General features: G+C 52.8%; 42 protein-coding genes (2 of these 42 only partly in view). 20 read left to right on the forward strand and 22 right to left on the reverse strand.

What is annotated here, in order from left to right:
- Positions 1-371: the 3' portion of a tetratricopeptide repeat protein gene (locus NT073_RS30300; RefSeq protein WP_297381650.1), read on the forward strand. The gene continues 1,006 nt to the left of window position 1, outside the view; the window shows 371 of its 1,377 coding nt (coding positions 1,007-1,377); its start codon lies beyond the left edge, outside the window; it ends in the stop codon at positions 369-371.
- Positions 372-444: 73 nt separating this feature from the next.
- On the opposite strand, the gene NT073_RS30305 is transcribed toward NT073_RS30300, so the two are convergent.
- From NT073_RS30305 to NT073_RS30345, 9 genes are all read right to left on the reverse strand, one after another.
- Positions 445-801, reverse strand: a complete 357-nt coding sequence (locus NT073_RS30305) for a VanZ family protein (RefSeq protein ID WP_297381652.1) — start codon at positions 799-801, stop codon at positions 445-447.
- Positions 801-1,523 (reverse strand): gliding motility-associated ABC transporter permease subunit GldF, encoded by a 723-nt coding sequence (gldF, locus tag NT073_RS30310; protein ID WP_297381653.1) that lies wholly within the window; start codon positions 1,521-1,523, stop codon positions 801-803. Before gldF ends, NT073_RS30305 begins: the two co-directional genes overlap by 1 nt.
- Positions 1,524-1,571: 48 nt before the next feature.
- Entirely contained in the window at positions 1,572-2,093 is a 522-nt protein-coding gene (locus NT073_RS30315; RefSeq protein ID WP_297381654.1) for a DUF4199 domain-containing protein, read from the reverse strand.
- Between the two features lie 15 nt (positions 2,094-2,108).
- A complete protein-coding gene (locus NT073_RS30320; RefSeq protein WP_297381655.1) occupies positions 2,109-2,660 on the reverse strand; it encodes a DUF4199 domain-containing protein in 552 nt (183 codons plus the stop codon).
- Positions 2,657-3,961, reverse strand: a complete 1,305-nt coding sequence (locus NT073_RS30325; protein WP_297381657.1) for a dihydroorotase — start codon at positions 3,959-3,961, stop codon at positions 2,657-2,659. The genes NT073_RS30320 and NT073_RS30325 overlap by 4 nt, the downstream gene beginning before the upstream one ends.
- Before the next feature lie 99 nt (positions 3,962-4,060).
- Positions 4,061-4,444 (reverse strand): glycine cleavage system protein GcvH, encoded by a 384-nt coding sequence (gene gcvH, locus NT073_RS30330; protein ID WP_097127811.1) that lies wholly within the window; start codon positions 4,442-4,444, stop codon positions 4,061-4,063.
- 107 nt (positions 4,445-4,551) lie between these two features.
- Positions 4,552-5,628 (reverse strand): aldo/keto reductase, encoded by a 1,077-nt coding sequence (locus NT073_RS30335; RefSeq protein ID WP_297381659.1) that lies wholly within the window; start codon positions 5,626-5,628, stop codon positions 4,552-4,554.
- A 61-nt stretch (positions 5,629-5,689) separates the two neighbouring features.
- Positions 5,690-13,312, reverse strand: coding sequence for a cell surface protein SprA (sprA, locus tag NT073_RS30340; RefSeq protein ID WP_297381661.1), 7,623 nt, complete (start codon positions 13,310-13,312; stop codon positions 5,690-5,692).
- 264 nt (positions 13,313-13,576) lie between these two features.
- A complete protein-coding gene (locus NT073_RS30345) occupies positions 13,577-15,103 on the reverse strand; it encodes a cellulose synthase family protein (RefSeq protein WP_297381663.1) in 1,527 nt (508 codons plus the stop codon).
- A 202-nt stretch (positions 15,104-15,305) separates the two neighbouring features.
- Here NT073_RS30345 and NT073_RS30350 point away from each other — a divergent pair, with 202 nt between their 5' ends.
- The 3 genes from NT073_RS30350 (at position 15,306) to NT073_RS30360 (ending at position 17,859) form a co-directional block, all read left to right on the forward strand.
- Positions 15,306-16,106 carry a Rossmann-like and DUF2520 domain-containing protein gene (locus NT073_RS30350; protein WP_297381664.1) on the forward strand — a complete coding sequence of 267 codons (801 nt, stop codon included), beginning with the start codon at positions 15,306-15,308 and terminating at the stop codon, positions 16,104-16,106.
- A gap of 153 nt (positions 16,107-16,259) precedes the next feature.
- Entirely contained in the window at positions 16,260-16,769 is a 510-nt protein-coding gene (locus tag NT073_RS30355) for a hypothetical protein (protein ID WP_297381666.1), read from the forward strand.
- 64 nt (positions 16,770-16,833) lie between these two features.
- Complete coding sequence (locus tag NT073_RS30360) at positions 16,834-17,859, forward strand: YCF48-related protein (protein ID WP_297381668.1); 1,026 nt, start codon at positions 16,834-16,836, stop codon at positions 17,857-17,859.
- 36 nt (positions 17,860-17,895) lie between these two features.
- Here the strand turns inward: NT073_RS30360 and NT073_RS30365 are convergent, their stop codons facing one another.
- On the reverse strand, positions 17,896-18,882 hold the full coding sequence (locus NT073_RS30365) for an aldo/keto reductase (RefSeq protein ID WP_297381670.1): 987 nt from the start codon (positions 18,880-18,882) through the stop codon (positions 17,896-17,898).
- A gap of 165 nt (positions 18,883-19,047) precedes the next feature.
- On the opposite strand from NT073_RS30365, the gene NT073_RS30370 reads away from it, so the two are divergent.
- A complete protein-coding gene (locus NT073_RS30370; protein ID WP_297381672.1) occupies positions 19,048-20,121 on the forward strand; it encodes a M48 family metalloprotease in 1,074 nt (357 codons plus the stop codon).
- 45 nt (positions 20,122-20,166) lie between these two features.
- Here NT073_RS30370 and NT073_RS30375 read toward each other — a convergent pair whose 3' ends face one another.
- The 6 genes from NT073_RS30375 to NT073_RS30400 all read right to left on the reverse strand — a co-directional run bounded on the left by NT073_RS30375 (position 20,167) and on the right by NT073_RS30400 (position 29,084).
- A complete protein-coding gene (locus NT073_RS30375) occupies positions 20,167-21,540 on the reverse strand; it encodes a PhoPQ-activated protein PqaA family protein (protein ID WP_297381674.1) in 1,374 nt (457 codons plus the stop codon).
- 77 nt (positions 21,541-21,617) lie between these two features.
- On the reverse strand, positions 21,618-22,889 hold the full coding sequence (locus NT073_RS30380) for a hypothetical protein (RefSeq protein ID WP_297381676.1): 1,272 nt from the start codon (positions 22,887-22,889) through the stop codon (positions 21,618-21,620).
- 107 nt (positions 22,890-22,996) lie between these two features.
- Positions 22,997-24,640 carry a SusD/RagB family nutrient-binding outer membrane lipoprotein gene (locus NT073_RS30385; protein WP_297381677.1) on the reverse strand — a complete coding sequence of 548 codons (1,644 nt, stop codon included), beginning with the start codon at positions 24,638-24,640 and terminating at the stop codon, positions 22,997-22,999.
- A gap of 21 nt (positions 24,641-24,661) precedes the next feature.
- A complete protein-coding gene (locus NT073_RS30390) occupies positions 24,662-28,075 on the reverse strand; it encodes a SusC/RagA family TonB-linked outer membrane protein (protein WP_297381679.1) in 3,414 nt (1,137 codons plus the stop codon).
- Positions 28,076-28,133: 58 nt separating this feature from the next.
- A complete protein-coding gene (locus NT073_RS30395; protein ID WP_297381681.1) occupies positions 28,134-28,331 on the reverse strand; it encodes a hypothetical protein in 198 nt (65 codons plus the stop codon).
- Between the two features lie 210 nt (positions 28,332-28,541).
- Positions 28,542-29,084: a sigma-70 family RNA polymerase sigma factor gene (locus NT073_RS30400; protein ID WP_297381683.1), complete on the reverse strand. Its 543-nt coding sequence runs from the start codon at positions 29,082-29,084 to the stop codon at positions 28,542-28,544.
- Between the two features lie 564 nt (positions 29,085-29,648).
- On the opposite strand from NT073_RS30400, the gene NT073_RS30405 reads away from it, so the two are divergent.
- From NT073_RS30405 to NT073_RS30430, 6 genes are all read left to right on the forward strand, one after another.
- Complete coding sequence (locus tag NT073_RS30405; RefSeq protein ID WP_297382160.1) at positions 29,649-31,811, forward strand: hypothetical protein; 2,163 nt, start codon at positions 29,649-29,651, stop codon at positions 31,809-31,811.
- 54 nt (positions 31,812-31,865) lie between these two features.
- Positions 31,866-32,690, forward strand: a complete 825-nt coding sequence (locus tag NT073_RS30410; protein WP_297381685.1) for an aldolase/citrate lyase family protein — start codon at positions 31,866-31,868, stop codon at positions 32,688-32,690.
- A 9-nt stretch (positions 32,691-32,699) separates the two neighbouring features.
- Complete coding sequence (locus tag NT073_RS30415; RefSeq protein WP_297381686.1) at positions 32,700-34,814, forward strand: hypothetical protein; 2,115 nt, start codon at positions 32,700-32,702, stop codon at positions 34,812-34,814.
- A complete protein-coding gene (locus NT073_RS30420) occupies positions 34,811-35,680 on the forward strand; it encodes a glycerophosphodiester phosphodiesterase family protein (protein WP_297381687.1) in 870 nt (289 codons plus the stop codon). The genes NT073_RS30415 and NT073_RS30420 overlap by 4 nt, the downstream gene beginning before the upstream one ends.
- A 21-nt stretch (positions 35,681-35,701) precedes the next feature.
- On the forward strand, positions 35,702-37,084 hold the full coding sequence (locus NT073_RS30425; protein ID WP_297381688.1) for a metallophosphoesterase family protein: 1,383 nt from the start codon (positions 35,702-35,704) through the stop codon (positions 37,082-37,084).
- 62 nt (positions 37,085-37,146) lie between these two features.
- On the forward strand, positions 37,147-38,292 hold the full coding sequence (locus tag NT073_RS30430) for a DUF5009 domain-containing protein (protein ID WP_297381690.1): 1,146 nt from the start codon (positions 37,147-37,149) through the stop codon (positions 38,290-38,292).
- Between the two features lie 79 nt (positions 38,293-38,371).
- Here the strand turns inward: NT073_RS30430 and NT073_RS30435 are convergent, their stop codons facing one another.
- The 3 genes from NT073_RS30435 to NT073_RS30445 all read right to left on the reverse strand — a co-directional run bounded on the left by NT073_RS30435 (position 38,372) and on the right by NT073_RS30445 (position 40,477).
- Positions 38,372-38,515 carry a hypothetical protein gene (locus tag NT073_RS30435; protein ID WP_297381692.1) on the reverse strand — a complete coding sequence of 48 codons (144 nt, stop codon included), beginning with the start codon at positions 38,513-38,515 and terminating at the stop codon, positions 38,372-38,374.
- A gap of 49 nt (positions 38,516-38,564) precedes the next feature.
- Positions 38,565-39,791 (reverse strand): ice-binding family protein, encoded by a 1,227-nt coding sequence (locus tag NT073_RS30440; RefSeq protein WP_297381694.1) that lies wholly within the window; start codon positions 39,789-39,791, stop codon positions 38,565-38,567.
- Between the two features lie 104 nt (positions 39,792-39,895).
- Positions 39,896-40,477, reverse strand: coding sequence for an AraC family transcriptional regulator (locus NT073_RS30445; RefSeq protein ID WP_297381696.1), 582 nt, complete (start codon positions 40,475-40,477; stop codon positions 39,896-39,898).
- Between the two features lie 466 nt (positions 40,478-40,943).
- Between NT073_RS30445 and NT073_RS30450 the strand changes: the two genes are divergently transcribed.
- The 8 genes from NT073_RS30450 to NT073_RS30485 all read left to right on the forward strand — a co-directional run bounded on the left by NT073_RS30450 (position 40,944) and on the right by NT073_RS30485 (position 53,266).
- Positions 40,944-43,427 carry a PAS domain-containing protein gene (locus NT073_RS30450; RefSeq protein WP_297381698.1) on the forward strand — a complete coding sequence of 828 codons (2,484 nt, stop codon included), beginning with the start codon at positions 40,944-40,946 and terminating at the stop codon, positions 43,425-43,427.
- 596 nt (positions 43,428-44,023) lie between these two features.
- A complete protein-coding gene (locus NT073_RS30455; RefSeq protein WP_297381700.1) occupies positions 44,024-44,596 on the forward strand; it encodes a DUF6252 family protein in 573 nt (190 codons plus the stop codon).
- 216 nt (positions 44,597-44,812) lie between these two features.
- Positions 44,813-45,019, forward strand: coding sequence for a hypothetical protein (locus tag NT073_RS30460; protein ID WP_297381703.1), 207 nt, complete (start codon positions 44,813-44,815; stop codon positions 45,017-45,019).
- A 154-nt stretch (positions 45,020-45,173) separates the two neighbouring features.
- Positions 45,174-45,794, forward strand: a complete 621-nt coding sequence (locus NT073_RS30465; RefSeq protein ID WP_297381704.1) for a class I SAM-dependent methyltransferase — start codon at positions 45,174-45,176, stop codon at positions 45,792-45,794.
- A gap of 295 nt (positions 45,795-46,089) precedes the next feature.
- On the forward strand, positions 46,090-47,094 hold the full coding sequence (locus NT073_RS30470) for a hypothetical protein (RefSeq protein ID WP_297381706.1): 1,005 nt from the start codon (positions 46,090-46,092) through the stop codon (positions 47,092-47,094).
- Between the two features lie 330 nt (positions 47,095-47,424).
- Positions 47,425-48,561, forward strand: a complete 1,137-nt coding sequence (locus tag NT073_RS30475; protein ID WP_297381708.1) for an efflux RND transporter periplasmic adaptor subunit — start codon at positions 47,425-47,427, stop codon at positions 48,559-48,561.
- Positions 48,562-48,615: 54 nt separating this feature from the next.
- Positions 48,616-51,834, forward strand: coding sequence for an efflux RND transporter permease subunit (locus tag NT073_RS30480; RefSeq protein WP_297381710.1), 3,219 nt, complete (start codon positions 48,616-48,618; stop codon positions 51,832-51,834).
- A complete protein-coding gene (locus NT073_RS30485; RefSeq protein ID WP_297381712.1) occupies positions 51,812-53,266 on the forward strand; it encodes a TolC family protein in 1,455 nt (484 codons plus the stop codon). The genes NT073_RS30480 and NT073_RS30485 overlap by 23 nt, the downstream gene beginning before the upstream one ends.
- A gap of 6 nt (positions 53,267-53,272) precedes the next feature.
- On the opposite strand, the gene NT073_RS30490 is transcribed toward NT073_RS30485, so the two are convergent.
- From NT073_RS30490 to NT073_RS30500, 3 genes are all read right to left on the reverse strand, one after another.
- Entirely contained in the window at positions 53,273-54,199 is a 927-nt protein-coding gene (locus NT073_RS30490; RefSeq protein WP_297381715.1) for a dihydrodipicolinate synthase family protein, read from the reverse strand.
- On the reverse strand, positions 54,196-55,785 hold the full coding sequence (locus NT073_RS30495) for a sodium:solute symporter (protein WP_297381717.1): 1,590 nt from the start codon (positions 55,783-55,785) through the stop codon (positions 54,196-54,198). Before NT073_RS30495 ends, NT073_RS30490 begins: the two co-directional genes overlap by 4 nt.
- Positions 55,786-55,874: 89 nt before the next feature.
- Positions 55,875-56,972, reverse strand: coding sequence for a heparan-alpha-glucosaminide N-acetyltransferase domain-containing protein (locus NT073_RS30500; protein ID WP_297381719.1), 1,098 nt, complete (start codon positions 56,970-56,972; stop codon positions 55,875-55,877).
- Between the two features lie 83 nt (positions 56,973-57,055).
- Here NT073_RS30500 and NT073_RS30505 point away from each other — a divergent pair, with 83 nt between their 5' ends.
- Positions 57,056-57,671 carry the start of a family 20 glycosylhydrolase gene (locus NT073_RS30505; RefSeq protein WP_297381721.1) on the forward strand. 1,976 nt of this gene lie beyond the right edge of the window, so the window shows 616 of its 2,592 coding nt (coding positions 1-616); it begins with the start codon at positions 57,056-57,058; its stop codon lies beyond the right edge, outside the window.

The following is a 57,671-nucleotide window of genomic DNA, read 5'->3' on the forward strand; positions in this document are numbered from 1 at the left end:
ACCGTGCGGATGCTTATCTGTTACGAGGCCTCATCCGAAACTCGGAGGGCGATAGTAAGCTGGCCCTGCAAGACCTCAACCGGGTCGTTGAACTAAGTCCAACGAATGCCGAAACGTACTTCATTCGCGGTGTTGTCCGGTCGTCGCTTGGCGATCAGAAAGGTGCCCTCATTGATTGCAATAATACCATCAAATTAAACCCGCGTCATGCCGAAGCGTATTACCTGCGGGGTATCATCCGTTTCGATTCGGGCGATGAAGCCGCAGCCTGCATTGATCTGAGCCGATCGGGCGAGTTGGGCTATTCACAGGCATACAAAATTATCAGTACCAAATGCAATGCGGCCTCCCGGCCAACAGCCATGCGCTAGCGATGGTTTATCGATAAAGGGCCTGACGTGTCTCGCAACGTCAGGCCCTTACCTGCTTGACTCCGATCAGCGATCAATACTCGATCTTCACCATTTTCTGAACGACGGGGGCCAGCAACAAGCCGATAATGACACCAACAAAATCGGCAGCCAGATCCATCCAGTCTCCGCTGCGGTTGATGGGTAACACGTATTGAAGCACTTCGATCAACGCCCCAAAAAGCAGACCCGCCACCATTACCGTAATGAACGGAAAACCGGTCATACGCCAGAGTATGGCAAAAAGGGCAAAGATCGATAAGTGCTGCCCTTTGTCATTCCAGGTCAATAGCTCATCCGGCAAGTCAGAATGCGGTGTTAAGCAGCCGATAAGCATTATGATCGTCCAGGCAATGGCCATCCATCGCACTAAAATCGGAGTAATTTTCATCAGGTTGATTTCAGCCTGTTGGCCGTGAGAAGAAGAAAAAGTATAACAAGACTGAGCAAATACACAACGTTTCGGGTGTCGATAATTCCCCGGCCCAGCGCCCGGTACTGTTCATCCAGTGCGAAGAGCGATAAATAGTACGAAAGCCCGCCGAGCAGGGTCAGACCCGCCAGGGCACTGAGGCCAACATAAAGCAAAAAGCAGAAGAAAACCCCCAGTACAAAGGCCACTACCTGGTTATCGTTGAGCGAAGAAGCCCATAAGCCAATGGCGACAAATACGCCCGCCAGCAACACTAGACCTACATACGACCCAAATACGCCCGCCGAGTCGATATTACCAATGGGCGAACCAAGCTGGTACAGCGTTATGTAATACAGTATCGTGGGGACCAGCGTAACTACAACAAGCAGCCAGCTCGCCAGAAACTTGCCGCCTACCACACCCCATCGGCTGACGGGCTTGGTCAACAACCATTCGAGGGTACCCGCCCGCACTTCATCGGCAATGGAGCGCATAGTAATGGCAGGCACCAGAAATAGCATGACATAGGGCGTCAGGTTAAAAAAAGTACCCATATCGGCATACCCATTCTCCAGCAAACTCGTATCCGGAAACACCCAGAGCAATAGCCCTACGGCTGTCAGAAATACGCCCATGATAATGTAGGCGATTGGCGACGAGAAGAATTGGTTGACCTCTTTACGAAAAATAGCCAGCACGGACAGAACTCGGTTTACGGTTCACCACAAAAACAGGTACACAAGTACTTAGTCAAACGGATTTGCTTTGTTCCGGCGTATAAACGCGGCCACAATCAGCGACAAGAGAAAGCCAACGATTAACGTGCCAAACACCCCGGCAATAAACGTAAATCCCGGCGACTGTAGCTTCTCCGACCATTCCATAGCCTGATCAATGGCTTCATCAGACATGTTTCCTTGTTCTTCCAGCTTCTCGCGGGCTTTTTCCATAGCCCGTTGCTGTACCGTTGGATCAATGAATACATTATAGAAGGTCGTAAAAGCCGAAGAGAGTATCCCGCCTATGGCAGAGGTAAGTGCCCCAAGGCCAAGCCCTTCGCCGTAGGCCATATAGCCGCCGTTTAACGACCTGAACTCCCGCATCGAAAGAATCAGGAAGGCAACCATTGCCCCTAAAGTCAGTCCGCTGAACAACGGATTGGTCGTCTGGTCGGTGAGGTACATAACCAGCGTAATAGCCATCAGTACGAGGCCAAAGATAACGCCCCATTTCAGGGCTACACGAGCGGTAGACGGTTGTTCATTCATAGTTACAAGTCGATTTTACTGCATGATGCTGTAATCCTGCTTCCGAAAAATAAGCGAAATGATCAGAACGGGCAGTACGGCTAGTGCTGTTTTTTTGGTAAGTTCGTCGGGCAGCAATACACCCGGCTGCATGGTCGATACTTTTTCCCACTGCTGGGCAAACGTTTCAGGGCCAAACTGATCGGTAATCTGCTTCTTGCCTTCCAGCAAAAGCTTTTTTGAATTTGTCACATACTCGGCAAAAACGCCCGGATCGATCTGGGTCACAAACAGGTAAATAAGCCAGCCCGTTACCAGGGCAGCTATCGTATTGAGAACATAACCAATGGTTAAGCCTTCCCATAAATGAAGCCGCCCCTGACCAATGTGCTTTCGGTAATACCAGACGGTGGCAATCATTACGATGATGTGAATCCCGTAATCAAGGACGCGGATATTCCCGAGCGCCGGTACGCCAATGGCATACAGACCCAGAAAATAAAGAAAGCAAAGAACCCCCGTAGCCAGCCCGGCAAGAAGCGGAAACTTTAATAGCGGATGCCCAAAATAATTGAGGATACTTTTCATAAGGTAGTCGTCAATTGGCCGCGATGCACCGTGCCGATTACGCGGCCCGTGAGCGTTTGGCCCAGAAATGGTGAGTTTTTCGATTTAGAGAACGTACGATCGTACGTCCAGCTACCCGCGGGGTCGAAGAGCGTCAGGGTGGCTGGTTGCCCCTCAGCAATGGCCGTTACCGGAAGGCGTAGTATCTGCCGGGGCCGGGTAGTCAGCTTCTCGATAAGTTGCGGTAAAGGCAAATCCTGATTGTGCATGATCGCATTGGAAAAAACCGTTTCCAGACCGATAATACCGAAATCGGCCTGGTCGAATTCCAGGTTTTTGCATTCCGGATCGTGGGGCGTATGGTCTGATACAATCGCATCGATGGTGCCGTCTTTCAGGCCGTCCCATAACGCACGCACATCGGCCACCGAGCGGAATGGCGGGTTTACTTTCAGATTTGTGTCGAAGCTCGACAGGGCCGAATCGTCAAAAACCAGTTGATGGGCCGCCACGTCGCAACTCACCGGGCTCCCTTTCGCTTTGGCCTGCCGGATCAACTCTACCGACCGGCCCGTTGAAATAGTCGAGAAGTGTAATGCGGGAGAAAATCCGTGTTCTGATTCGTGGGGTTCCGTCTGTCCTGCACCCACATAATCCAGCAGCCGCAAATCGCGCTCAATCATCAGCTCTTCGGCCAGCGCAGGTATGCCTTTCAGGCCGAGCAATGTGCTCTGAATGCCCTCGTGCATCTGTCCGAAACGCGTCAGCAGGGTTTCTTCCGGGCGGTTCATGAGCAGACCATTGACCGGCTGTAAGTACTGAAGTGTTTTAAGCAGCAGATCGGGGTTCTGAAGCGGGTGATTTCCATCCGAAAACGCAACGGCACCTGCATGGTGCAGGTCGAGCATTTCCGTAAAATCTTCACCAGCGGCTTTTTTTGTGACAGCGGCAATGACGTGTACCCGTACCGGCTGCCCCTCGGCCATCCGCTGAATATAGCCCAGTGTCCCCTTGGCATCCACAACGGGCTGCGTGTTGGGCAGTACGGCAATATCGGTGAATCCACCGGCAGCTGCGGCCCGGCACACGCTGGTCAGGTCTTCTTTGTGTTCGTAACCGGGGTCCTGGGTCAGCACGCGCATATCGACCCAACCGAGGGAGACGTGAAGATTATCGGCTTCAACGACCCGGACATTCGCGTCGACGGGCAAGTTGTTGCCAATCTGACGAATCAGGCCATTATCAACCAGAATATCACATACCTGTCCATCGAACGATGAAGCAGCATCAACAATACGGGCAGAACGAATCAGGAGTTGCATGAGTGACGTCCCGGCTGTTTTCGGGGGCAGGGGCCGGGTAAAAATGATTGTTTAAAAAAAAGGCCCCTTGCGGAGCCTTCTGGAGTTCAATGCGGTAAATCAGGCACCAACCAATTCCCGATAAGCATCGGCGGTTAGCAAGCCGTCCTGTTGCGACGCATCGGCGGGTTTCAGGCGGATAATCCAGCCTTCACCATATGGGTCGCTATTAAGCAGTTCCGGCGATTTTTCGATGGCCGGATTCAGCTCAAGGATCTCTCCCTCTACCGGCAGAAACAGATCTGATACAGTTTTAACAGCCTCAACCGCACCAAAAACCTCACCTTTCGGTAACGACTGACCAACGGTCGCAACATCAATGAAGATAATATCACCCAGTTCGTGTTGTGCGAATTCGGTAATACCAATTACGGCCGTACCGTCCTCTTCTATCCGAATCCATTCGTGATCCTCCGTATAGCTTAGTTCTGCAGGAAAATTCATTGTAGGGAAATTGATTTATGGCCGCAAAATACGACAGATGAGGGCGTATTTGCAAGCGATACCGGCCAGAACGTCCTGGCCGGTAATGGGAATTTACTGCTAGTCAACTATTTGGCAGCTACCGCTGATTGGTTCGGGGAGAAATTAGCTGCCCCCAGCCGGTCGTTGCCCTGCCGCTCGATCATCCATTGCGGGTATGGTTTTGGCTTAGCACTCACTTCGTCAAGTTGCTGAAGTTGCTCTGTGGTTAAGCGTATGTCAACCGCTTTGATGTTATCCAGAAGCTGGTCGGTATTCTTAGCCCCTATAATTACACTCGTAACGCCAGCTTTGGCCAGCACCCAGGCCAGCGCAATCCGGGCGACCGATACCCCCGATCCGTCTTCACGGTGCGCTTCGGCAATGGACTGCATCACCTCAATAATGTCGTAGGCATGCTCCTGATTAACGGGCGGGAAGTCGAAGTTGAGCCGCCGTGACCCGTCCTCCGGTTTATTATTCCGGGTGTACTTACCCGACAGAAAACCACCCGCCAGTGGGCTCCATGGCAAAATTGCCATCTGCTGATCCTGCACCATCGGTACAATCTCGTTTTCGAGGTCGCGACCAGCAATGGAATAGTAATTCTGGGTAGAAATAAACTTCGTCCAGCCGTGCTTATCGGCAATACCGTTGGCTTTCATGACCTGCCAGGCCGCTAGGTTCGAACAGCCAATGTAGCGCACCTTGCCGCTCCGGACTACATCTTCCAGCCCGCGCATGGTCTCTTCGAGGGGTGTGATGGGGTCAAATCCATGAATCTGGTACAGGTCGACATGGTCCAGTTGCAGGCGTTTGAGGCTATCCTCTATCTGCTGCATAATTTGCAAACGGCCCAGGCCAACCTGATTTTTCCCTTCGCCCATGCGGCCCCGCACTTTCGTGGCAATCACGAGTTCGCTGCGCGACAGACCCAGCGATTTGATCGACTGCCCGAGTAGCCGTTCCGACTCACCGAAAGAGTACACGTTGGCGGTGTCGATAAAGTTGATGCCGTTATCAACAGCGGTTTTCACAATCTCGTTGACGGCATCCTGCTGGAGTTCGCCCATGGCTTTCCAGTAGCCATTGCCGCCAAAAGTCATAGTGCCGAGACAGATTTCGGAGACGAGTACGCCGGTACTGCCAAGTTGGTTGTATTTCATAATTGTTTGCTAAGTAGTTGGTAAGTCAACTGGTGCATGAGGGCGATTGTTGACAATCTTCCTACTCTGCCAGATTAAACTTCACCTGGATACCGCCCGATGTTGTGGCGCGCCGGAAGGAATTCGAAACGAGCGGATCGTTGAACGTACGGTCGAAATAGAAGTTGAAGTTCAACCGGCGGTTAACGATGTAGCTAATCTGCGGGCGAAGCTGGAAGTTCACGTTACCGGCCGTAATGATCTGCTCGGCATCCAGTTTTCGCTGAATGGCCCGCGTATCGCGCAGGGTCAGGTTGCAGGAGAAGGTCAGGTCGTTTTTCAATCGCTTAACGGCCCCGTTTATCAGGAACGGGATGCGTACATTCTGCCGGGTAAAGCCCACCGAAGCCGTCAGGTCTTTATTGCTCAGTTCGGCCACCTGCGAGTTCGACAGATTCAGGGCTACGTCGCGGCTCTGGTTGTACTCCAGACGTCCGCTAATGCGGCTTTTGGTCTGAAACTGTACCCCTATCAACGGCTGAAACTTCTCCGACATGGTGATGGTACTCATCGCAAACACCGGTACATACTGCCCCAACTGATTAATAGCCGCTGCCATGGGGTAACCCTGCACGGCCAGGTTGACGTAAGCCGCTGTATAGTCCAGGTTCGAAATGAAGTTTCCGACACTGTAAGTCGACGAATAGCTGTGGTTGATGGTAAACGCGCTAAACTGTTTCCGAATAATACCCAGTCCCGACAGGCCATTGTAGGCAATTGTCCAGTTCGGCAGGGGGAAATTATAGAACGGCGACAATTGTGCTTTCTCAGCCGGCTGTCCGCTATAAGCCGCAAAGAATGCCGGAATCAGCACATCCTGCGATGTTTTGGTATACTCTCCTTTCACCACACCCTCAGAATTGGCTTTAGTCAACTTCTCAACAAAAAATTGACGGTAGCTCTCAAACCGGTCGAAAATGGGCGAGGTATTATCGCCCCGCAATCCTTCAAAAGCCGTACGGAACGACCAGAACGACATGCTGAACTGCCCGTTACGCACCGGCGAGTACGTCTCGAACGGGCCGCCCTGCGCCCCCGGCCGGAAGTATTCCTGATACGCATCCGTTCGGTCCAGACGCCAGTTGATCTGCATCCTGAAATCTTTGAAAGGCTCCAGCGTCGTATTGGCCGTAAACTTTCGGGTAATGTTCTGCTGGAAGGCCGTATTGAGTACCGTACTTGGCGAAAGCCATCCTTTATCAGCGGCCCGGTACGCAATGTTTGGGTCCTGACTACCCAGTACAAACCCAAGTCCCGGCGCACTCCCGGCCCCGGAACTAACGCCAAACAGCTTGGGCGTTGGTAAAAAGCCCGGTAGAATCGTCGACTCCTGCTGAATGTACGAGAAGTTGATCCCCCGAACCGTTAGCAAAGCCCGCGTAAAGTTTTTCAGCACCGTGTTCTCACTCCGGACAACATCCTCAACGTCGCCGGGGTTACGGGCAAAGTTCTTGCGAATGGGCGACGGGGTGTTGGCAAAACGCAGATACCTGATTTTGTTGTACAACCGAATTAAGTCGACCCGTCCGGTGATGCCCCGCTCCCGGTTGTTGCGAATCACGTTACCAAAGGGTACACCCAGCGAATCGGCCACGCCATAGGAGTTAGCCTGAAACTGGTACCCGACTCCATATACGGCATCGGCGGCAATCCAGTCGAGCAGCGGAATTTTGTCGAGCGGCAACCGGTATGTAGCCCGGATATCCTGCACGAAATTCTTCATCCGCCCGAGGTTCTTGAGGCTGGTCAGGATGGAGTCGCGCTTGGCCTGGGTATTGATATCGCCCGCAGGTTCGTCGATGATGGCGTTGGCCTGCGCATGGTAGGTCAGTACCAGACTGCGCGTGAGGTTCCAGGTCAGGTCGTAATACCGGTTGAAAAGGAAGTACTTTTCGTACTGCGGAATGATGCCATTGGTTGTCAGGTCCGAAGAGCGAAGCTGCGTTTTGATGAAACTTCGGTCCAGATCAGTCCGAATCGACACCAGCGTGGGCAGCAGCGTCAGGTTAAAATCCTTAAGCCAGCGTAAATAGGGAGCCTCGAAAGACGCCTTGTTGCGGAACGGCTCAAACGCTTTCGGCTGACCGGTGTAGGTGTACGCAATGCCCCCGCGCGTCTGCTGCTGTAAATACTCCTGCGTCAGAATATTTGTGCGTTTGGCATCGGTAAAGGCATAGGTAAAAGCAAAGTTTTCGAAATCCCAGAAGTGTGATTTTGACTCCGGGTTGGTCTTTACTTTTCTGACATTTGAGAAATTGTACCCTCGGCGGGTTGTGTTGTCCTGTACCAGTCGGCGGTAGCTGTCCCGGTCCGACTCCGCTTTCGTCGACAGCGATGTTTCCAGGGGCGTATCGGGGTCCAGCGGGTCAAAATGCGGGTCAACATTGCGGTGGTCGTAGTTCACGTAAAGCGGAATACGAAGCCCCCAGCTGGCAGGCAGGAACTTGTCGACGGCCAGCGCCGACGAAAAGCCAAATTCTGTTGTTGTTTCGAGCGCCCGCTCGCCAATACGCGTTTGCACCCCACCGAATCCAAAAGTCGTAATGCGGCCGGAGGCTGTCAGCGTACCAATGTCGGCCAGTTTCATATTCAGCGACCCGATAGCGGCCATGCCCGCGTGCTGGTCGTACCCATACGCCCGGAGTTCATCGACCCAGACCGTAAAGGATTTGGGGCGTTCGCCGTCACCAGCGATTTTGGGGTTGCGCACGCCAATCATGATCGACTGCACTGAACTCAAATCCGGGCTCCCAACCACGGTTAGTATATAGCGGTTGTTCACTGATCGTTCCGAGTACGGGAGCGATGTCCGGCGGGTGTACAACCGGTTCCGGTTGGCTTTTAGATTGATGAGTTCTTCCAGTGCCAGGTCCAGTTCATTCGCACTCGGCCAGACCACGTCGGCTGGTTGGTTACCGGACGGAGTAGCCACCAGATCGGGAATTTCAATTTCGTAATAGTTGTCCGTGTAGTCGGTTCCGACCCGAATGAAGGTAGACACCTGCCCGCTTTCGTTGTCGGGATTGTGCATGTGTACGAACATTTTGAGTCGCTCCCGGAACAGCAGATTAAGATTGGTATTCCGGAACGCCCCGCGCGAATCACCATCGCGCAGGTTGGTTACACTCAGGCGCATCGACTGTTCGTTCAGCTCAACGACGTTCGGCTGAGTATAGTCCCGGTCGCGAACGTAGCCCGGCGGTACGGAGTAAATGTATTTGTCACCTCCCTGAGCGCTCGTCTGGGTGCTGCTGTTTTCTTCTACGTTCACCGTCGACACCGTAAAGTTAGCATCGTAGGGTTCGGGCACTTCCTGTAGGCCGCGCTGGGTCAGGTCGCCGGTATACTTGCGGTACTGGTTGGCCTCCATCTGCAACTGAGCAAAACGCAGCACGACCGGCTCGGCAAAGTCGGTCAGGTACATCCGCATGAAACGCATGGACTTAAAGCCGTTGATGCTGCCCACTTTACGGAGTGGCTCACGAATCGGAATCCGGAACTGATACCAGGTAACAACGCCCCCTGGCGCCCCTTTTGTGGGTACAGATACTTTATCGACAATGTATTTCGATGCGCCCACTTCCAGTTTACCGGGCCGCAAGTCTACTTCGTACTCATAATATGCCTCGTTATCATTGATGGTATTATCGATGTTCAGGTCTTCAATATCGGGCAGTGTCGACGACGCGGGGGTCAGAAACTGGTTGGTGCTGGTGTTTTCGGGAGAGTTATTCTCCATGCCCATGAACCGCTTGTACCGCGCAACAAGGTATTTCTGCTGGTCTGCCTCTTCGCCCAGGTAAAACTTAAAATCATCGCCGGAAGGGTCCTGCTGAATCTCAGCCAGTACCGCCGGGTCAGTTACGCGCGTCTGGATGGCCCGTAAGTAATTCTGAAAAAACTGCTGTTCGGATGTCACCCCGTCCGGAATAGTAGGCTGGCTGCTCAATCCGTCCAGACCAATATCCTGCCGTTCGCGAACACCACTCTGAAAGGCGTTTGTGACAAACTGCTGCGTGGGCGCTTTCCCCCAGTTGGTTGTCTGAACACCCCCGATTCTGGGGTTGTTGGTCGTATCGGCACTGGCTGGGAAACCATTTTCGAACTCGTACCGGCCGTCTTTAATAACGTCTTCCGAAATATCGCCGAGGTTGAAGACCAGTTTACCGCCCGAGGTGTTGTTTATATTCTTTGTATCATCGCTGCTGCCCCGCACTTTACCGGCCTCACCGGGAACGAAAGGGTCCATCAGCCAGAATGTTACGTTCTCGATATTGGCGTTATCAAAATCAATGTCCGACGCGATGGCCCGCGTTACAGCCCCGAAATTCTGTCTGGGATTCGGCAGTCTACCAGCGGCATCCAGGTTGGTATTGTAGTTATACATCCCCCGCTCGGCCGGAAAATACGATACGTCGAGAATACTTTCGGGCAACTGAACCACCCGCGCCGACCGGCCCGGGAACAGATCCTGAGGGAGGAAAGGCCGCTCGTAAACGTGCCCATTTACGTCCTCCAAATCAATATTCGAAGCAACGCCCAGCGTACCCGTCGAGCCAAAAATACTGGGATCGACTGTGTAGACCGACATACGGGCACGGTTGTAGGCAAACGGCAACGGGTCGGCAAAGGAGCCCTGCGGAAACTGCTGGGGAGTAGCACCCAGTCGCCAGCGCGTGGGCTGACGGGTCAGATCGAAGATGGTGCGGGCCGCTTCAAAGTCATCCAGATAGCTTTCGTTCCGCGCCTTTTGGTTCGTACCGGGAAACAGCTGAGCCACTTCGGCATTGAGCTGAACCGTCGACATTTCTTTAGTCTGCACGCCCGGTAAGGCATCGAGCAGGCGCGTCAGGCCGGGAGCATCTTTGCGGATGTTGGCGTTAACGCCCAGAATGGTGTTGTTGACGGGCTCATTGCCAAGGGCCACGCGGGTCAGAAAACCGGCGGGCGTCTCTTTCATGTGCATAGCCGTCAGCCCGATACTAACGTCTCTATTGATGGCGTAATCCAGTCGGGTACCAATCAGGGTACGAATCTGGTTCTGGAACAGGTCGGGCTGTTCGTAGCTGATGCGAATCTCGCGGCCGGAATTCGTTACGCTCTCGTTGATGATCCGCAACCGGCCAATCTGTGCTTCGAGTATGTAGTCCTGACCGGCTACCAGCGGCACACCACCGGCGGTTACCGTCACCGACTGCTCATTGACGCCATAAGGCAGTTGCACTTCGGCTCCATTCCCCGACTGGAAAGACCCTTTCAGGAAAAACTTGTTCTTCTCCGCAATCTGCTGAGCGTCGGTTTGCGTGGTTCGGTACAATTGGTCGAACACGTACTTGGACCGCAAAGTCGCGTCATTACCAAGCCGGGTAGCCAGATAAGCCCCGAACGGCTCCAGCGTCGGAAAAATGATCTTGCCGTACCGGCTGTCGATGGTGATGTTCTCGACATAGTCGAAGTTACCATCGGGCTGGGCGTCCAGCTGCTGGTTGAGTCGGTCCATGCCGAACACCTGAACCAGCGGTATGTTTTGAATCGGCCCCTCCTGAAGGTTGGGGTTGTCGATACCCGTTAAGTCGTCCTTGTAAATAACCCGTAACTGGAATCCCTGACGCGTAATCTGTGCCGTATTGAGGGAGTAGATGTTTTTCATCATCAGGTTCCACATCGGCAACTGGAGATTATTACGGAGCGTAGCTGACTTTAGCAATTTCAGTACCAGCACCTCATCGTCACGCCGGGCCTGATAATCTTCGGTTAGTTCACCCACTTTATAGCGTCGGCCCTGGTAAGTATACTCGTAGGCAACGGCCAGAATCTCATCGTTTCGCAGGGGCGTTACCAGCGAGATATAGCCCAGTTCGGGCTGGAGTTTGTATTCCCGGTCGGTCAGGCGTTTGGCCCCCCGCAGCAGGTCGTAATCCGTTCCTTTATTAAGTGTATAAGTACCCGTCAATACCTCATTGGCCCGGTCCACTTGCCGAAACGGGTTGGCGGTATTGGCGGTGAGTTTATTGTACAGGCTGTTAGCTGCGTTGTCGGTCGGGGTTCGGTTATTGCGGGAAAAGGGCGGCAGGTTCGGGTTGTTCTGCGCGTATGGGTTGCCTTCGCCCAAATCCTGAAAGCCAGCGATGTTTCGCAGGGATTCGGTCGTGTTCGTCCGGTTCGTCACGTACACTTCCACGCGTGTTATGTTTACTCCCGAGGTTACCTGGGGCAGCGTTTTCAGCGACGATTCGTAGTTGGCCCGGAAGAACTGCGACAGGAAAAAGTGCCGGTTTTCGTCGTACTGATCGGCCCGGATTTCGAACGGACGGCTCGACGTTCCCCCACGCAGCACAATCTCGTTCTTCCGCGACCGCTGTTGCGAAGCGACCAGCGTGGCGTTCAGCTTACCGAACCGCAACTGGGTTTTTATACCGAATAGGTTCTGTACACCCGGTATTAACTGACTATTGACCGCCCAGCTAATGTTACCCACTTCCAGCCCTTGCAGTATGCTTTCGTTCTGGGGTGTAAAATTGGGCATTGATCCGTTCATACCCGGTACATTCGGCATACCCGGCAGATTGGGTGTACCAGGCAGGTTAGGAACGCTGGGTAGATTAGGCATTCCTGGAAGGCCCTGTCCGGTACCCAACGCGGGTAAACCACCGCCCGGCCGGTAATTCAGTTTGAGGGCGTTCTCGAAGTTAAAGCTGGCTTTGGTGTCGAAATTGGCCAGTACGCCCAGCTTTTCGCCGATCTTGCCGTTGAAATTTATACTGATCTGCTCATTGAACAGAAAGTTGCCATTCCGGCGCTGACGAACAGGAAGAACCGGGTTATCAATGAATTGATACAGGTACCCAAAATCGAGGGTCACAAATCCATTGGGTTTGAAGTCGACCTGACTACCGCCAAAAAGCCGGTCAATAACGGGCGGCAGTTCGAGCTTAGGGACCAGTCCCCGCCCACTTAGCGCACTTTGCCCATCACGCTTGGCACTGTATTCACGCCATATATTTTGTTCAACCCGCTGGTTTTGGAGCTGGTTGTAGGTTGAGAAAGGAATTGTTTCGCCGGGGCGGTACGGCAAGCCAAACTGCGTAGGCGGCAGAATAGCCCCCTGAACGGTGGTACTCACAACCGGTGCCGAACTGGTAGCCGTGTTGCTCATGGGTGCCCCGGAAAGCGACACGCCCGACCGTACCCGTTCCGTAATGGCAATATTCCCATCGGGACCTAACCGAAAATCGGTGGAAACACCTTTGGGATCACGAAGAATAAATGGTGATTTTGATGACCGCTCCGAAAACCGTGTGGCCCGTCGGTCGGGCCAGTTAACGGTTGGCCGCCGGTTGGCGCTTCGCAGTGAGCGGATGCTATCAGTACGCTCCTGAAGGGCCTGTTTGGCCGAGTCGGCTCGCATAATGGCCCGTCGACGGGCGTTGGCGCGTGCCGAATCAGTTGCAGCCTGTTGGCGTCGGGTAGCCGCTCCGCGCCGGGCGGGTGTTGTAGTGGGTTGTTCCTGTCCTAAACTCACTCCCAGTCCAATAAGCAACCAGCATCCCATCATGAGCCACCCGTTTGGAACAAACAGGAGCCTGGTGACAGCGGGAATTAAGTGGCTAACGACAGACGTGTGAACAAAGTAAGGGTTCACCATTGAGGGTACTTTATAGTTCAGAATTTGTAGCGTATGGGACGTTCTTCTATCAAACGGCCGAAATCGGCCCAATCGTCTAATTGAATGACAGATTTTTTATATAGCTCTTTTCTTTCGGTATAGCATATGTATATAACAAAAGTAGGCATTAAGCGAATGGCATACGAATAAGTGTCACGACGATTTGAAATATTTTTCGTTCGTGAACTTCTCCGCACCTATCACCTAATGCCTTACAATTACCAGGCCAGAATCTAAAAATGATTAGTGAGACTCCTTAACCGTTATCCCCGTCAAGGGCAAAACAGACACTGGCGATGAGCGCCTTACGGCCTGAATAAGCGAATAAATAGTAACCATACCAAATCCCACCATCAGCATGATATGAAGAAAAAACATCCGGAAATCCTGTAGGTAAACGGCCAGCCCAAGACCAAAGAAGAAGTATAAAGCAAGGAATCCTTCAGCAATCGTTAGCCAGCTAATCCGGCGGCTGATGTACTTGTTGGCAGCCCAACTGTCGGCGGCTGTTTTCACGTTGAACTTGGGTGTCCGGACAAAAGGCGTCTTGCGCCCCATGTATCCTTCAACTACAGCAATGGTGTTGTGCAGCGACAAGCCCATCATGAGCGATGAATACATCGGAAAATACCACGCGAGCCGGGCTTTATTAGCACCTTTTAAAAACCACACGGGTATGCCGTAAAAGGTAATCAGGATGAGCAGGTTAAACTGAAAGAGGTTTATCACAACAAACACCCACTCCCACTCGGGATGCTGGCTACGAATGTAAATGAGGGGCACACTCATCACGCCCAGAATCAGCACCAGAATAAAGGTGGCACTGCTGAAGAGGTGAAAAAATGCGTGCAGTTTCATTGACAGCGAAACGCCCGGTGTTTTCAGCACGTTGACGAACAGTTTGCGGGCACATTCGGCGGCTCCTTTCATCCAGCGGTACTGCTGCGACTTGAGGGCATTCATGGCCACGGGTAGCTCGGCGGGTGAGCCCACATCTTCCCGGTACACAAACTTCCAGCCCCGCAGCTGTGCCCGGTAGCTCAGGTCCAGGTCTTCCGTCAGCGTATCGCTTTGCCAGCCACCGGCATCGGCGATGGCCACTTTGCGCCATACGCCACCCGTACCGTTGAAATTAGCGAGCAGTCCGGCAGCATAGCGCCCGCTTTGCTCAACCGTAAAATGGGCATTAAGCCCGAATGCCTGCAATTGCGTGATTAGCGAAAAGTCTTCGTTCAGGTGCTCCCAGCGGGTTTGCACAATGGCTACTTTCGGATCGGCAAAGTGCGGCACCGTTTTGAGCAGAAACTCAGGGTCCGGCACAAAGTCGGCGTCGAAAATGGCGACAAACTCTCCTTTCGCCAGCGTAAGTCCATAGGCGAGGGCTCCGGCTTTAAACCCCTTGCGCTCCGGCCGACGAATGTGTTCAATATCAAATCCCTGCTTTTTGTATTCGGCCACTTTTCGGGCAATAATAGAGACGGTTTCGTCTGTTGAGTCGTCCAGCACCTGGATATCGAGCTTATCTTTTGGGTATTTCAACAGCACGACGGCGTCGATCAGTCGCTCCACGACGTACAATTCATTGTAAACAGGCAGTTGAACGGTGAGCCTGGGCAGGGCATCCGGCGAATAATCAGCGGCCGATTGGGCGAGTGCCCGACGCTTCTTTTCTGAACGTAAATAACTAATTATCAGACTTAATTGACCACAGTTATATACAAACAACAGGAGTAAGGCTATTGCGTATAGTATCAGGACCAGAATTTCCATATTGACGAAGACGAGACGATAGTGCCATGCGCTAGTAATCTAATATTTTAGTAGACTAAGCTTATGAGTAACTGGAGAAGTAGCCAAATGGTTAGCGGATGAAGGGTCTAATTAGGCTGTGTCTCGGGATATGTTGGCTAAGTTTCCAGACGAGCCTATCGGCACTAAACCCAGATTCGCGTAAAATAGCCTATACTTGAACATGGAAATTTCGTTTATCGGTGCCGGAAACCTTGCCTGGCACCTCGCTCCGGCGCTCGAAAACGCTGGCCATCACATCAATGAGGTCTATAGCCGACAGCTGCAACATGCGCGCCAGTTGGTCAGTAACTTGTACGACGCGCATACCCATTCGGAGTTGAACTTCGCCGATAGCCCATCGAAATTATTTATCCTGGCCATTCCCGACGATGCCCTCGAACAGGTCTGTTCGCAACTGGTTTTACCGGAAGATGCTATTCTGGTACATACAGCCGGTGCCCGTACGCTTGCCTCGCTGGAACAGTGGATGGCCATTTACAGTGATGTACCCGTTCAAACGGGTGTCTTTTATCCGCTCCAGACGTTCAGCAAAGGGCAGTCGTTTATGGTGTTCGACGAAATTCCACTCTGCATCGAATCGGGCGACAGCGTAACGGAGGAAACCCTGGTACAGTTGGGTCAGGACATCAGCGATATTGTTTACATTATCACGTCTGAAGAACGTCGGGCGCTGCACGTTGCCGCTGTTTTTGCCTGCAATTTTACCAACCACCTGCTCACACTCGCCCACGACCTTACCGTACAGGACGGACTGGATTTCGACCTGCTCCGGCCCATCATCGGCGAAACTTTTCGGAAAGGACTGGCCGCTTCCGATCCGGCGGATGTACAGACAGGCCCCGCCCGCCGTGGTGACCTGACCACCATTGACACGCATCTGGCCTACCTCAGCAACCAGCCGAAGCTCTCCGAGATTTACCAGTTACTCACACAAAGCATTCAGCATCAATACCGCCAGTAATCCAATATGACTTTTCGCTTAACGTCAATTTAGGTATCTACCGGGGCATCTGTCAAAAACCCGCATATAAGGATTACAACCGTACCCTAAAAGCGTACCAGAACCGATTTACACGTATTTTAAGTACCTTCGCCCTTCTCAATTGCATGAACCGTGAAGACCTATCAGTATTTAAGAAGTGGTATTCTGGAAGCGTATCTGTTGGGGTCGGCCACAGAAAAAGAAAAGGAAGAAGTCGAGAAACTTCTGACAACAGATGCGGATGTACTGGCTGAACTAAACGAATTGGAAGCCAGCATGGAAGACTATTTTTTACGTAATGCGGTTCCTCCCCCACCCGGCATCCGGGAGGCCGTTGAGCTACGCATCAGCCAGACAGAAGTAAAAAAATGGGAAAAGCCACCCCATACTTACACGGAGCCTAAATCAACGGAATCAGAAGAGAGGGGGCCTTCTTATGTACACGTTGAGGTAGATAACACGCACATCCGGGTGCATAAGTACTGGCGTACCGCCTTTATCGCCATTTTCATCCTGTCGAAAGTGTTTTTGATTCTTGGTCTTTATTATTACTTCAAAGCGTCCAGCCAGGCCGATGAAATCGACCGACTGAAAGCCCAGATACAGCAAACAAGTCCCCTTTCACGTCCGGCAACACCCTGATCAGCCAATCGGACGGATTGGCTTTCGACGGTATTTTATTCATTTTGCAGTCAATACACGCCCGATGAAACACATCATTCTTAGTATCACCTTCAGTTTTTTACTGACGCTGCCCGCTTTGTCGCAGTGGCAACCCCAAACCGTAACGACCGATGCCAGTTTCAGGGCGGTTAGCGTAGCCAGCCCGGATGTTGCCTGGCTTGGTGGCACCAAAGGCACCTTCGTCCGAACCGTCGACGGTGGGAAAACGTGGCAAACCGGCACCGTGCCTGACGCCCAAACCTGCGACTTTCGCGATGTTCAGGCCATCGACGCCCAAACGGCCTACCTCATGAGCGCCGGACCTGCCGAACAGGGACAGGCTCGTATTTATAAAACGACCGACGCCGGGCAGCACTGGACACTTCTCTATCAGACGCAGCAGAAAGGGGTGTTTTTTGACGGCATCGACTTCTGGGACGAGCAGCACGGCATTGTTTTCAGTGATCCCATTGAAGGGAAATGGTTCATGCTAACGACCGACGACGGGGGTAAAACCTGGCAGCCGGTTTCGTCCGCAGCATTACCCCTGATGGAACCGAACGAAGCGGCCTTTGCCGCCAGCGGTACCAGTCTGGTTGTGCAGGGCAAGCGTAATGTCTGGATTGCATCGGGTGGAGGTACGTTCGGGCGGGTTTTCCGATCTACCGATCGGGGCCGTACATGGGCGGTCAGCAACACTCCTCTCCCAGCGGGCGAAGCCACAGGCCTGTTCGGGATGCGCTTTTTTACGAACAAAATCGGGGTTGTTGTCGGCGGTAATTATAAGAAGGAACAACTGCCTGGCGCGAATGCGGCCATCACGCGCGATGGCGGGCAAAGCTGGCAGTTGCTTACCCCTACTGACCCGCCCGGCCTGAAAGAAGCCGTTGCCCTGCTCCCCGGCGACCGGTTACTCACTGTAGGGCCTTCCGGCACGAGCCTTTCCGCCGATCAGGGCCAGACCTGGCAGCGACTCGACAATGACGGGTTTCATTCGGTGGCCTGCGCCAAAGGCACCTGTTACGCCGTTGGTGCCAAAGGAAAAGTAGCCATGCAGCGGTTTAAGTGAGGTATTGTGGTGGCAGGTTCTCAAACCTGCCACTCTTTAGTTCTTGTCCACAAACTTGTAGTTCGCTTCGTTATAGCGGTCGCCGGTGTTCGGGTAGGTTGCCAGCAGGGTTTCGATAGCGGCAATGTCATGAGTCGTCAACTTAACGTCCACGGCCCCGGCATTATCCAGCAGGTAGTTTCTGCGTTTGGTACCCGGAATGGGAATAATGTTGTCGCCCTGCGCCAGCACCCAGGCCAACGCCAGCTGAGCAGGTGTGCAGCTTTTGTTCGCTGCGATTTCGGCGAAGCCTTGTGCCAGATTTTTGTTATTTTCTGCGTACTCTTTCTGATAGCGGGGTAACGTTTTCCGAAAATCCGTTGGTGCCAGCTCATTCACATCCAGCGCATTGGTTATTAGCCCACGCGCCAGCGGGCTAAACGGCACAAAGGATATTCCCAACTCCTTGCAAAGCGGCATAATTTCGGTTTCTACGTCTCGCGTCAGAAGCGAATATTCACTTTGAAGGGCAGATATGGGGTGCACCGCATTGGCCCGGCGGATGGAATTGGCAGAGGCTTCGGATAAGCCGAGGTACCGTACTTTACCCTCTTTTACCAGGTCGGCCATTGCGCCAACCATGTCTTCCACGGGCACGTTAGGATCGATCCGGTGGGCATAATACAGGTCGATCACGTCCGTTCGCAGTCGTTTCAGGCTGGCTTCCACGGCTATTTTTATATAAGCCGGTGATCCATCGAACTCCGTCAGTTTCCCGTCGGCATCGGCGCGAAAGCCGAATTTGGTGGCAATGAAAATTTTGTCTCTGTTAGGGACCAGCACTCTCGACACCAGTTCTTCATTTTTCCCATTGGCATAGGCGTCGGCAGTATCCCAGAAATTGATGCCTATGTCGAGGGCTTTTTCGAGAGTGGCAATGGACTCTTCATCATTTGGTTCACCATAAGCATGGTTCATACCCATGCAGCCCAGCCCGATGGCCGATAAGTTAACATCTGTATTGCCAAGTTTTCTGTATTTCATTATCTGCGGGTTTTATAGGCAAGTTCGGTAAATAGCCGCAACGGTCTACCCTCGCCGGACACCTTTTTGGCAAGTGTCCCGCAAAACTTTCCCGGCAGGGGTCTAAAATAGCGACCCGGTTTTCTTCGTTATTCTGCCGTGTTGAACGATTAACCCCACCCGGTTATGCCTGTGAGAGCGGCTTTAGTGTTATCCTCTTTTTTTCTGACAACGGCCCTTGCCGTACCCTTATTTGCCCAGACACCCCCAACAGCCCTGCCGTTTGCGTCCGGCGCGTTCATTTGCAGCTACACGGGCGGCAAAGTGAGTCCAGACGTTATCTGCTCGCCTACGACCTCTTCAAACCGCCACGCTGAGAACGTCGTTGACCGCATCCTGAAACCCATCGGGCTGATGCGGAACTTCAAAGTCATTGAATGCTCCAACACCGACAATTGCTTTGCCACCGTGCTGAAAGGCCAGCGCTTTATTGTGTACGATGGCGCGTTCATGCAGCAAATCGAAGAGGAAACCGAAACTGACTGGTCGGCAATCAGCATCATGGCGCACGAGATCGGGCACCACTTGCAGGGCCACACCATCGACGGGCGAGGTGGGCAGCCGATAAAAGAAATCGAAGCCGACAAATTTTCGGGCTTTGTCCTGCATCAGTTGGGAGCATCGCTGGAAGACGCCACCGTAGCCGTCAGGGCGCTTGGCGACGACCATGCTACCTCAACGCACCCGGCCAAACCGGCCCGTATCGAGGCCATCCGAAAAGGGTGGCTGGAAGCGGAAGCCATGTACCCCAAAAGCCGAACGACTATAAAAACCCCAACGGCTATGGCTCCCAAACCCATTAATACGACACCCGCTGCCGTAGCCACAGCCCGGCCCGTTGTGACACCCGGCAGGGCACCCCAGCCGTCCGGTAATCGGGCAACCGTTGGCTGTGTATCGGGCGATTGCGAAGATGGAACAGGCGTGTTCGTTTACCCAACGCGTGAGCGCTACGCCGGTGAGTTCGAAGAGGGCGACAAGCACGGCGAAGGCGTCGAGTATTACGCCGATGGTAAGGTAAAATACAAAGGCAATTTCCGCGATAACCTCCGCTCCGACTACGGCGTATATTACTATCGAAACGGCGACAAATACGCGGGATGGTTCAAGAATAACGTGCCCAATGGCAAAGGCACCTACTTTTTTGCCGGTGGCGACAAAATTGAAGCAACTTTTAAAAATGGTCAGCCCGTTCAGTAGAGTCCGAACGGGCTGACCATTTTTGAAATGAAAGTGGTAAGGTCGTTACTTCAGAAAAATCTCGTCATTGTCGGTCACGAACATCCGGGTACTTTCCGTGTAGGTGCCGCCCGTTGGCGATTTATACTTCAGATCAACGTAAAACGCCCGGAAACCCGATGCTGGATACGTATCCGTTAGTGTAACGGTTCCTTTATTTTTAATTCCCAGGCTTTTGCCTTCCCACTTCTCGTCCTGAAAAATCATATCCGTTGAATTAGCCGACCAGATGACGGCGTCTTCGAGTAAATCGGCCGTTGCTTTTACGGTCAGGTTCACCCCTGTTTTGGTCGTCGAAACGGTCCACTGGCAGGCTGGGTAGGGCTGCCGGGTAAGAGTCGTCCCGAAGAACGCGTTTAGTGCTTCCAGCGCCTGTCGTTTATCGCCCAAGTCGTGTCCCACGTTCGGAACATAATGAATAAAATTCTCGCCCGGAATCTGGCCAATGTAGTGCTTAACGGCATCGACCGTCCAGTACTCATCGTTAGTACCCATAATGAGCATTTTGGGCATGGTCAGCTTTTTACGGTATGAATAGGGGTCGATCATCTGGTTAATAGCTGCTCCTTCCTTGCTGTGTACCGTTTGCGGAATACCGATTTTCACGTAGTCTTCGATCTGCTCGCTGTACTTGTTCCAGACCTTCATCTGGTAATCCAGATTGACGGGCATGTTCAGCACATCAATGACCATGGGCGCAATGGCCGCAACCCGTTTGTCGCTGGCCCCCGTCAACCAGGTGGTCCAGCCACGCTTGGAAGCTCCCGACACAACGAAGCGGTTAACGTCTTTGTGCAGTGTTTGTTTAGCCAGTTCCTGCACGGCGTCCATGGCCCGAACGGCACTCTTCGTCATCGGAAAAAGCAGCGGCCAGGAGTAATCCCCGTCTTTTTTGAACTGATGCAGGGTGTAGGAGATCAGGGCATCTTCCGTCAGGTTATCGTATAGTGGCTGATTGGGTGTTTGCCGAAGTACGGCCACAATGGCTTTGTTTTTCGTAGCCAGCGTGCTCATAGCCCGGTTAAAGCCATCCTCGCGGCCATTCCATCTGGGTTCGCCTTCTTTGAGCGACCCGCCCGTGATGAACAGCAAAGCCCCATCTTGATTGACTTCTTTCGGCACCATTACGGTTAACTGGTGCTTCCAGAGGTGTTCACGCCATTTTTGGGAGGTGAGCATCACTTCATAGGCCGTAATATCACCATAGGTGTACGTATCTTTCACTTCCCACTTAAATGACTGGTCGCCGTTTTTGAGATAGCTTTCCAGGGCAGTGGCCGGGGTAATGCCATCGGCGGGTTCGGGCAGATCGAACGAGAAAAGCGCGCTGACGCCAAGGAGACCGGCGAGGGCAATGGGTTTGAATCGATTTAGTTTCATGGAGTAAAGGGGTCTCCCGCTCCTTTTCAGAAGCGGGAGACAGGGTTTAGGAAATTAGTCAATACAGGGCATTTACGCTATTTATAGTCATCCGCTTTTGGCGAACCGGCAATTAATTTCAGGGCTTCGTCCATGTAAATCTCGGCCGTGTTTTCACCCAGACTGGTCCGGCTGATGTACTCGTACCGTTTAAAGCTGTTGAAGTCTACTTTCGTGAGCATATACCCGAAAGCATCGTTCGTCAGGCCAAATAACAAAGGCACATGGGCGTGCATGTGTCGCTTTAGGTAATACCCGATGTTCGGCAGGGCTTCGCCGGGAATGGTCAGTACCTGTGCGCTGCCAATGTTGAGGAGGTTCACTTGAGCCACCACCTTATCCCCGGCGGCAATGGGGTACTTCAACGGTGAGTTCTTGACGATGTACTTCATCACCTCCGACTCGATGGGAAATGTAATGTTACGGGTGGTACAGAATAAGGTAGGGTTCGATTGCGGCTCAACGGGAGTTACGATACGCAGGGCTTCGTCGGCCAGCAGCTCGCCAATGCGGATACATTCTTCCCAGGTATTGGCTTCTTTGCCATTCTCCCGCCGGTTGTCGGCCGTGACCATGCCGCCCTGAGCGCCGTTCATGAACAGGGCCACACCCCCCACTTTCGACTCGATTCGCTGACAAAGCGGACCACATAAATCCGGACTGAGGATACCTCGGTCCGAGCCGATCACCTCCGGATGAATGGCGTAGTTGACCAGCGTTACAATGGGCTTTCCGGTATTCGTGCCAGATGTAGCAATAGCTTGTATGACCCCACAGCGAGGGTCATATAACGCCGGAGCATAATAGTTGTAGGCAATTTGCCCTTTGGCATCGCCAACGGCAATTTTCAGGGTGGCCGGACTTGCCGTTGCCAGTGCTTCATTAACGGCATCGGCAATGGCGTGTACGCATTTGTCCAGATACGGAAGGTCGGCAAACGACTCCCCTTTTTCGTTCGGGAAGCCATAGGCATCCGGGCCACTGTGGGTGTGCGTAGCACCGATCAGGATATTTTCGGGTGGAATTCCCTTGATGAGCGCCCTCGATTTGTTACCCAGTACCGATGGCCAGCCCAGGTTATCGACGCTGACGATGGCAACGCGCGTACTCCCCCGTTCGAAAACACAGGCCCGGACAAATAACTCCCCTTTTGCCTCGACCGCTTTTTTGGGCGTACCAATTCCGCCGGAAACGGGCAGCAACGGGTTGGGCGTAATCAGCCGGACAGCCGCCCCTACCTTAAAGACTTGGGCGGAAACGGAAACGACCGTCAGGCCGAAGAATAGAAGCGCAACGACGATTTTTTTCATGTCAGCTAAACCGTTAGGTGGTTTTTTCGGTGTTCTTGTATGGTGTCAGTTTCTCAAAGCTGATACCATACAAGAACACCGAAAAAACCACCACAGAAACAAAAAATCTACCAGGGTTTACCGGTTCCCTGAACCAGCCAGGGTTTCGACCAGGCACTGTTTTTCCCGTCGGATTGCGAGTTTGTGGTCACCTCCAGTTTATCGACGGCCGCACCGGCATTGGCTTTGTTGAGGTTCAGCTCATCCCGCATATAGTAAAACCGCAGCGGCAGGGCTTTCCGTTTGGCAGCAACACCCGCCGACAGGGCCGGTAAGCCCGTTCGCCGGTAGTCGAACCAGGCCTCCGTGGCGTTGGTCCAGCTCGCAATCCATTTCTGCCCGATTATCTGTGCCTGTGTACCCTCGTAAGCGACCCCTTTCTGCATAATAAACGTGGGATAGCTGCTGGCTACTCCCCAGGTAGTGAGCGATGCTTTAACCCCGGCTTCGTACTGCGTTTTGGCATCTCCGGCAGCCCAGCCTTTCAGGGCCGCTTCGGCCAGAATAAACCGCACTTCAGCCGCCGACATCAGCCGGGCTTTCAGCAACGAGCCTTTGGCCTGCATGTATATCTCATTCAGATACGAAACGTGCGGATTAACCGAGGTCTGGCCCGGTGTCGGGTTGAAGTTATAGCCCGATGGCAGCTGCGATACGCTGGGGGGTAACCCTACGTAATTTGGGTCGGTATCGATGGGTGTTGCGCCCACTTTGTCCGGCGACAGGTACCGCACACCATTTACAATCTTGTCTGTACCGGCGGGCAGCGTGGCATCGACCGAGAGGGGAATCTCTACCTTCTTCGCCCAGATCGCGAGCCGTGGGTCATTGGTAGCCTGCATCGGTTTGAGCAGGGTCGAACACATTTTTATCCGGCGGTAGTTGCTGCCGCTGATGTCGAATACCGTATTTGACGGCCAGGCATCCCCCGAGTTATTACCCACAAACGCCATGGTGGCATCGGCCGATGCATCATCGATAATTGGGTACTGAGCTGGATTGGCAACAATCTTCTCGATACCCGCTTTGGCTACATCGGGCTGTTTGGCCGAAATGCGCATCAAGTACCGGAGCTTGAGCGAATTGGCCAGTTTCTGCCATTTGGTCGGATCGCCCCCGTAATACACATCGGCACTTTCCACAATGCTGGAATAGGCCGTTTTTGGTTTCGACAGCAAGGTGCTGGCTTTGTCCAGATCGGCCAGAATACCCGCGTAAATGGTGGCCTGATCGTCAAATTTAGGCGTAATGTAGTCGGCCCCACCCGCTTCACCTTTCAGCGCATTGGTATAGGGCGCATCGCCCCACAGATCGGTGATCAGGCCGAAGATCATGGATTTCATGACCAGCGCGACCCCCTGCTGAAACTCCATATTGAGCGTAACCGACCGCTGGTAGAGCAGATCATTGTTGCGGAGCAGGTCGTAGTAAGGGGTCCAGCTTTGGTCGCCCCCCCAGTCGTAGTCGTTGTGCCCGTTAAACCAGGCATCTTTCTGCGTGTGCTGAACCACCCCGGCAATGTCCTGAAAGCCAAGGTTTACGAAGGCTTTCCCGGTTTCGGTGAGGACGGTGGGCAGAATCAGGTTCGGGTTGACCGTTTCGGGCTGAACGCCGTTGGGGTTTATATTCAACTGGCTCAGGTCTTTACAGGAAAACAGGAAAGACACAAACAGAACCAGACAGACAGTATTTTTTTTAAGGATATTTTTCATGGCTAACTAGTTTTGACGTGCTTAGAACGTGAGACCGAGTCTGAAACCAACCGGAATAACCCAGGGCGTTACGTTGTAGCGTTCAATTCCCTGTTTGAACTGGGTACCTGCCTGCGGGCTGGCCTGGGGCTGGAAAGCCATTTCGGGGTCGACATTGATTTTGGCAGCGGTCCAGAGAATAATGTTGCGGCTGTAGACCGAGAAACTGGCGTTCTGCAAACCAATGGACTTTACAAATTTGGCGGGCAGGTCGTAACCCAGCGAAATCTCCCGCAGCTTCACAAACGAGGCATCGAAGGTAGCCGCCCGGGTAAAGCTCCAGGGGTAATTGTCGCCATAGGGGATGATTTTGGTATCGGCACCACCCAGATTTTCGGTGTAGCCGATGATGTTTCCTTTGTCATCGTACTGCGCCAGTACACCCGGATTGAACACACCATAGGCATAGGTTTTACCCCCAAACTCAAACGGATAGCCGCCGTATGCACTGGTTGGTCCGCCCACAATCGGGAAGTTGTTACCGTGAATTTTGATGTACTGATCGGCATTCTCGACCAGCCAGTTGCGAAGTGCATCGCCGGTCCGGCCGCCGGGGTTGATCAGGTTGTCCAGAAACCGCTGCGAACGCAGGTCAGATTCCATGTAGCGGTACGTCTGCGATACGAAATCCCCACCCGACCGCCAGTCGAGCGAGAAGTTAAGCGTGAAGCCTTTGTACGAAAGAGAGCTCTGCGCGCCCAGGATGAAGTTGGGGTTGAAATTTCCGATTTTGTTTTTGGAGGTCGACGCACTCCTGCTCTGCCACGAACCGTCGTTATCCAGAATCGGGTAACCGAAGTAAGGCGAGTTTTTGTCGGTTACGGTAATGATTTCCGCGTCGTAAATGTCCCCTACTTTATCGCCTACGTACGTCCAGGCACCGCCCTTGGCATCGGTCCACAACGTATAGTACGGGATGCTCTCCGCCAGTTCCTTGATGCGGGTCGTGTTCTTGGTGAAGTTCGTGGTCAGGTCCCAGCGCAGGCCGCCTTTGTCGACCAGCGTACCGCCCAGCGAGAGTTCAACACCCCGGCTTTCGAGCAAACCGGCGTTGATGCTCTTGGTCGTAAAGCCCGAAGACGGGGCAATCTGCGAAGGCAGGATCTGGTTTCGGTTTTCGGAGGTATAGTACGTTCCCGAGAACCGAAGCCGGTTCCGGAACATGTTGTAGTCGATCCCTACTTCATACGATGTGGCGATCTCCGGTTTTAAATTCGGCAGCAGGATACCGCCCGATTTAGACAGACGGGTTACGCCATTCCACGCCCCGGCATCGCCCAGGGTAGCAAACAGGCTGTACGGATTGGCATCGTTACCCACCTGCGCGACACCGCCCCGAATCTTGAACAGATCGACGCTGTTAGGCATATGGATCATTTCATTGAGCAGCACACTCAGCGAAGCCGACGGGTAGAAGTACGACCGATTGTCGACCGGCAGCGTACTCGACCAGTCGTTGCGGGCGGTCAGGTCGAGGTAGATCATATCTTTAAAACCCAAATTGGCCGTTCCGTAAACGCTGTAAATAGCCCGTTTGTACAGGTAGTTATTATACTGAAGGTTGTTCGGTGCTATGTTCTGAATGGTGTATAAACCCGGAATAATCAGTCCTGCGCCATTTCGGCTGCTGGTGCTCAGGTCGGACGATTGCGAATACCGGTTATTTCCCCCGGCCGATACCACCACGCTCAAGGCATTGATCCGCTTGGTGTAGGTGGCCAGGAAGTCGGCGTTGCGTTCGTAGCGTTTGAGGTTGATCAGCCCGTAGGCGCCGTTCGGTTCACCAGTGTAGCTCTTGGCGATTTTGGTTTCCCGCTGTTCCGAGTAGGTATCGAGCGCGTAGCGGCCCATCAGTTTGATGTCGGGCGTAAGCTGCCATTCAGCTTTGAGGTTGCCAAACACCCGGTCGCGGACGTAGCTGTTATTCACCTCGTAGGCCAGGAAGTAGGGATTATTGTAGTTGCCAATGCTTTGCGACTTCTGTTGCAACCCCTCTTTACCGGGCACCCAGTAATCCCGGAGGTCATTGATGTCGATGTGCGAGCCAACGGCATAAGCCCATTGCAGCGGGTTGGTGCCCCGTTCGCCAGCGGGTCGGTTGTTGGAGTTGTTGCGGCTGAAGTCCAGGTTGGTGCTTAGCGTCAGCTTATCATTAACGCGCACCGATGTATTGATTGCCAGCGTATTCTTGAATAGATCGGAGTTCGGCACAATGCCCCGGCTGTTCATGTTCGAATAAGACAGCCGGTAGGTAACCTTCTCCGAGTTGTTGGAAATAGACACCCCGTTGGTACTGGTAATGCCGGTCCGGACAAAATCCCGGATGTTGTTGGGATGTGACACCAGGGGTGTAGGAATTTGCTTACCGTCGGGACCTATGGGACTGTTCCACTGGATGGCGTTATAACCTTTGTCCAGTTCGGGGCCAACGCCCCCCGACGAACTCTCGTCGATTTGCAGGATACCGCCCGGATAGGGGTTATTTTCCGGCGTAAAGGGCAGAATACCGGTAGCAAATTTAGAACCCATTTTCAGGTATTTGTAAGGCTGGTCAAAAACGGTATTCGACGTAACCGACACGGTCATCTTCTGCGATTTGGAGCCACTCTTGGTCGTGATCAGCACCACGCCGTTAGCCGCCCGCGAGCCATACAGGGCAGCCGCGCTGGGGCCTTTCAGGATGGATATGTTCTCCACATCGTCAGGGTTGATGTCAGAAATAGCGTTTCCGTAATCGACGCGATTGTCATTACCAATCTGGCTGACGTTGTTGAGGGAGTTGGCAACCGGAACCCCATCGACAACAAACAGCGGCTGGTTATCCGTATTAAGGGATTTGGCCCCGCGAATGATCATGCTCACCGACGAACCCGACGGCCCCGTTGAGCTGATCTGTACGCCCGGCACGCGACCGGCCAGTGAGTTCAGCACATTTTCCTGCGCCACCCGGCTCAGGTCTTTACCCTGCACTTCGCCCACGGCATACCCCAGTGAGCGGGCTTCGCGCTTGATACCCAGCGCCGTAACGACTACTTCGCCCAGTACTTCGTTATTCTCGACCAGCGCCACATCAATGACCGACCGGTTTCCGACGGTAACCTCCTGCGTTTTGTAGCCGATGAACGAATAAACGAGCACCGCATTGTCGGCATTTACGGTAATGGCATAATTACCCCGTTGGTCGGTCACGGTTCCGAGCTGAGTGCCTTTGATCAGCACATTGACGCCCGCCACAGCCTGGTTGTTCACGCCTAGGGTAACGTTCCCGGTGATCATTCGGGCCGGTTTGCTCTTAGCTGGTCCGCTGGCCAGCGCATGCACAGCGCAAACCCCCATCAGCAGAGCGATGGCCAGCGTTTTCCTCAGAATCAGCTGAAATGTAGAAAGTGGTTTCATGCGTGTTCGGTTATAAATAGTCAGTAAATACAGAAAAAAAAGGCTACCCGTGTTTCGCTTATTCCGTTTGCGGGTCAGGTTCAGTCTGGTAGTCGTGTTGATTCAATAAGGCAGTAAAGAAGGTTTGTAGCACCTCCGAATATGCCCGGACAGCGTCTTCATCATGCAGGCCAGCCAGAAATTCGTCCAGTTCTGCTCGCGTCAGGTTGTTACGGAGAAGTTGTTGGATCAGATAGTTACTGTCAGACGTTGACATTGTATCGTAACCTTTAGCTGGTTTGCCAGTAATACTGGCAACATCATATAAAGGACTATCCGTAAGCCACTTATTTTTTCAACGAGCAGCAACTGACCAGCACCTGCGACTTTAGATATTGATGCTCCAGGGGACCGCAAGCCGGGTGGCCGGAGTCAGGCGGTTCTCTACACTATTCACCATGTATGAACCGGGTACCTATATAGGTATCTAAGAAAGTGAGAAATCCAGCTTTTCGCGCAGGAGCTGCTTGGCTTTTACGAGCTGATTTTTAACGGTGTTTTTGGAAATACGCAGCATTTCGGCAATCTCCTGATACGACTTGCCGCCCTCTACATTCAGGAGTAAAATCATCTTTCGCTTTTCGGAAAGCGAACTGATGGCTACTTCGAGCAACTGAATGCGGGCTTCCTGATCGTCAGGATCTTCCGGAAGGCTCTGCATCTGTTCCATGTAGCGTTGCCGAAGGAGCTGGCTTTTTTCAACCTGCTTCAGATAGTCGAACGCCATGTTTCGAAGGCAGGTAAACAGATAGGAATTGAAGTTCAGGCCCGGATTAATTTGGGCACGTCGCTCCCAGATTTTTATGAATACGTCATGAATCATGTTCTCGGCCTCCTCCTGATCTTTTACCAGATACAGACAAAATTTGAGGGCTGGCAAACGGTAATGCCGGTAGAGTTTTGCAAATGCAGCCTGGTCGCCCTGAATGACGTTGCCAAGGATAGATTCGAGTGAATAGGTACTATTCATGGAGGAGGTTTGTGGTAAGGGTTGGGTAAACTAAGGACTACGAATCTTTTACTATGATTCTGACATATATCCAAATTATATTTGGATCATTTGCCAAATATTTCGTATATAATTGACTAAGAACTAGCAATCTCGCGTTCACATACCCTCACATCGCCAAATTATATTTGGCATCCTCCCGATCTTCGAAACAAATATAGAGCACGATATTTCAATAAATCTTCGCACTTTGCGTATTAATACCCTCTATTTGCGCAAACGGCGCCGATTTTATATTTACATAATCAAAGACGACAGCCCCTTTCGTTAATCGCTTAGTATCAGGACTTTATTTATACCCTCTTTCGGGCCTTTTTAACAATTAAATAATACGCGCTTCATCTTTATCACACCTTCCGTTCAGTATAAGCTGAGCCAGTTTTTCGATGCGTATAAAATTTACCGGACCGCAGATAGCCCGATAGCGCTGCTTTGCCGTATATCAATTGAACCTCGACTATTATGTATAAACGTTACTCTACCGGACTTTTTATTCTTTTACTTACGCTTTGTACGGGGCTGTTGATGGCCCAGTCGGTTTACCAGGACAAACCCTTTGGGCAGACGTACAGCATCAAATATTATTCGGAGAAAACAACCGGCAAACTCACGAGTCTGGCTTGTGACCGCAACGGAGTAATTCAGCTCATGAGTACCGATGGGCTGCTCCATTCCCACGGCGGGCAGTTTCTGATTCCCGGCACCCTGCAACCCGACCGCACCTATCGCCCTTTGCAGGACCGGAAACTGGCTGCAGTAGGCACATACGACCAGCAAATCATTTACCTCGACGATCAGGCGGTGCTGAGTAATGCCTGGGCCGGAAAATTCTACGCCCAACACCAGCTACCGCAGGCGCGGTTGTTTGTAGGTGGCGCTAACTTCACCTTCCTCGTTTCGGATGGGAAAGCCCTGCATTTGGTAAAGGAAACATCGATACTGTGGAAAGGCGCATTGCCCGACGATCAGGTCATCGGGATGCGGTACCAACCAACGACCGGTCTATTTTGGATATTGGGCAAAAAGGGATTGTACACCCTTTCCGATAAGGGGTATAAACTTACCAACGTCCTGCACGGAGAGAACTTCACCGCTTTCGACCTGACCGGTCAGGGCAAAAAGGTGGTTATTGGCACCACTGACGGCTACCTAGAGTTCGACCCGCTCACCAAAACTCAGACCGGAGACATCCACCGCAAACTACCCTGGACCGAATTAACAGCCGTGGCCGACATAAACGGGCAGCTCTGGTTCGGCTCCACCAAAGGCGCGTTTTCCCTGCGGCCGGATGGTAAGTTCAATTATTATAACGGCGAACGCTGGCTGCCGGGTAATGAAGTCACGCAGCTGGCTGCCGGACCTAAAAATAGCGTTCTGGTGCTCACCACGGCAGGCATGGCCGAACTAGCCACCAAATCCATGACCCTGCACGATAAAGCCGTATTTTACGAAGAACAGGTGCGGACCCGACACATCCGGAATGGCTTCAATGCCTCGCTGGATGGACTTGAGAAAGGGAATTTGGCAACGGGATACCTGGCCGATTCGGACAACGACGGTTTGTGGACCTCCATGTATCTGGCGGGAGAAATTTTCCGGTACGCTGTCACAAAAGAAAAAGACGCCCTGCAAAACTGCCGCGAATCGCTCGATGCCATGGAGCGGCTGTATACCATCAATCCTGTGCCCGGCTTTCCGGCGCGGTCGTTTGAACGGGCGGGCTACATTGCCCGGCTTAGCGACCCCGAACGCTGGCAGCATTCGCCCCAGCCGGGCTGGGACTGGAAATCGACTACCAGCAGCGACGAAGTGATTGGCCATATTTTCGCCTTCGGGGCCATGGCCGAACTGGTCGACGACAAGCCGATGCAACGACGGGCCATTACCCTCATCGACACCCTCATGAGCCATATCCTGAGCCACGACCTGTACCTGATCGACTTCAACGGCAAGCCAACGCTCTGGGGTAAATGGAACCCCGACTATGTCAACGCGTTTCCCGTCAACGTGGGCGACCGCAAGCTGAACTCGTCCAACATCATCGCCATGCTGCAAACAGCCTACCAGTTCACCAAAAAGGAAAAGTACCGCAAAAAGGCCTTTGATCTGATGCAGAAACACGGCTACCTGGAAAATATGATGCGCCCCATGCGGGTGATCGGGAGGGCGTCAGACGATGCCGATGAACACAGCAAGCACATGTCGGACGGCTGGAACCACTCCGACGATGAGATGTATTTTGTGGGCTATTGGGGGCTGTACCGCTATGCGCTCAACGATACCCTGAAAGCAAATTACAAAAAGGCGATACTCGACCATTGGGAAATTGAACGGCCCGAAAAAGACGGTGCCTGGAATATTTTCACGGCCCTTACCGGCACCAAAACCTTTGACCTTAACGAAGCCGCCTGGTACCTGAGGGAGCACCCGCTCGACCTGATCGACTGGGAAATCCGTAACAGCCACCGGGAGGATATAGAGATGCTGGCCGATAACTTCCGGGGGCAAACCACCAAAGAAGTGCTTTCACCCGCCGAACGGCCCATCCAGCGGCACAACGGCAACACCTTTGCCCTGGACCGGACGCGCGGCAATGGCGCATCGGAACACAGTGCGGGCGACATCTGGCTACTTCCTTACTGGATGGGCCGTTACCTGGGCGTGATCAGCGCTCCACTAAGCCGGTAATCAGTACGACTAGGAGTAGTTAGCCATTAACTATCCATGTAATCCGTGGTCAATATGAAGGGGTCAACCCAACCGAGTCTCCGTCAAAAATTACAACAGGGCCATCGTGTTTATGGCACCTGCATCACGTCGACTGCACCCATGTGGCCGAAAGCCGTTCAGCAGGTCCGACTGGACTTCGTCTTTTTAGACACCGAACACATCCCGATAGACCGGGCCGAACTAGCTACCCTCTGCCAGCAGTTCCGGTCCTACGGGATTACGCCCATCGTCCGGATACCCAGCCCCGACCCATTCCGGGCCTGTCAGGTAATTGATGGCGGGGCCATTGGCGTGGTAGCCCCGTACCTCGAATCGGCAGAGCAGGTTCGGGAGTTGGTGGGTGCTACTAAATATCGGCCGCTAAAAGGCGAACGGCTAGCCAATGTGCTGAATGGCACCGAAATTCTGTCGGCCGATATGCAGGCGTATATCGCGGCTTATAACGCCGATCAGCTATGCATTGCCAATATAGAAAGCGTACCCGCGCTGGATCGGCTGGACGAACTGTTGTCGGTACCGGGTCTCGATGCCGTGTTCATCGGTCCGCACGATTTATCGGTTAGTCTGGGCTTACCGGAGCAGTACGACCACCCCGATTTCGACGCGGCCGTTCGCACCATTATTCACACCGCCCGTTCGAAAGGGCTGTTCATCGGCATTCATTTTTCGCTGGAGCCCGAACGCCAGATCAAGTGGATAAACGAGGGCGTCAACATCATCGTGCATAGTTTCGACATTGCCCTCTTCAGCCAGCGTCTTCGCCACGACCTGTCCGTTATTCGGGACGCCGTGGGCGACCATCAGGGGCCGGAGCTGGTTGGGATGCCCGTTATTTAACGACAGTTCATGCGCCTTTCAACTACACAATCGCCTGGCTGGCGGTTCGGTGCCGTCCTGCTGACTGGCCTGTCCCTGTCCATTGGCTGGGGCATTCGGGGTAATTTCGGCCACGAGTACGGAGCCGCCTTTGCCGGGTGCCTCGCAGCTATTGTTGTCCCCCTGCTGTCGGGGCGGGCCGACTGGCGCCAGCGTGTTCTTTATTTTGCCTTCTTCGGAGCTATTGGCTGGGGCTTTGGTGGTTCCATCTCCTACATGCAGGTTATTGCCTATACCCAGAGCGGCCAGACGGCCTCGCAGTGGTTCGGGTACGTTGGTCTGTTTTACCTTGGCTTTTTATGGGCGGCACTGGGCGGAGCGGGAACGGCACTGGCAGCGGTGGCCGAGCGCGAACGGCTCGTTCAACTCGTCAAACCCGTTCTGTTTCTTTTCGGCAGCTGGCTTCTTCAGGATTTACTGGAAGACCCGCTGGTGGAATGGCTGCAAGCGGGCCTTCCGGCCGATCATACCTGGTCGCGGCACAAGAGTCCGCTGTACTGGCTCGATGCCGATTATCTGGCGGCACTGTCTGCGCTGCTGGCGATGGCCTTGTACGACCTGATTGACCGTAACGAGAAGAACAGCCTGTTTTTGCCCGTTTTTGCGGGCCTTGGGGCGCTGTTCGGCTGGTTAGTTCAACTTACGCTGCAACTGGTCGGCCTGGATCGGAAACTGGCGTCGCTGCTAACTTACCCGCTTGGCGACCCGGCTTACATTAATCCCGAAACAGGGACACTGGTCTTCGATTCGGCCAATTTTCTCAATAACTGGCCCCAGTGGTTCAGCGATTATCCGCAGCACATTGGCTGGATCATCGGGCTGCTGCTGGGCGCAACGGCCTACTTTTACCGGTTCGGCAAGTTCCGCCACGGGGCCTCACTCATTGTGTACATGGCGGCTGGCTGGCTGCTTTTCTTCCTGATCGTCCCTGTACTCGGCAGCGTCTTCTTCGCCAGTTACGGAGGCCTCCGCATGACCCCGCCCCGCAGCGACGACTGGGCAGGCATTACAGGCGCGTTTATCGGCATGATTCGCTGGATGCGCCGAAACCAACTGGTACCCGTCGCCGTGGCATCGCTCATCAGCGGTATTATTGGCGGACTCGGTTTTTCGGGGATTCAGTGGGTCAAGCAACTGATGATGGCACCCGGAAATCCACGTATACTAATCGGCAGAGGGCTTTCACCCGAAAGCGACGCGTTTAAAACCATCACCATCAGCTGGAGCAACTGGCAGAATCAGAACTGGCACAGCTTTCTGGAGCAGAGTTACGGTTTCGTGAACGGCATCGCCATTGTAGTGGCGCTGGGCTATCTGGCAACCCGAATCCCGCTTCATACCGATTCTTCGCAACGGGCTTCCGACAACGGCAAATGGACGCTGGGCGTCGCTATTGTTTTCGTCTGGCTGGCCATTCCGTACGTCAATCTGGTTAAGAATGTCGAGGACTGGAGTGAGCAGTTGAACCCCGACGTGTGGGCACAAACCGTTGCTTCGCCGGATGGTACCTCCAGGACCACGGCCGCTTTGTGGGATGCGCCTTACCTGGGGCGACTGCCCGGCGTCAACCTGCTGCACATGACACCCGCGGGCTGGTTTACCGTAACCTGGCTGCTGATTCTTCTGCTGTTTATCCTGCTCATTCGTCGGCACAATCGCGAACCGCTGTCCATTGTTACGGCCAGTTGGCTCGGGCGTGGGCAGCTTATTTTTCTGGTGTTGCTCTGGCTGATGGTCATCGGTAATTTTGAACGGGCTCTGGTCGACTGGCGCCCCCAACGGCTGCTTACGGAGTGGGTCATCATGGTAAACGCCATCCTGGCCACGGGACTAGTGCTGGCGGTACCGCACGAACGGGAAACGGTCAATATCCAGCCTCTCTCCTCTTTTGCGCCCGTTTACCGACAGCTCTGGCTGCGTCTGGCACTTACCGTAACGATTTCGAGCGTATGTTTCCTGCTGACAAACCGGCTGATCTACCACTATCCGGCCTATGAAAAACCCGACAAGTCGATGCATCTCCGGTTTGGTCCGGAAGCCGACTGGCGGGCCAAACCCAATCTCAAAAACGCACAGCATAAATGAAACGAGTGCTAAGACGCCTGATGCCGGGATTACTGTTCGGGTGGTTTATTGGATTAAACCCCGCCTGGAGCCAGTCGCCGGGAATGGACTCGATCTCCTATTTCCGAAACAGTCTTGCGACGCATCACAAAATGGGTATTTCAGCGCACCGGGGAGCATCTCCGGCGGCACCTGAAAATACACTGGCCACGTTCAGGCTGGCGCTGCAAATGCAGGTCGATTACATCGAGATTGATGTTCGAACGACGAAAGACGGCAAGCTGGTGATTTTGCACGACGGCACCCTGAACCGCACGACCGACGGCACCGGCCCGGTCAGCAAACAGACACTGGCTGACCTGAAAAAATTATCGGCCGCCAACGGGATGAGAGATGCCTTTAAAACCGAACGAGTTCCAACGCTGAACGAAGTTTGCCAATTGCTGGCCGACTGGAATGCCCGGCATTCGGTAAAAACCAACCTGTATGTCGACTGCAAAGACGTGGCCCCCGAGCCGCTGGTGGCCACCCTGACCCGCTATGGGTTACTTACCGATGCCGTTTTTTACGGCTCCGACGAAAAACTGCTGGCGCTGAAAAACACAGCACCGAGAGCCAGGCTTATGCCTGGTCTGAAACGAGCTGACCAGATGGCCGCTAAAATCGCCAGTCTGCATCCATATGCGTTCGACGTAAGCTGGTCTGCCCTGACCGAAGCCCTTGCCAGTCAGATTCATCAGCAAAACATAAAGGTATTTTCTGATCTGCTGGACGGGTTTGACACCCCAGCTGAATACCAGAAAGCGGCTCACTTCGGCGTGGACGTCATCCAAACGGATCAGGTACTTCTGGTCTACAGAACCCTGGCTGCCAAATCAACCCACTAAGCGTATACTTTCCTCATCAGTATGACAAAACATTTTCTGACTTGCCTGCTCGTCCTGAGCCTGTCGCCGGCTTGGGCGCAGCTCCACAAAGATTATTCGCCAACGGCCTACCCCGACCGGCTCATCCTGGGCTGGCAGGGCAATCCAGCCACGTCTCAGTCGGTCAACTGGCGCACCGACTCGACCGTTACAACCGCTGTGGGGGCCATTGCTGAAGCCGACCCCTCGCCCGATTTCGTCAACAGTGCTTCGGTTGTGGCCGCCACCACCGAGCGGGTTGTTCTCGACGGGAAAGCGGTTCGGTATCATTCAGTACATTTTAAAAACCTGAAGCCTGGCACGCAGTACAGCTATCGCGTGGGCGATGGCACCCACTGGAGCGAGTGGTTCCCGTTTAAAACGGCGCAGGACCGGCCCGCGCCGTTTTCTTTTTTGTATTTCGGCGATGCGCAGAACGATATCCGGTCGCTATGGTCACGCGCCATCCGGGGAGCTTATTCAACCCTGCCGAAAGCGAATCTGATGATTCATGCGGGCGACCTGATTACCACCTCCAACGCTGACTGGCAATGGGCAGAGTGGTTCGAAGCAGGAGGCTGGATCAATGGCATGGTGCCAACCCTGGCAACGCCCGGCAACCACGAGTATTTTAAGGATGAACAGGGAAAGACCCAGGTATCGAGGCACTGGCGCCCCTCGTTCGTACTGCCCGAAAATGGTCCAAAGGGTCTGGAAGAAACCACGTATTTTTTTGATTACCAAGGAACACGCTTTATCTCCCTGAATTCGCAGGCGGCCCTGCTTGATTCGACCGTACTGACGGCTCAGGCCGACTGGCTCAGGCAGGTATTGACCAACAATCCCAGCCGCTGGACGGTCGTTGTGCACCATCACCCCATTTATTCCACGAAGCAGGGACGTGATAACAATGAATGGCGCGAGCGGATGGAGCCGATTTATAAAAAAATGGGGGTCGACCTGGTCTTGCAGGGGCATGACCATACCTACGGCCGGGGGCTGAACATGCCGCTGGGCAAGAGTCGAAAACACCCCGATGGACCCATTTATGTGGTGTCGGTCAGCGGCCCTAAAATGTATGACATCGGCTTGCAGGACTGGATGGACCGGGCGGCTTCCAACACCCAGTTGTACCAGACGATTTCAATAGACGGCGATAGACTGTCGTATCAATCCTATACCGTGACGGGTGAGAAATACGATTCGTTTGAGCTGATCAAAAACGCCAAAGGGCAAAATACGCTGGCAGATCAGGCTCCGGCGCTGGCCCCCGAACGGCTCGATCTGCCAGCCGAATACCGCCAACGATACAAACCCGACCAGATGGAGGAATACAATAATCGTTTTAAGTCGTACAAAGCCCGAAAACAGGCAAAAAAAGACTAATTTGGGCTGGCACTATACCTATTCCTTCATCAAAAGCCTGTTTTTTCCAGAACCTACATCAAATGAGTACATTACACACGCCCATTGAACCGGCTATCGCTCAGCCAACACCCGTTAAACGACTGCTCTCACTCGATACGCTGCGCGGCTTCGATATGTTCTGGATCATGGGCGGGGAAGAAATCTTTCACGTGCTGGCCAAAACGACCGGATGGGCAGGGGCTATTCTGCTGGCCGACCAGTTTTCGCACCCCGCCTGGAATGGGTTTCGGGCCTACGACCTCATCTTTCCGCTGTTCATGTTCATGGCGGGCGTGTCGACTCCCTTTTCGGTCGGGTCGCGGCTCGATCAGGGGACAGACAAAACGAAGATTGCCCGCAAGATCATCAGCCGGGGGCTCATTCTGGTTGTGCTGGGCATCATTTATAACAATGGGCTGTTTAACCGGGTTTTCGAGGATATGCGTTTCCCGAGTGTGCTGGGCCGCATTGGTCTGGCCGGGATGTTTGCGCAGTTAATCTACCTGTATTTCCAGCCCCGCGCTCAGTATATCTGGTTCGTCGGACTACTGCTGGGCTACTGGGCGCTGATGATGCTGGTACCCGTACCCGGCTGTGGAGCGGGTGTACTTACTATGGAATGTAACCTGGCCAGCTTTATCGACCGCATGGTGGTACCGGGGCATTTGTATAAAACGATTCACGATCCGGAAGGGCTGTTCTCCACACTCCCCGCCATTGATAATACCCTGCTTGGTATTTTTGCCGGTACATTTCTGCGAACCCATGGCCGAACGGGCAACCAGAAGGCCGTAATGCTGCTCGGTGCCGGGGCAATTTTTGTGCTGATCGGCTGGGGTTGGAATTTCGTTTTCCCCATCAATAAAAACCTCTGGACCAGCTCGTTCGTGTTGGTTACGGGTGGATTAAGTCTGCTGTTACTGGCCGTATTTTACTGGGTTATTGACGTAAAAGGTATCAAACGCTGGACGTTTTTCTTCACAGTCATCGGCATGAACTCCATTCTGATTTACCTGGCGGGCGAATTCATCGACTTCGAGTACGCTGCCCGTTTTTTCTTCGGCGGTCTGCTCAAGCAGTCCTCTTCCGAAGTGGTAACTGCCGTTGGGGCGGTTGTTGCCTTTCTGGCCGTTAAATGGGCTTTTCTGTACTTGCTTTACAAGAAAAAAGTATTCCTGCGGGTGTAAGTCTCCTAACGTCTACATAAAAAGAGCCTGATTGGAATAACCAGTCAGGCTCTTTTTATGTAGACGTTAACCGAAACGGTTAACCAAACGTACCAAAACCATCTACGGCCGAACCCGTTTTTAATGTCAGTTGCTTCACACTACCCAGCGATTTGATCCTGGGGGTTTTATAGGCCTTTTTAGGCACAGAAGCGGATATATATTGTATAGCTTTTTTGCTCATGAGTCATGAAATTTAATGGGATAAAATCCGCGATTTGATACGTAAACCCTTACTCGATAACAATACGGTGCTGACGGGACTGACCCCGTTCTTCAACGGTTAGTACGTACACCCCGGTTGCGAGTTTGCTACTCATTTTCAGGAGAAGATTGCCCGACTCAACGCCCGTTTTCTGAAGTGGTAAGGCACGTCCATCCGCACTATAAAATTTTACCGTTGCCGTTTCGGGCTCATCCAGCCGAAGGCCAAACCGACCTTCACCCACAACCGGGTTGGGAAATACACCATAGGCATCGTCCCGTAACACGACCGAAACAGCCGGGTAAACGCTGACCTTACCATTCAGATCGGTTTGGGTCAGGCGGTAGTAACTGGTACCTGCATAAGGCATCGCGTCAATCAGATTGTAAGTCTTCAGGGCGTTACTCATCGGGGCCAGTTCGCTCACGACACCTACGGTCTCAAAGAGCCTTAAGTCTTTGCTGCGCTCGATCAGGAAATTTTTATTATTGGTTTCCAGCGATGTTACCCAGTCTATTCTTACAGTATGGTTGGGCTGCGCCTTTGCCGTGAAGGACGCCAGCGAAACCGGCAGAGGGTTGGCGACTCCTACATTCGTAACGTTACTGGCATTCAGGGTAATGGCTCCGGTTGTCGACAGGGCTCTTCCTTCAAGGGTTGTAGTATTCAGGACGATAGCACCCAGGGCCAGTATAGTTCCCTTGAACGAAGAACCGGTACCCAGCGTTGCCGCTCCTTCTATCCGGAAAAATACATTGTTAGCCGTAGCACCATTTGTCAGCACAATACTGGAGTTTGTTGCGGTGACCAGAGCACTACTTAGTTTGATAATGAAAGTTCCTGACCCGCTTAATGTTAACGTTCCGTTCAGGGTGGTAGGTGAAGCCGTACTCTGACAGGAGACTCCCGGCGACAGCGTCTGACCGCCTAACTCAGCGGCTATCTGGGTACCGCAGGTAAACAAACCCATCGAATTGTAGGCCGATACAACATCAAGGGCCGCCTGCATGGACTGCGTACTGCTAGCAAGACGCGTACTGCCCGTTACGGATGCCGTTTCGAAACCACTGATGGCTCCCACATTCGTACCAATATCGCCTATTATAGCAGAGGCCCCTGCATTGGTAAGTGCTCCGTTTGCGGTGAACAGCGCAAATCCGGATGTGGTCCCCAGGTTAAGCGTCTGACCGAACACAACTTTCGGCACAGTCAGCAGGGTTACCAGAAGTAGACAAAGTAGAGGTTTTTGTACCATTTGATTGTAATAAATTAACAAGTCCTTTATACAACAAACTTATATTATTCGAAAAGAGCATATCTTACACAATAAACCCTATTTGTTACATTATTACCACATCGTTAACTACACGGCACCAAAACCCCTACATTTTCAAGCCCAATTCGCTTATTAGCCGAGAGTTGTTTATAAGAACGGGGCGTCACGCCTGTTACTTTTTTGAACTGGTTGGATAAATGCGCTACGCTACTATAATTTAGTTTATTGGCTATTTGGGTAAGATTAAGCTCATTATAGAGTATCAATTCCTTTACCTTTTCAATTTTCTGGTTGATGATATACTTCTCAATGGTGGAACCCGTTACCTCTGAGAACAGATTAGCCAGGTATGTGTAATCGTAGTGTAGTTTCTCGCTGATATAGTTAGAGTTATTGATTTTAGGCGATTCACTGGCATAATGAATAAGGTCAATGATGACTGTCTTTATTCGTTCAATCAGTATAGCTTTTCGATTATCCATCAATTCGAGGCCTACTTTCACCAAAATGCGGTTCAATTCATCCCGCTGTTCACCTATAATTCCTTCTTTAAGTTCTACCTCTCCTAACTCGACTGGTTCATGCTCCAATCCGAGCTGATCAAGTGCGGCCTGTACAATCATTTTACAACGCATACTGACCATATATTTGATGTAGAGTTTCATAGTATACTTGGTGATCTTCCTGGATAGAATTAACAGGCTGACTGCGATGCTAAAGTCGAATCTGATTCAACGTATTGCCAGAGTTGGCAAAATGATTACACCTGCAACCAACGTATACACCTCTTCTTATTTAACGAACCCTTTAAAATGAAAATAGTTTCTTATTTTCAGAATCAGACGACTGAAAATGAAACAATTACCTATACGGACTACATTAAGTACCATCTTTACTGCTACACATCATCGAAAGGGTACGTACAATAACGAACCAGTTTTTGATGCATGATTCAGGTCGTCGCAGCCCTTCACACAGGGTACGCTCCGCTAAAGCGGGCGGTTGCTATATGGGGCTTCACCATGGCCAGTGCGATAGCCGTAACAAATCAGATCCGTTCATTTGCACAATGGTTGTTTACTTAATTGCTCCTGATTGGCTAACTTGCCTATATCCATAGACTGTAATTGTTTGGAAACCACTGCTACCGCCCATACGTACCCCTTCCTGGCCGATGGCGGAGAGATGGGGATGCTTACCCGACAGTATGACTGGTCAAAGACATCACTGGGTACACCCGACCACTGGTCGCAAAGCCTGCGGGCCACATTGAGTATTATTCTAAACGCCCGGTTTCCCATGTTTTTGTGGTGGGGACCGGAGCTGATCCAGTTTTACAACGATGCTTACCGGCCCAGCCTGGGCAACACAGGCAAACACCCTACCGCCCTGGGGCAGCGAGGAGAAGACTGCTGGCCGGAGATCTGGCCGATTGTTTACCCGCTGATCAGGCAAGTGCTGGACGGAGGAGAGGCCACCTGGAGCGAAGACCAGTTCATTCCCATTTACCGCAATGGGCAGCTTGAAGATGCCTGCTGGACATTTAGCCATAGTCCCATAAAAGATGAGACCGGCGAGGTTGCCGGGGTGCTGGTCACCTGCTTCGAAACTACCCAGAAAGTACAAAGCTTTAACCGGTTGCAAGCCTCCGAGCAACGCTTTCAGCAACTAGTGCAAAAAGCGTCTGTAGGCATTGCTGTACTGAGTGGTCCGGACCTCAACGTAGAGATCGCTAATGAAGCTTATGCTCAACTCGTTGGTCGCCGTCCGGACAGCTTACAGGGAAACCGCTTTTTCGATGTCGTTCCCGAAGCTCAGACCGACCTCAGCCTCTTCATTGAGCACGTCAAACAAACCGGCGACTCCCTCTACCGCTACGATCACCCTTATGTTGCGGTCGTTGAGGGAACGAAGAAGGAAGGTTATGCGAATCTGACGGTTCAGCCTTACAAGGAACCCGACGGCACCATTAGCGGGATTATTCTGCTTTGCCAGGATGTGACCGCGCAGGTACTGTCCCGGCAGGATCTGGAAGCCAGCGAAGCCAAATTTCGCACCCTCATTGAGCAGGCTCCCGTTGCTACCTGTCTGTTCGTAGGTCCCGAAATGCGGATTGACCTTGCCAATGAATCCATGATCACCTTCTTTGGGCAGGGACCATCCATTGTGGGCAAACCCATTCGGGAGGTGTTGAAAAGACCGGTAGATACCCCCGCTATCCAGCTCCTGGATAACGTATTTACTACGGGTAAGTCATTTGATGCCACGGAAGCGCCGGCCGATCTGGTGATCAATGGCATACCCGGAACCTACTATTTTGACATTAGTTTAAAGCCGCTGCGAAATGCCGCTGGCGAGGTCTATGCGGTGCTGGAAATGGCCGTTGAGGTGACACAGGAGGTACTGGCTCGAAAACAACGGCTGGAAAGCGAAGCATACTTTCGCCGGTTGACGGATGCTGTGCCTGCCATTATGTGGGAAACGCAGCCCGACGGGTACTGCACCTACCTTAACAAACAGTGGCACGAAACCACCGGCCAGACTACTGACGAAGCCAGGGGAGTTGGCTGGCTCGACGCTACCCACCCCGACGACAGGGCCGAAACGAGTAGAGTCTTCCGTGAGGCTAACCAGAAACGGGTTCCCTTTCAGGCACTCTACCGCTTACGCCAGCGCGATGGGCAGTACCGCTGGGCAATTGACCTGGGGAGCCCTCGATTTGAGGCTGATGGCACCTATGCCGGAATGATTGGTACCGTGGTCGACGTTCATGACCAGCGGATAGCCCGTCAGGAACTGGCCGAAAGCGAAGCCCGTTTACGGACTCTGTCTACCGAACTGGACTTGCAGGTGCAGCAGCGGACCCAGCAGTTACAGGCTTCTATTCAGGATTTACAGCGCTCCAACGAGAACCTCGGGCAGTTTGCCTATGTGGCTTCTCACGATTTGCAGGAACCCCTGCGCAAGATTCAGCAATTTGGAGATCTGCTGAAAGAACAATATGCCGAAACGTTAGGCGAGGGCGTCGACTACCTCGACCGAATGCAGGCAGCCGCCTACCGAATGTCGGTGCTTATCCGGGATTTGCTGGCGTACTCGCGCATTTCTACCCGCCAGGAGTCCAATCAGGCCATCGACCTGAACAAGGTAGTGGAGTGGGCGCTGAGTGATCTGGAGCTTCGGATAGCGGAAACCGGAGCCGAGATTGAGGTCGAATCGTTACCTCTGGTACTGGGCGACGCTTCGCAGTTAGGCCAGCTCTTCCTGAACCTCCTGAGCAATGCCCTGAAGTTCCGTCGACCGGATACCGTGCCCAGGATTCAGGTCCGTTTCCAAACTATCGTGGCGCGCGCTCTGCCGGCTGGAATCACCCCCGCCCGGGCGGCTGCGGCCTATTACCAAATTGAGGTCATCGACAATGGTATTGGTTTCGAAGGGAAGTACATAGACCGCATTTTCCAGGTGTTTCAGCGTTTGCAGGGCAAAGGCCAGTACGAGGGTACGGGTATTGGTTTAGCTATCTGCGAGAAGGTGGCGGCCAATCATGGCGGAGCCATTACCGCCACGAGCCGGCCCGGCCAGGGGGCGACTTTTAGTGTCTATCTACCCGCCTGATTCGAAGTCCCTTCCTCTGAGCAGGCAAGCGTTTTGCTGTTGAAACACAGCTACCAGACGTCAAAGCCAACTTGTTTGAGGCTGGTACAATCGATTTACAGAAGCAACCCAAAATAAAGTTACTCTGCTGCCTGTATGGCCAATATTTTGTGGTCCATATCTTAAAGAATTACCTGAACTCCAAACAGTCTACGACCGGTATAAACTAGATAAACGAGTTACGTTTTTAACGTTAGCCCTAAACACAAATGAGGAATTAAACTGCTTTTTGTCTTCCTCTACTAGTTCAGACATTTACCGAAAAGTATGTGTGCATTCAGGCTTAAAAAACTTACCCTTCCCATACCAGTCGGCACTACCTCACCTTATCAGATCAAAAACGGCAGTGCCCGCCTAAGCGATATAAAAGCTGCTGACCAATCGGCTAAACTTAATCAGGAAATTGGATAGTCTAGCGACCCACCATTGAAATCGGGCCAGGCCGGTTTAGTATTGGCCAGTCAATACTGGCTCACTAAAGAGGGCAAGGACAACTTATGCAGCAGTCTATTCCAACGCTTGTCACTCAATCTTGGTCCAGTTAAGAAAATATTTCTATGAAGACTCTTAAGTGGCTGCTTATTGCATTTGTTGGGGTGTTAGGCTGCTCAAAATCTACTCCAGATCCCGCGTTCAGTGGAGATACAAGAGCTACCCTAAACGGACAAGCCTGGGGTGGTTTTTCAACTACTTGGAAAAACCCCAATGACTCTTGTGGAGTCAATACAATCAATCTGAATATTCAGAACAAGTTATCTTATCCTAAAGCTCGCTTACAAGCTCCCGCCCTCTGTGCAGGATATTGCGGTGATCAATCGCTTACCTTCACCAGCATACCTTTAGCAGTTGGAGTCTATACAGTTTCAACTCATCAGCCTTGCTCAGCGAATACAAATCAGGTGGGAGTGAGTTTCACGACATTAATTGGGGGCGATGTAATTAGAGATCAATATCAACCGGATTCAAACAAGACTGGCACAATTAGGATTACTAAGTATGACCCACAAGCAGATGAAATTGAGGGGACATTCGACGTTTCCCTCGTTAAAGACAATCGTAATCAGATGACATCCGATGCAGCCCCAATAGTCAATTTTCAAAACGGTTCTTTTAAAGCTAAGTTACCTTGAATACTCGTCCAAAATTTAGCTATTTTACCGTTTTTAACCGAATCTGAATTTGCTCTTTTTACCCGAGATCAGTTATAGACCGTCTTTATGGAAAATGCCAAATTGATTAGTAAAAGCTTCTTGCTCATCTATTGTGCCGGATGCCTGTTAATAGGGTGTGTATCAAATTATGTCACTTGGAGTGCAAATGCCAATATCAAAAAGATAGCTCTTGGCATGAGCAAAGATCAGGTCGTTACGATTTTAGGCAAGGACTACCTGATCGCTTCTTCCTCGAAAAACGACTATGGAAAGCCAGTAGAGGTGCTCGCTTACAAGAGTGATATTAATGAAGAGTACAGGCTAAAGTTCGTCAATGATCAGCTAACGGAGTGGAACCGCGAATTCATCAACAAATACATTACTAAACACCCCTCTCCTTAACTATGATAGCTGGTTCTTCCAGGAATAGTGTAATTTACTTACTGGGCAAAATATTGCCCCACCCATAAAGATGTTCTATCATTAATGTGGCCGCTGCCTTATTACAATAAGCTCGGTTTTGTTCTCCCTGAAGCGGTGTCTGGCGTAATTCACTATGGATAAAGAGCCTATAAAGCTGTTCGGTACGGCTGGCATTTCCCGTTTTCACAAAACATTAATCGAACGGCACGGTGCCGGTACAACCCGAGCATTGGGGTGGCAGAAAATAGAAGGGCAGACCATGCGCTTTGATAAGTTAAGCCAAATAGGGAATCTAAGCGGACATTCTGTGCTGGATGCCGGATGTGGGCACGCCGATCTTTTCCCTTTTTTAAAAAAGAGATTTTCTTCGATTACGTATTACGGCTGTGAGCAACTACCAGACCTGCTCCAGATCGCTGTTCAGCGATACAAACACGAGAACAATGTTGTACTCCTGCAAGGAGACTTTCTTGATAAAGCCATGCCCATGACCGATTATGTACTGGTTAGCGGCTCACTCAGTTATGGGCATGCTGATGAGAATTTTATTTACAACGCTATTGAGACCCTGTTCACCAAATGTCGTATTGCCCTGGGATTTAACCTGTTAAGTGGAGGAGTCGAGTCGGACACATTACTGAGAGCTTACCAACCCGACGACATACTCAACTTTTGCCGGACCCTATCGAACGAGGTACAACTTCAGGTCGGCTACTGGCCAGATGATTTCACCGTTTTCGTCTACAAGGAATGAGGATAGCCGACTTAGGTAGTATGCCGACTTTACTACGAAAAAGGCTAGAGCTGCCGCACATCATAATACAGCGATTTCTAGTACTTTTTTAAATCAGCTTTGTGAATAGATTAATTATTGTGAGATAGGGCGATTTGTGAGCGTTTTTGGCAACTCAAAAATGACAATAGTATTTAGTCCGAAAACAGTGTGGCGCAATGCGGTTGGGGAGTCAATCTGTCTTCGTTAGCGCGTATTGACGTTTTAGTAGTAAAGTTGTTAATTTGTTATTTGGATACTTACTCCGAATCACGGCATGCGCCGATCGTTACCTGCCCTTACGGTTTTGCTGGCCTTCGTTTGTCTACTCGCTCATTCGATAATCGCCACGGCTCAACTCCCTAGCATAAAGTTTGCGCTCAATACAAAGGGAACGGCTACAATTGGTTCGACGATGACTCTGTTCGGCTATCAGGAGGATGCGTTTGTGGCCTTGTACCGGCCGGAGCGACAAATAGAACAAGCTTTTACGATTGGATCGACTACAGGGGGCGACGAGTGCGGAGGATCGCTTCCAGCTGGGGATGGTAAGGTCTTCCGGGTAGGTACGTTTAAGGAAACAAGTGATCTATCGGTAACCTCGACTCCTCCACCCTTAACGGCGGTTGGGCTAACGGATTGCTTTACTGTTAGCTACGAGCCGGTGCGTCCAAATACGTACTGCGAAAGCATACTGTCGGGTAACTGGTCTTCCCCCTCCACCTGGTCGTGCGGCCACGAGCCAAGCTTGACAGATACCGTCGTTCTCAATCCTGGTCATACCGTAATCGTGTCAACCGATTCAGCTCGGGCCAAACGATTAATATATAGCGGAGGTACGCTGAAATTTACTAGTCCAACGGGTCATCTTCTGTTGTCAGGCAATGAAGACGTCATTCCACCAAAACCGGCGACTGACTATTTTATTAAAGTAACTGCGGGCGAAGTAGAGTACGCATTCGATGGAAATAAATACGGCTATTATACTACACCGGAGTATTTCATGTTTGGGGCAGACAATGACGATTTTTCTCAACAATTGGTATTTTATACAACAAAAGGATTAACGGGCAAACCGGAGAGCATACCCATAATGACAGGATATTTCGCCCGGAGTCGAACGGATAGCTACGAAACTATTTCTGGTTCCGTCAATGGGATGCTTACGGTCACTAAAATTGACGATAAAATCCTCGAAGGCACTTTTTACTTCGATGTCTATAGAGGCACCACTAAATTGACCCTCAAAAACGGAAGTTTTAGAGTACATTTTAGCCGCTGATCGGCTATCGCCTAGTCCACTATTGCCTTTAGAGTTGGTAGGGAGCACTACCTGGTGATTTAACAAGGCTTTTCGCCTTATTCCCATAAGCTAGCGCCTGTTGACTTATTCCATGGCTATTTCTGCGCCTGATGCGGTAAAGTCAACCCTGTATCCATATGCTTCTTTTAGCCAAAAATCAACCTCCTGGCTCTTTCTAATCAAATTCTAATACTTTTCTAAGGTGATCCTTAGTCGCGTGTGCTTATTTACCGACGAATTCAGTGTATCAGTTCGCCAATGAACCAGCGCTGACCCCGAAAAGACACCTTCTTAGATCAACTTTTCTTTATGCAATATTATTCAGGCATACTAGCCCTGTTGACCGGCGTTCTGCTGACCGGTTGTTCGTCTCAACCCGAGCAAAAGCAGGAAGAATCAGCACCGACGATCCCCATTATTCAGCTCACCAAACAGGAAGCCACCCTCGACCACGACTATGCCAGTGAGCTGGAAGCCGTTCAGAATGTGGAAGTTCGGGCCAGAGTCGCCGGTTATCTGGATAATATTCTGGTTGACGAGGGCCAGCCCGTTCATAAAGGACAGCTTTTATTCCAACTCAACGGAACAGAGTATCAGGTGGAAGTATCCCGCGCTCAGGCCAGCCTCGAAAGCGCCACTGCCGAAGCCCAATCGGCGGAGGTAGAGATGGAACGGGTGAAGTTACTCGTCGACAAAAAAATCATCTCTCCCTCCGAATCCAAACTCGCCCGTGCCAAGATGGAAACGGCCAAAGCAGCCATCGACGGAGCTAAAGCCGCGTTAAACAAGGCTCGCTTTCATGTATCGCTGACCAGTATCCGGGCACCTTTCGACGGGGTGATTAATCGAATTCCGTTTAAACGGGGCAGCCTGATTGAAGAAGGGGCGCTGCTCACCAGCATTTCTGACCTCCGGCAGATGTACGCCTACTTCAACGTGTCGGAAAAAGAGTACCTGGCTTTCATCAAAAAACGGCACGACCCCAACAAAGCGACCGCCCGTGAAGTAGAGCTACTCTTGGCCGATGATTCGGTCTATCCATATAAAGGCAAAATCGAAACGACCGAGACTGTCTTTGAGGGCAACTCCGGCACCATTGCCTTCCGGGCTGCCTTCCCCAACCCCAAACAACTGCTGCGGCATGGCGCTACGGGCAAAATCCGGATGAGCACCGATGTGGACGATGCACTTCTGGTACCGCAGAAAGCCGTCTTTGAAGTGCAGGATAAAAACTACGTTTACGTGATCGACGCTACTAATAAAGTTAAAAGTATAAGTTTTGTCCCCAGCAGCCGGGTCGACCAGTTTTACATCGTCCAATCGGGTCTGAAAGCGGGCGACCGCATTGTTTACGAAGGTATCCAAAGCCTGAAAGATGGGATGACCATTGTACCAAAACCACTGGCCCCCAAGAGTCTGCAAGCACTTTATGCCTCTGCCCGCTAACGAAGGACTACGCCTGTCCTTATCCGTTCCTTCGCTTTATAGATAGCCTCAATTATGTTCAATACCTTCATTAAAAGGCCTTTACTCTCAACGGTTATTTCCGTGTTGATCGTGTTGCTGGGTGTGCTGGCCCTTACCAGTCTGCCCGTTACACAATTTCCGGACATCGTTCCGCCGTCCGTAACGGTCACAACCAAATACACCGGAGCCAGCGCCGACGTATGCGTCAAGGCGGTAGCTACTCCGCTCGAACGCGCCATCAACGGGGTGCCTAACATGACTTACATGACCTCCATTTCAGGGAATGACGGCTCCACCCTGATTCAGGTATTTTTTAAGGTCGGAACAGACCCCGATCTGGCGGCTGTCAACGTGCAGAACCGAGTAACAACGGTGATGGATGAACTCCCCGAAGAGGTGATCAAGGCCGGGGTCGTGACCGAAAAAGAGGTGAACAGTATGCTGCTGTACCTCAACATTGTGAGCGACGACCCGAAGGTGGATGAAAAATTCATCTATAACTTCGCCGATATCAACGTCCTGGCCGAACTCAAGCGCATCGACGGGGTGGGCTTTGCCGCCATTATGGGCAGCCGGGATTACTCCATGCGCGTGTGGCTCAAACCCGACCGCATGACGGCCTACGACATTTCGGCCGACGAAGTCATTGCTGGTATTCGAAAGCAGAACGTCGAAGCAGCTCCCGGAAAAGCGGGCGAAAGTGCCGACCAGACACCGCAATCACTACAGTATGTGCTGCGGTATACGGGGAAATTCTTTGAACCGGCGCAGTACGAAAACATCGTACTGCGGGCCAATGCCGACGGCTCACTGCTACGCCTGAAAGATGTAGCCGATGTCGAATTCGGTTCGCTCGATTACGGCGTACTGTCCAAGAACGACGGTCGCCCCTCGGCGGCTATCATGCTCAAGCAGCGGCCCGGTTCCAACGCCAGCGACGTTATCGCCAACGTAAAAACGCGCATGGCCGAGTTGAAAGAAACGTCGTTTCCGGCGGGTATGACCTATAATTACGCTTACGATGTGTCGCGCTTTCTGGATGCGTCCATCCACGAAGTGATCCGTACCCTTATCGAAGCCTTCGTGCTGGTGTTCCTCATTGTATTCCTCTTTTTACAGGACTGGCGCTCAACACTCATTTGTGCTCTGGCGGTGCCGGTGGCCCTGGTGGGTACGTTTGCCTTCATGAGTGCCATCGACTTTTCCATAAATCTGCTCACCCTGTTTGCGCTGGTGCTGGCCATCGGTATTGTAGTTGACAATGCCATTGTGGTGGTGGAGGCCGTTCACGCCAAGATGGAGGAAGAGCATCTTACACCCCGAGCCGCCACCTTTGCCGCTATGAGCGACATCGCCGGGGCTATTGTAGCCATTACGCTGGTGATGTCGGCGGTGTTCGTGCCAGTTGCCTTTATGTCGGGACCGGTGGGTATTTTCTACCGGCAGTTTTCACTCACCCTGGCCATTGCTATTGTCATTTCGGGTATCAACGCCCTCACGCTCACCCCCGCCCTTTGCGCCATTCTGCTCCGGCCCATGCACGGCGAGAAGACGGGTTTACTGGGTCGGTTCTTCGTCAAATTCAACCGGGGCTACGAATCACTGGCGAGCTGGTATCAGAGACTACTCCGCCGGGTCGTGAGCCGGGGTATTATTACATGGGGACTGTTGTTACTGTTCGTTCTGGCTACCTGGGGCATCAGCACTGTGCTGCCGGGGGGGTTTATTCCCACCGAGGATCAGGGTATGCTGTATGTAAACGTAACCACGCCTGTGGGGGCCACCGTGAGCCGTACCGAGAAAGTGCTGGACGCCATCGAAGCGATTGCCTCCCAGCAGGAATCGGTCGATAACGTCTCTACACTGGCCGGGTTCAGTCTGCTGACCGACGGCGCCGGGGCTTCCTACGGTATGGCCATGATCAATCTCAAGCCCTGGGAAGAGCGGAAAGAGTCGATGCAGGAGTTGATTGCTACGCTGGAAGAAAAAACCAAAGGCATAACAGATGCCAGCATTCAGTTTTTCCCTCCGCCTACAGTGCCGGGTTTCGGTAACTCAAGCGGTTTTGAGCTGCGGATGCTGGACCGGGGCCGGAGCGACGACCTAAACAAAACGGCTAAAGTAGCACGGAACTTTATCGACGCCCTGAAACGACGCCCCGAAATCGGGGATGCCTTTACCAGTTTTGACCCCAACTTCCCGCAGTATATGCTGCACGTCGATCAGGAGAAAGCCTCCCAGAAAGGCGTATCCATCGACAACGCCATGAGCACACTGCAAACCCTGATGGGGAGCTACTACGCGTCGAACTTTATCCGGTTCGGGCAAATGTACAAAGTGATGGTGCAGGCCGCTCCCAGCTACCGGACCAAACCCGAAGATGTACTGAGTATGCGCGTCAAGAACGATCAGGGCGAAATGGTGCCGTACTCCAACTTTGTTACACTGGAGCGGGTGTACGGGCCGGAGCAGCTTACGCGCTACAACATGTACACCTCGGCGATGATCAACGGGGATGCCGCCCCCGGCTACAGTAGTGGCGACGTGATCAAGGCCATCGAAGAAGTAGCCGCCAAAGAACTCCCCAAAGGATACGCCTATGAATGGTCGGGGATGTCGCGGGAGGAAGTAATGTCGGGCGATCAGGCGATCTACATTTTCGCCATCTGCCTGGTGTTCGTCTACCTGCTGCTGGTGGCCCAGTACGAAAGCCTGTTTTTGCCCCTGCCAGTACTTTTATCGCTGCCCACAGGCGTCTTTGGCTCGTTTGCCTTTCTGCAACTGGCGGGTCTTCAAAACAACATCTATGCGCAGGTATCGCTGGTCATGCTCATTGGCTTGCTGGGTAAAAACGCCATCCTGATCGTGGAGTTTGCCAACCAGCGTCAGAAAGAAGGGCTGCCCATTATAGAAGCCGCGCTGGAGGGGGCCGTATCCCGGCTACGCCCCATCCTGATGACGTCCTTCGCCTTCATTGCCGGTCTGATTCCGCTTTGTATGGCCTCCGGGGCCGGGGCGCTGGGTAACCGCTCCATCGGTACGGCAGCGGCTGGCGGCATGTTTACCGGCACTATTTTCGGACTGGTGATCATACCGGGACTGTACGTCATCTTCGCCAAAATTGCCGAACGCTTCGCATCCAAAAACACGGAAGACGACCAACCGACCCCTAATCACCCCAAGCCAACCCATGCGGGTGTCGTTCCCGTGTCCACCCAAACTCACGTTAATGGAAAAGTCATTCATTCATAAATCAACCCGTATAAGTTATTATTTCATAGCCGGCCTGCTCCTGCTGAGCGGCTGTCAGGTACCTCGTATCATGCAGCCGCCAAAGGCCCGGCAAACGCCCGTTTCGTTCGTGGGCAGTACGGATTCTGTCGGAATTGCCAGCCAGAACTGGCGACAGTTCTTCGACGACACGAACCTGGTGCAGCTCATCGACACGGCCCTGGCCGGTAATCTGGATCTGCGCATTGCCACCCAGCGGATCGAACTGGCCAGAGCCTCCTTCGACTACAGCCGGGGGTTTCTGGCTCCGCAGGTAAACGCAGTGGGCTCGGCGGGGCTAGATCGGTATGGGCAAACCACCCTGAATGGTGTGGGTAACTTCGACACGAACCTGTCGGATAATATTCGGGGCAATCTGGTGATCCCCAACCCTACCCCAGACTATTTTCTGGGTGCCCGCTCTACCTGGGAAATTGACATCTGGGGCAAGCTCCGCAACCGCAAAAAAGCCGCGTACATCCGGTTTCTGGCATCCGAAAAAGGGCGTCACGCGGTTATAACGGCCCTGGTTGCCGAAGTGGCCCGTTACTATTATTCGTTGCTGGCGCTGGACGGCGAGCAGGAGATCCTTCAGAAGAACATTGCCCTTCAGCAACGGGCCCTCGATCTGGTCCGGATTCAGAAGCAGGCCGGTCGGGTTACGGAGCTGGCCGTTCAGCAATTTGCGGCCCAACTGCTGAATACCCGCAGTCGGCAAAAACAGATTCAGCAGCAGATTATCGAAGCTGAAAACCAGTTGAACCGCTTACTGGGCCGGTATCCGCAAGCCATTATTCGCGGAAAATCGCTTCAGGAACGGGCACTTCCCGGTCAGGTGCTCACGGGCCTGCCCTCCCGGATGCTCGCCCGCCGGCCCGATATCCGGCAGGCCGAACTCGAACTGTCAGCCGCCAATATCGACGTAGAAGCCGTACGGGCGGAGTTTTTGCCCAGCCTGAACCTGTCGGCCTACGTGGGGCTGAACTCCTTCCGAGCCGCGTCGCTGTTCAACCCGGCGTCCATTGCGGCTGGCATACTGGGTGGTCTGGCAGGACCGGTCATTAACCGACGTTTCGTAAAAGCCAACTTCCGGCAATCCGAAGCCCAGAGCCGGGAAGCTTTTTACCGCTACCAGCAAACTATCGTAACCGGCTTCGGCGAAGTCGTTACCAGCTTGCGGGGGGTCGAAAACTTCCGCTCCGTAGTAGACCTACAGGAGCAGGAAGTCGATGTGCTGGAAAATGCCGTTGCCACGTCGAACGACCTTTTTTCCAGCGGCTATGCCTCGTACCTGGAAGTCATTACGGCGCAGCGCTCAGTACTGGAAGCGGAACTGGCCCTCATCAACACGAAGCAATCGCAGTTCCTGTCGCTCACCGACCTGTACCGGGCGCTGGGTGGTGGCTGGGAATAGGCCGGCTTACGCCAGTTCTTCCTGCAACCGGGTATAGTCGGCCAGTAGGCCGTCGATCTGTCGGGCAATTTCCGGCGTAAACGTGCCTACCTCTCGGCGGGTAAACGTAGAGAGGTCGAGCCCGCGCTGCTGCAGAAAGTACTTCGACGTGATGGGGTACACATGGTGCATCACATCCATCTTGTCGATCAGAAACTGCTGCACGCGGGCTACTTTCTCCTGCTGGTCGGCGTTGTCGTAATGCTGACAAAGCCAGACGATCAGCTCGGGAAAGTAGTTGCCCTGAATGCACGAAAGTCCCGCCGAACCGGCCTTCAGCGACGCTACGGCATGGGCCATGTAGGCGTCGTACAGGCCAAAGCCGGGGCGCGACGCCAGCCGCAGTTTCTCTTCGATCTGGTGAATATCGAGGCAGGTATCTTTGTGGTAAATGACCCGACCGGTATCCACGAACAGCTTAAGGTTTTCCGGGGAGATCAGGCGTTTGTAAGGAACGGGGCACTCATAAAACCCAACTGGAATGGTTTCCGTATGGTCCAGCAACTGAAAAACGTGCTCGTTGAACACAGCCTCCGAATCGGCTTCGTCGGCCAGTAAACCCGTTATCAGAATGACGGCCTCAGTGCCGGTATCGTGTACCTGTTTAACAAAATCGGCCTGTTGTTCAATCGGCCCGCCAAACGTGCCCGTGGCCACAACCGGCACCGCCCCGTTCACCACCTTGATCACGTGACGAATGAGTTGAAGCCGCTCCGACTCGCTCAGCTCGAACATCTCGCTCGACAGGCAGTTGGCAAACATACCGGCGGCACCAGCCTCCAGGTAAAATTCGGTGAGCCGCGTCAGGGCATCGAAATCAATGGCACCCGAATCGGTAAAGGGCGTAAGCATCACCGGAATGAAGCCTTTTGTCGCTGTTTTCATATCAATCATTTAACCAGAGCAGCCGTCTGTTCGCGGGGCGTTGAACGGCCATTTTTTAATTTTGTCAGAAGCACCCCAATCAGAAAAATGGTGAGCGTGCCCACCACGATGATCATGTTGCTATGCAGCGGATTACGCAGGTAGCCATACTCGTCGGGGAGGCTGCCGGAAAAGGTCATCCAGAGAATGACCAGCACGCCGATGACCGTGGCCGTCAGGGCTTCGTGACTGCTGGTGCGCCGGCTGATCAGCCCCAGCAGGAACAAACCCAGCATACCGGCCGCAAATATACCCGAAAGCGTCCACCAGGCATCCAGAATACTTTTTACCCCAATCATGGCCAGCCCCGCAGCCAGCCCCATCACCCCAACCGCCACCGTAGCCAGGTGCAACAGTGCCAGCTGTTTCTTCGGGCTGGGATTCGGGTTGATGTAGCGTTTGTAAATATCTTCGGTAAAGACCGTCGCCGATGCGTTCATCCCCGAGCTGATGGTGCTCATGGCTGCCGACAGAATGGCGGAAATAATCAGTCCCATCAGGCCCGGCGGCACGTTGGTCACCATAAAATGCGGCATCACTTTATCGCCATAGTCGGCGGGTTGCAGAGAAGTCACCAGCCGCGACACCTCGGCCGCCGATGCCGAAGCGGGCAACCGGTCCAGCGCCACTTTCTGCTTGATGGCGTCGATGAATTCGGGGTGGACCTGATAGTAGGCGAACAGGCAGGAGCCGATCACGAAAAAGAGCAGCGACGCCGGAACATACAGCCATACGCAAAGCCAGAGCGATTTGGACGCTTCTTTGGCCGAGGCCGTGGTGTGGTAGCGCTGGATGTAATTCTGGTCCATCCCGAAATTATTGAGGTTGATGAAGAACCCATACAGCAGCACCACCCAGAACGAGGACTGGGTAAAATCGGGCGAGAACGTCCCCAGACTGAATTTATCGTGCGTAGCCCCAATGTCGACAATGTGAGTGACGCCCCCCGGCATGGCCTGCACGATGAGGTACAGAATCAGCAACGCACCAAAGGTTTTGACGACCGCCTGCACCACCTCGGTCCAGATAACGGCCTCCATGCCTCCAAGAACCGTATAAATGATGATGCAAACGCCCATAACGACCATGATCATCTGCATGGAAAAGCCCGTTAGCGCCTGTAAGCTCAGGGCAATGCCGAGGAAGATGGAGCCCATCCGGGCCAGCTGCGTAAGCAGAAAACAGACCACGGCATAGGTTCTGGCCCACGGCCCGAAGCGGTGTTCGAGGTGCGTGTAGGCCGATATTTCGCCCGTTTGCCGATAAAAGGGCACAAAAAAGCGGGATGCCATGTAAGCCGCCAGGGGCATGGACAGACTGAACACGAATGAATTCCAGTTGCCGCCAAAGGCTTTCCCCGGCACACCCAGAAAGGTGTTACTGCTCAGAAATGTCGCGTAGATGGACAAGCCGGTCGCCCAGCCCGGAATAAGCCCCGAAGCCTTGGTAAACTGATCGGCGTTTTTGTTTTTCCGGGAAAAGTAAACGCCCACCAGCACCATCGCAACGAGGTAGGCGGCAATTACGGCCAAATCAAAAATGGGCAGGTTTTTCATGGAGGTACTACAAGGTATCGGAGATGGTTTAGGATCAGGGTGTTGTCATGCGTAAGGAAAATTGGGGGCGGCCCCTACCCTACAGCGGTTCAAAGTTTTATAAAAATCTGCCGCCGGTACAGCGCATAAGCCGGAATGAAATTGATACCCACGAACAGCAGGGCATACAACAGACTGGCGAGTTCGGGCGGCACACCCGCGGCCGTCAGCCCCGTTACGGCCTGCTCATTCAATGCTTTTCCGCCAACGGTAAGCCGGTAGAAAACGAGTGCAAAGAGGTCGGCGAGTACATAGACTGCAATGGCGTTGGCCCCGAAAATAACCCCCGGTTTCGTGCCGGACTTGTACCCCAACACATCGACCAGAAAATAGACAGCCCCGAGTACAAGAGCCGCAAAACCAGCGGTTACCAGCACGAACGAACTCGTCCAGAGCTTTTCGTTGACCGGGAACGCCAGCCCCCAGAAGTAGCCCAGAGCCGCCGTAAAAAGCCCGGTGGTCATGAGGTACGACACCTTTTCGGTGGGGCTGACGGCGCTACTCATCAGCCGACCGGCCAGCATGCCCAGAATGCCCGTTACGATGGACGGAAACGTGCTGAGGATGCCCTCGGGGTCCCAGGTGCCCTGCCACATGCGGCCGGGCAGGTAGCGCCGGTCGAGCCAGGCGGCTAGATTCTGGCCCGGTTCCAGCACTACGCCACCCGCGTCCGGCGTGGGAATTTGGGTCATGCCCAGCCAGTAGGCCAGTAGTGTGAGGGCGGCAATCCACGCCTGCTGTTTCCAGTTGGTGGTCAGAAAAAGCAGGGCGCAGACCAGAAACACAATGGCGATTCGGTGGAGGGTGCCCGTCCAGCGCAGGTTGGCGAAATCGAAATCGGGCAGCAGGTTCAGGAACATGCCCACAGCAAAGATCTTCAGCGACCTAAGGACGATCTTCTGCACCAGCGGCCCTTTCGGACTGCCATCGGCTCGCTTCCGGGCGTAGGCCAGCACAATGGAAACACCCACGATAAACAGGAAAAAAGGCGCAATGAGATCGGTAAACGACAGACCATTCCAGCGGGAGTGCCGCAGCGTGAAATACACGAACTCCTCACTCCCCGGAAAATTGGCAACGATCATGGCGGCAATGGTAAATCCACGCATGGCATCCAGCGAAATCAGGCGGCTCGGTTGGGGTGTCATTTAAAAATAAAAAAGCACGGATACAGCAATAGTATCTTTAGTACTGAATTGAGTACTATATAGGCTACTTAACCTGACTATTTATGCGTATTGGTTTTTATGCCGCCCTCGTTTTTCTGGTCGTCGCTGGCATTATCGGCTGTCGGCAGTCACCCACGGCAGACGGCGGAGCGGGGCGGCAACTGGTGGTTTCCTGGGAGCTGGTCAGTAATTTCACGAATGTGAAAGACGGCTTCGAAGCCCGTTTTACGCTCACTAACAACAGCGACCAAACGCTCACGGATGCCAATTGGGCGTTGTTCTTCAACATGGCTCCCCGCCCGATCATCACGCCAAAAACACCCCAACTGGCTACAGTTCGGCACATTAACGGCGACTGGTACACGCTCGTCCCGAACAAAGGCTTTTCGCTCAAACCGGGTGCCTCGACCGAAATCAGCTATGAAGGCACCGAAGCCGTTACCAAACTTACCGATGCGCCCCTGGGCCTGTACGTTGTGCTGTACGACAAATCGGGCAAGGAAGAAAGCGTTGCCGAAATTGCCAACTACACCATCCGGCCGTTTACCCGCAAGGAGCAGGCACTACGGGGCGTCAATGATCTGGAACCCCGCTATACCCCCGAGAACACCTACCAAAACAACCTGTCGGTTTCGCTGCTCCCTACCAACCAGCTTCAGAAAATCATCCCCTCGCCCG

It is taken from the genome of Spirosoma sp. (genome assembly GCF_026391055.1).
GTDB lineage: Bacteria > Bacteroidota > Bacteroidia > Cytophagales > Spirosomataceae > Spirosoma.

What these genes read in the sequence shown, in the direction of transcription:
- NT073_RS30305 (WP_297381652.1), bottom strand. Translation starts at nt 801, where the DNA reads ATGAAAATTACTCCGATTTTAGTGCGATGGATGGCCATTGCCTGGACG.
- NT073_RS30315 (WP_297381654.1), bottom strand. Translation starts at nt 2,093, where the DNA reads ATGAATGAACAACCGTCTACCGCTCGTGTAGCCCTGAAATGGGGCGTT.
- NT073_RS30320 (WP_297381655.1), bottom strand. Translation starts at nt 2,660, where the DNA reads ATGAAAAGTATCCTCAATTATTTTGGGCATCCGCTATTAAAGTTTCCG.
- NT073_RS30325 (WP_297381657.1), bottom strand. Translation starts at nt 3,961, where the DNA reads ATGCAACTCCTGATTCGTTCTGCCCGTATTGTTGATGCTGCTTCATCG.
- gcvH (WP_097127811.1), bottom strand. Translation starts at nt 4,444, where the DNA reads ATGAATTTTCCTGCAGAACTAAGCTATACGGAGGATCACGAATGGATT.
- NT073_RS30335 (WP_297381659.1), bottom strand. Translation starts at nt 5,628, where the DNA reads ATGAAATACAACCAACTTGGCAGTACCGGCGTACTCGTCTCCGAAATC.
- sprA (WP_297381661.1), bottom strand. Translation starts at nt 13,312, where the DNA reads ATGGTGAACCCTTACTTTGTTCACACGTCTGTCGTTAGCCACTTAATT.
- NT073_RS30345 (WP_297381663.1), bottom strand. Translation starts at nt 15,103, where the DNA reads ATGGAAATTCTGGTCCTGATACTATACGCAATAGCCTTACTCCTGTTG.
- NT073_RS30350 (WP_297381664.1), top strand. Translation starts at nt 15,306, where the DNA reads ATGGAAATTTCGTTTATCGGTGCCGGAAACCTTGCCTGGCACCTCGCT.
- NT073_RS30360 (WP_297381668.1), top strand. Translation starts at nt 16,834, where the DNA reads ATGAAACACATCATTCTTAGTATCACCTTCAGTTTTTTACTGACGCTG.
- NT073_RS30365 (WP_297381670.1), bottom strand. Translation starts at nt 18,882, where the DNA reads ATGAAATACAGAAAACTTGGCAATACAGATGTTAACTTATCGGCCATC.
- NT073_RS30370 (WP_297381672.1), top strand. Translation starts at nt 19,048, where the DNA reads ATGCCTGTGAGAGCGGCTTTAGTGTTATCCTCTTTTTTTCTGACAACG.
- NT073_RS30375 (WP_297381674.1), bottom strand. Translation starts at nt 21,540, where the DNA reads ATGAAACTAAATCGATTCAAACCCATTGCCCTCGCCGGTCTCCTTGGC.
- NT073_RS30380 (WP_297381676.1), bottom strand. Translation starts at nt 22,889, where the DNA reads ATGAAAAAAATCGTCGTTGCGCTTCTATTCTTCGGCCTGACGGTCGTT.
- NT073_RS30385 (WP_297381677.1), bottom strand. Translation starts at nt 24,640, where the DNA reads ATGAAAAATATCCTTAAAAAAAATACTGTCTGTCTGGTTCTGTTTGTG.
- NT073_RS30390 (WP_297381679.1), bottom strand. Translation starts at nt 28,075, where the DNA reads ATGAAACCACTTTCTACATTTCAGCTGATTCTGAGGAAAACGCTGGCC.
- NT073_RS30395 (WP_297381681.1), bottom strand. Translation starts at nt 28,331, where the DNA reads ATGTCAACGTCTGACAGTAACTATCTGATCCAACAACTTCTCCGTAAC.
- NT073_RS30400 (WP_297381683.1), bottom strand. Translation starts at nt 29,084, where the DNA reads ATGAATAGTACCTATTCACTCGAATCTATCCTTGGCAACGTCATTCAG.
- NT073_RS30405 (WP_297382160.1), top strand. Translation starts at nt 29,649, where the DNA reads ATGGCCCAGTCGGTTTACCAGGACAAACCCTTTGGGCAGACGTACAGC.
- NT073_RS30410 (WP_297381685.1), top strand. Translation starts at nt 31,866, where the DNA reads ATGAAGGGGTCAACCCAACCGAGTCTCCGTCAAAAATTACAACAGGGC.
- NT073_RS30415 (WP_297381686.1), top strand. Translation starts at nt 32,700, where the DNA reads ATGCGCCTTTCAACTACACAATCGCCTGGCTGGCGGTTCGGTGCCGTC.
- NT073_RS30420 (WP_297381687.1), top strand. Translation starts at nt 34,811, where the DNA reads ATGAAACGAGTGCTAAGACGCCTGATGCCGGGATTACTGTTCGGGTGG.
- NT073_RS30425 (WP_297381688.1), top strand. Translation starts at nt 35,702, where the DNA reads ATGACAAAACATTTTCTGACTTGCCTGCTCGTCCTGAGCCTGTCGCCG.
- NT073_RS30430 (WP_297381690.1), top strand. Translation starts at nt 37,147, where the DNA reads ATGAGTACATTACACACGCCCATTGAACCGGCTATCGCTCAGCCAACA.
- NT073_RS30435 (WP_297381692.1), bottom strand. Translation starts at nt 38,515, where the DNA reads ATGAGCAAAAAAGCTATACAATATATATCCGCTTCTGTGCCTAAAAAG.
- NT073_RS30440 (WP_297381694.1), bottom strand. Translation starts at nt 39,791, where the DNA reads ATGGTACAAAAACCTCTACTTTGTCTACTTCTGGTAACCCTGCTGACT.
- NT073_RS30445 (WP_297381696.1), bottom strand. Translation starts at nt 40,477, where the DNA reads ATGAAACTCTACATCAAATATATGGTCAGTATGCGTTGTAAAATGATT.
- NT073_RS30455 (WP_297381700.1), top strand. Translation starts at nt 44,024, where the DNA reads ATGAAGACTCTTAAGTGGCTGCTTATTGCATTTGTTGGGGTGTTAGGC.
- NT073_RS30460 (WP_297381703.1), top strand. Translation starts at nt 44,813, where the DNA reads ATGAGCAAAGATCAGGTCGTTACGATTTTAGGCAAGGACTACCTGATC.
- NT073_RS30465 (WP_297381704.1), top strand. Translation starts at nt 45,174, where the DNA reads ATGGATAAAGAGCCTATAAAGCTGTTCGGTACGGCTGGCATTTCCCGT.
- NT073_RS30470 (WP_297381706.1), top strand. Translation starts at nt 46,090, where the DNA reads ATGCGCCGATCGTTACCTGCCCTTACGGTTTTGCTGGCCTTCGTTTGT.
- NT073_RS30475 (WP_297381708.1), top strand. Translation starts at nt 47,425, where the DNA reads ATGCAATATTATTCAGGCATACTAGCCCTGTTGACCGGCGTTCTGCTG.
- NT073_RS30480 (WP_297381710.1), top strand. Translation starts at nt 48,616, where the DNA reads ATGTTCAATACCTTCATTAAAAGGCCTTTACTCTCAACGGTTATTTCC.
- NT073_RS30485 (WP_297381712.1), top strand. Translation starts at nt 51,812, where the DNA reads ATGGAAAAGTCATTCATTCATAAATCAACCCGTATAAGTTATTATTTC.
- NT073_RS30490 (WP_297381715.1), bottom strand. Translation starts at nt 54,199, where the DNA reads ATGATTGATATGAAAACAGCGACAAAAGGCTTCATTCCGGTGATGCTT.
- NT073_RS30495 (WP_297381717.1), bottom strand. Translation starts at nt 55,785, where the DNA reads ATGAAAAACCTGCCCATTTTTGATTTGGCCGTAATTGCCGCCTACCTC.
- NT073_RS30500 (WP_297381719.1), bottom strand. Translation starts at nt 56,972, where the DNA reads ATGACACCCCAACCGAGCCGCCTGATTTCGCTGGATGCCATGCGTGGA.